The sequence below is a fragment of the Streptomyces sp. TM32 genome (assembly GCF_004122755.1).
Taxonomy (GTDB): Bacteria; Actinomycetota; Actinomycetes; order Streptomycetales; family Streptomycetaceae; genus Streptomyces; species Streptomyces sioyaensis.
Map to the genome: position 1 here is coordinate 1 of NZ_SDIG01000028.1, position 57671 is coordinate 57671.

The window sequence follows — 57671 nt, forward strand, 5'->3', positions numbered from 1 at the left end:
GGGTCCGGACTGGCCAGACTGTTCAAGCCGCTTGGCAGGAAGTTTGGTTGGAGGTGGCTCGCCGGCGAGTTGCGCCCTATGGACCAGCTGGCGCACAACCGATTCCTGCACGAGCAGTACATGGAGGTATTGCAGAAAGAGGTATCAAAGCCCTATGCAAGGGATTCTAAGCTGGCCGAACATATCAACTATATCTACCGTGCGGGCGCAACGGTTGGAGATGGCAGCACGGCAGCAGCCGTGCGATACGAAAGGCTGGCAGGTCGGGAGGTTGGAGGGAAAAGTCATTCGCAGAAGGCCGAGCATTCCGTTACCTTCCTGAAGAATTGGATCCAGAAGAACCCTGGGGCCGACCAAGCAGATCGAAACATCGCGGAGAGGTTGATTCGCGACATGCAAGACGCTTTGGATGGAAAGTAGGATTGATGCCAACACCAACGTGGTGGGATGACCTGCTCGCGATCAGCGACATGCTTGCTTCTGAAGATCGGGCAGACACTGAGGCATGGCGCGGTGGCTCGCCTGCCGAAGGCAGCGTAAGCGCAGTGGAGGGCGCTGAGGACGTTCCTCCACTCACGCTGCGACTGGCAAATCTTGGGCGGGCATTTGCTGAGCGAGCAACCGAACTGACCCAGGACCAATGCAAGCAAGTCCTTGCTCTTCTCGAAAATGTCGAGGCGCACGGGAGCGAGAACGACAGCACGGCTGTTTCCACGGGGTTCTTTGAGTCACTCTTGAACGCCTGGGACAGTGGCTTCGATCTCAAGTCTGTGTGGCGATACGTCGGACCCGAATGTCGTGCCTACTGCGTGGCGTGGAACGACCTTAACGGGGTCGAATCACCTGCGTGGATGCGCACTCCGTAGCGTTTCCTCTACTGGAACTCGCCTGGATTCGAGAAACCCCGACCTGCGTATCAGGTGAGCCCACTGCCTCAGCTGGTCACTGCCCTTAACTTAAGGGCAGTGACCAGCCTGCTCGACTCCGAGTCGCGCCGGGGAAAGGTGGAAGGGGACGTGGCTGGGACGCTCTCGGGCCCGTTGAACCAGCTGGCGCACACCCTCTCCTGGCCCGTATTCACGCAGGTCAGAAAGGGTGCGGCGGCATCCGTAGTTCAGATATCCCGGAAGAGACCAGCCAGCGCTGTGACCTGCCACGATGAGGGGCACTTGCTCGCTGACCTGCGCAGACGGCCTTTCGGGTGTTTCACGCTCGTGCCTGTTGATGCAGCCGGAAGTCCCAGAAAAGCCCCAGGGCACTCCCAGTCGCTGCAGCCATTCTTTCAGCTCTCTGCAGCGGGTGGGGTTGCGGTGTGGGCTGGTGTTTGTGCATCGGGGGTCTGCCCTGAATGAACGGCAACGCATGCTTCTCGAACGGCTCGCGGCCCGGAGAAGAACCGGGAGCATGGGCGCCGGGTGAATGGTGCTCAGCGCAGCGGGGAACAGGCCGGGTCCCGGCAGTAAGACGCGGCAAGCCGCCTCCCCGCTGATCGCTGGCACCTTGTCGGCTCGCGATCCATGTGTTCCTGATGACGCATCATGTGGAGTGTGTGGTGGTGCTGGAGAAGGCGGGTAAGGGCGTCTGACCTGCGGTTTTGAGCGTGCGCTATGTGCGGTGTGGGCGTTACGGGCGATATCTTGACGCTGAAATGACGCTCCTGACGCTCATTTGACGCTCGTTCTGATGAGCTGTCAGGTGATCTGTGCGCTGGTCAGAGGCCCTGCTGGCTGCGTGAGTACGGTGGGGCGCTGAGAGTTCGAGGCGCTGAGGGAAGTCGGCTGTACAGGTGTCCGGTGCGCTCAGCAGGTTCTTCGTTCTGCGGGTGGTACAGCGCTCATAGTGGTGCTGGCATGCTGCAATGGTGGCTGTGGCTCCCGTCGGGAGGCCCTTGGTCCGTGTATGGTCCGGATCTTGGCCTCAACCACCGGAAGCTGGGGAGGGCTGTCGGTACCGTTCGGGAGGCCGACCGTCGCCAGGCTCTGGCGCTCGGCGGGGTGGCGACTCTCGGTTGACTCGGCGGAGATCGCACCACTGCCCGGCACAATATCCGTCGCCTCTGCAGCCAAGAGGGAAAGGTCAGCGTGCCGGACACGAGGGGCCTGGGACAGCTCTCGGACGGAGGGCTCCGGAGCGGGATCCGGCATGCAGTTGACGTTCTCCGGGCTCACCGGCGGCGGCGCGACAGCCTGTCCTCTCCGCCGTAGCTTCGGCTGAGCGCCGCTGGGGCGCGGGGCGGCGCGGGGTGGGCGGTGTTTTCGCTCGTATGGTCGCCGACACCTTCCAGGCTCGGTTTTCGAGTCGCGAGCACCAGAAGCCGGCCGTAGACAGGAGGGCATGAGCGAACAAGCATGAGCGAACGAGCCCAGAGGTTCCGGCCCGGCGAGAGCGTTCCCGACAGTGGGATCTACGAGTGCGACTGCGGAGAAATCCATCGGTGGTACACCAGCACCAACGTCACGGACCACACCTTCCCGCCCCTGCCCGAAGACTGCTCCGGCGGAGCATGGATCACGAAAGAGCCCGCGCACCCCGCCACCTGACCGGCTCCTGGTGGCTTTGTTCACGCGACCAGGCACACACCGCGATCTCGTGATCAAGGTCTTAGGCGAGGGCCGGGACCCGCAGCAGACCTGCGCCGGTGACCTCGCCCATGGCGAAGCCGTCACCGTCGACGCCCACGACATCGTGGCGATCATGGCTCCTACAAGGTCCGCCGCCTGCCGGTCGTCGACGGCAACCGCCTCGTCGGCATGGGCACCCTGGCCGATGGCGTCCGCACACTGCCCTCTCCCCAGGTGGGGAAGCTCCTCGCCGCCCTCTCCAGCGACCACCCGGACCCAGCCGGCTTGCGTCGCGGTGGTTGAGCCCCCGGGGTGGAAGGCGCGAAGGGCGAGCCCTCCCGATTCGCATTGCGTGACAGGCACCCTCTCCCAGCAGGCTGTGACCCCTGCGGCGGAGCTTCGTTGAACGGGCGCGTACACCGTCCCCACGGACACGCTGACGGGCATGGACCGGTCTCCGTCCCGAGCCCGCTCCCATTTCATTGCGTCCCGGTGATGGCGATCAGCTCGTCTCCGAGTAAAGGGTCCCGATTCGCAGAACCTGCGCAGGCGACAACGGGGCCTGAACAGACACCGCGCATGCCGGGAAGCGCTGGCCGTGAACGACGAACAGGGCTGCCGGAAGCTCTCGCAGAGGAGAAGGAACGCACCACACGAGGGCAGAAAACCTCCCGCTCCGAGCGGTCCCCGGCCTACCCCAAGAGTCAGCAGCACGACTCTTCGGGCCCAGACTGTCACCCTTTCGGCGATTGAGGAGCGACCCGGTCCGCGATCGATGTCATCGTGCCGCCATGACTTCCTCTGATACGTCCACCAAGCCCCTGGCAGGGCGCGGTGCCCTGGTCACCGGTGGATCGCGCGGTATCGGCCGCGCGATCGCCCGCCGGTTGGCCGCGGACGGCGCCACAGTGGTCTTCACCTTCCACACGCAGTCCGAGGCGGCCAATACGTTGATCGCCGAGATCGCTGAGCTGAACGGCAGGGCCTACGCCGTCCCGCTCGATCTGGCCATCCCGGACCAGGTCGCCGAGGTGTTCGCCGCGGCCGACGGAGCATTCCACCAGGCCGGGGTGGGCGGGCTGGACATCCTGGTGGCCAATGCCGGAGTGTTCACCAACGCACCCCTCGCAGAGACCACTCTCGAGGAGTGGGAGCGCGTGATGGCCGTGAACGCGAGGGGCACATTCTTGACCCTTCAGCACGCCGCGGCCCGCATGCGCGACGGCGGACGGATCATCACCCTCTCCACGGTCGGCACGCACTGGCCCAGCCCGGGCGAGGCCCTCTACGCAGCCAGCAAGGCTGCCGTCGAACAGCTCACCCGTGTCGCCTCCCGCGAACTCGGACACCGGGGCATCACGGCCAACACCCTCTCGCTCGGCCCGACCGACACGGATCTCCTCCGGGCGGACGCCCACCCGGACGCCCTCGACGGTGCCGCCGCCATGACCGCGCTCGGCCGGATCGGCCGGCCCGACGACGTGGCCGACCTCGTCGCCCTGCTCGTCCGCCCGGACAACCGGTGGGTCACCGGCCAGAACATCCGCGCCGACGGCGGACTCACCTGAGGGCCCGGCCACGCCGCTGGCAGGCAACGCACGATTGCCGATGCTGACCAGTGGCGGCACCCGCTCCGCTTCTGCGACTCGGACGGACTGGTATCCGAGGCAGGGGGCAAAACCAGGAACCCCCGCCGGAGCCATTCGACGGGGGTTCTTCACACCGACGCACCTGTTGCCACAAGGCCTTACCTGCGGAAACACTCCAGGTGTCCGGAAAGCACCTGCGGACAGCATGATGCCCCGCGCCGCCCGGATTACTTTCGGGCGGCGCGTCACACCAGGGCGACGTTGCTTGGTGCGGCGCTAGTCTGAAGCGCACCTTCGGCTTGCAAGTGGGCAGGTGTCCAATGCGAGAATCACGTCTGTGGAGACACCCGGAAGGCCGGAATTTCGATCTCCTCAGGGTCGAGGCAACTAGCACTTTCTTGCCCTTCGAGAATAAATCCGAAGAATTCCTTGAGTGCTTCATTTCCAAGGTCGATCGGGTGAAAAGGAAGGGCGTAGCCCGGCGTACGGCGCACGCGTCGCCGCCCTTCCCAGAAAGGCGCTTCGAAGGGGAGTCGGTCGCCCATGTCCTCAATGATCCCGGAGTCGGGGCTCAAACTCACTCCGCGAACCAGCACGCCACGTGACCAGACAGCGAAGGCTGACCAGTCTTCAGCGCTGTCCATGAATACGCCATAAGCATGCCGCCCTGCCGCCCACTCGGAGACCATTTCGGTCAGGTGACTCGGACTGGATTGTGCGAGTTTACGAGAACAGATGACCTCGAACCCGGGAAGGGACGCAGCGCATACGGTACCGGACTCAGGCCAAACCCCGAGATCGAGGGGTAGGGGTTCCATCTCTTGCACTGCGGTTCCGAGGACTCTTTCGGCCAGAGCCTTCGACCCGGACGGACGGACTTCCAGCATCGACTGAAAAGCCTTTCGCGGATCACCCTCGGAAACAACCATCACGGCCGCTTTCGACCCCATCAGAATACCTCCCGTATTCTCGTCCTATCCGACCAGGCGCAGACTATGGATCGCAGGCAGGACATCGCCACAAGTCCACTTCAACCTTCATCTTAACCGTTGCACCTTTCGATAGGCCGGGCACTCGATTCGTGTTCAATACCGCGCCGGTGCGACCGAGTTCTGCGTACCCCAGGCGCTGATTATCGGTAAGAGATGCCCCTTTCCCAGTTTTTACCTCGACTGCCACCCAGTTTCCCGCTGTGTCCTGTGCTACAAAGTCGGCCCTGAATACATCGCCACGACTATTCTTGAACCTGACCTCGCTTTTTATGTTGGTGTATCCGGCCTTCTGAAGCCTCTGCAGGGTAGCGGCCTCACCCAGCGCGCCGTGTGGCAGTCCGTCTACTGGGCACTCTCCGGCGTTGTGCACGAGTATGGAGGTCTCACCTGCAAATACATAATACGTGTGCATGTCCTCGACGGTGAGGTTGTAAGTTCTGGCATTTGCGGCGAAAGGGCGGTTCCTCTCGATCTTGACTGCGCTCCCATTGACCGTTCTGAGCGTCATGCCCGGCCGAAGGCGTGCGGCCTCGACCCAGTCATTCTGTGAGGGGGACCAGAACGGATGCTCATTTGTGGCAGTGAGGCGTCGATTGCCTTGAGGGGTGGCGAGCGTCAATTCATTGAAACGCTTATCGTGCTGCGTCCGCCATGAGTACTTTGGTGCCGGCGAGGAAGCACTTGAAGCACTTCGCTGTTTTGGCGACCCGCGAACTCTCGGAGATGTCCTCTATACCTTCACCGAGCTTCTTGAGGAGTTTCACCTTTCCGACCGGGAGGACGGAAATGGCGAAGGCGGTGCATGCTCCGAAGTTGGGGTTTTTGATGCACTCTTTGAGGTCGTTGAGTCCGGTGATTTCCCATACCACGGCGGACAGGGTGGGGTCGATGACGGGAGTGACGTCGCCGCCGGCCATCACGCAGGGCAGGAGCCCGGCTATTTCGTTGCCGGTGTGGGAGACGCAGTGTGGCCTCTTGGCCTTCTCCTTCTCCTGTTGCTTGCGGGCTTCTTCGGCCTTGCGGCGTGCTTCAGCCACTTCGCTCTCGCGCTTCTTCTTCACCTCCGTCCATGCCTGGGTGGCGAGGGTGGTGGCTTCCTTGGCGCTCTTGCCGGCGTCGAGTGCGGCGGCGCGGGCGTCGTCGGCTGTCGAAGTGGCGAGGTAGGCCGAGTTGCGCGCGTAGTTGGCGGAGAACTCCGCCTGGGCTGCGGAGCTTTCGGGTCTGCTGCACGATCGGGTGACATCTGAACTGGCTTGCCCTGTAGGGCGGGTGGGAAGGATGTCGCTGTGCCCAAGCCTTATCCGGCAGAGTTCCGCGAGAATGTCGTGCGGGTCGCGAGGAACCGCGGCCCGGGCGTGACGGTCGAGCAGGTGGCCGCCGACTTCGGAGTGCACGCGATGACGCTGTGGAAATGGATGCGTCGCGCGGACATCGACGACGGGACAAAGCCTGGAACGACCAACCAGGACAACGCGGAACTGCGGGAAGCGCGCCGGCGGATCAAGCTGCTGGAGCAGGAGAACGAGGTCCTGCGCCGGGCCGCTGCCTACCTGTCGCAGGCGAATCTGCCGGGAAAAGGATCTACCCGCTCGTGAAAGAGCTGGCCGTCGGCGGGGTTCCCGTCACGGTCACGTGCCGGGTCCTCAAGCTCGCCAGACAGCCCTACTACCGTTGGCTCGTCCGGCCGGTGACCGACGCCGTGCTGGAGGAGGCGTACCGCGCGAACGCGTTGTTCGAGGCGCATCGTGAGGATCCGAGGTTCGGCTACCGCTACCTGGCCGACGAGGCCCGCGACGCGGGGTCGGTCATGGCCGACCGGACCGCGTGGCGGATCTGCCGGGACAACCGCTGGTGGAGCGTGTTCGGGAAAAGGCGTGGCAGGACCAAGAAGGCCGGTCCGCCGGTGCACGACGACCTGGTCCGCCGTGTGTTCAGCGCGGATGGCCCAAACCGCCTGTGGCTCGCCGATATCACCGAACACGCCACCGGTGAAGGGAAGTTGTATCTCTGTGCCATCAAGGACGTCTTCAGCAAGAGGATCGTGGGCTACTCCATCGACGCGCGGATGAAGTCCCGCCTGGCCGTGGCCGCCCTGAACAACGCTGTTGCCCGGCGTGGACACGTTGCCGGATGCATTCTGCACAGCGATCGCGGGTCGCAGTTCCGGTCACGGAAATTCGTCCGGGCGCTCGACGACCACGGGATGGCCGGATCGATAGGAAGGGTCGGTGCGGCAGGCGACAACGCGGCCATGGAGTCCTTCTTCAGCCTGCTGCAGAAGAACGTCCTCGACCGCCGTTCGTGGGCCACCCGTCAGGAGCTGCGGATCGCGATCGTGACCTGATCGAACGGACCTACCACCGACGCCGCCGACAAGCCTCGCTCGGCCGGCTGACCCCCGTCGAATACGAAACCGTCATGATCACACCGGCCCTCCAGGCCGCGTGACTGAACCTGTCACCCAAATCTGCAGCAGACCCCCCGTTCTTTCGTTCACGCGTTGGTAGCGGATGCGGTCGGAGGTGCCGCGCTGCAGCTGGTGCCGGTCACCGTCCACGCCGCGACCGCCCCGCATCGTGTCCCGCTTCACCAGGTCCACATGCGGTGTGGGGGCGGACGGATCCGGCTGCGCTGCGGCTGCGAACGCGGGGGCGTCGAGGTCCCCTATGACCAGGTAACTCGCGACGTCGGCGACGGGCGCGTGGTCGTGCTCTCCGAGGACGACCACGCCGACCTTCGCCTGCCGACTTCGCCGCGTGCCATCGAGGTGCTCGCCTTTGTTGCCGCAGACCGGATCGACCCGCTGCACCAGCGCTACTACCTCGGCCCGGGCGATGCCACCACGGCGCGACCATACGCTCTCCCCTTTGCGACGCCATGCACGAGAGCGGTCTGGCAGCCGTCGTCCGGGGCGCCTAGCTGTTCTGTCCGGGGGTGTGGACAGGTGAGCGTCCACACCAACAGAAAGGCTCGCGTGCCCCACCGTCCCCGGCTGGCTGCACACCTGCAATCACCACCGCGGACACACCGCGCCAATTCACGGGCATCGGGCAGGCTTCAACGCTCTCGCCTGTGTGGGTCTGCGTGACTTCGTGGTCAAGGATCCGGTCGTTGGTGTACCAGCGCCCGAGCCGTGCTCACGCTTCGTCGTTGTCGTCTTTGAGCACCCACTGGGCGGACCACCAGCCCCGGTATTTGAGGTTGTTGTCGTACCTCGGCCTGTAGCGCGCAGACCCTTCGTAGGTGAATGCACAGGGGTACTCGTCGCACTACCCCTTGCCGGTCGGTGGCTTCTCGGGCATGGCGAAGCCTCGTACACAGCGTCTTGGCGAAGTGGTTCGACGGCGTCGCCTCGACACTTCACTTCGGGTCCGATCGATCGTCGCTTCCGCTGTGGTTCCCAACAACGGCTGCGTTCAGAGCCGGCCCAGTCGTGCGACAAGGAGCGCGGCGTCGTCCGCGGAGCTGGCCGGTCGTACGGCCGTCATCGCGTCACAGATCTCGTCCAAGGGTGCCTTCGGGTCGCGGACGGCACGGCTCAGGAGCGCGATTCCCTGGTCGAGGTCGAGAACCGCTTTGCGGTCTTCGATCATCCCGTCCGTGTAGAGCACTATCAGGCTCCCTGGCGGGACGGGGTATTCCTCGTCGGCGTACACGTCGTGGAGGCCCATCCCCACGGGCGGTCCTGGCTCGCACCCCAGCACGGCCACCGATCCGTCCGGCGTGACCAACAGAGGGGGCGGGTGTCCGGCGAGCGCGATGCGACAGCGTCCCACACCCCCGTCGTACACGACGCAGGTACACGTCGCGGCGAGTTCGCCGTCGATGCCGGCGAACAACCCGTCCAAGCGGGTGAGCAGTTGCCCTGGCGGCAGTCCCACGGCCAGTAGCGCGTGCACCGAGGAGCGGTAGCAGCCCATCGCGGCGGCGGCGCCCACGCCATGGCCGATCACGTCACCGATCCCCAACCCGATCCTGCCGCCCGGGAGGGTCACCGCGTCGTACCAGTCGCCCCCGGCCAAGGAGTCGTCTTCGGCCGGGCGGTAGCGGTACGCCAGTTGGAACCACTTCTCCGAGGGCAGCTGGGTGGGGAGCAGGTGGCGCTGGAGCGCGAGAGCGGCCAGCCGTTCGCGTCGGTAGAGCAGCGCGTTGTCGATCGCGGTGGCGGTACGGGCCGCGATCTCGCGCGCCAGCAGCGTGTCCTCGGAACTGAAGGCATCCACCTGCCGTAGGAAGGTCACCGCTCCGATCATCCTGCCGACCGCGATCAGCGGTACCGCCAAGCCGTGCAGTGCGGACCCGTCCTTCTTCGCGCTTTCGAACGCCACCGGCTGCGCCGAGCTGACGCACTGCGCGGCGGCCCGGAGCGTCGGACGTGGCTGCGGCAGCTCGTCCTCGGGACGGGGCCTGCTGGTGCCTGAGGTGAGATTCAGGGGGTGGAAGAGAGGCTCCGGCGGCTCAGCGGGCTGCTCGCCGGACTCCGCCGCACGGGTATCGAAGGAATCGGCGGTCGGATGCGCCGCGCTCTCCAGCAGATCGACCTCGACAGCTTCGGCGAATCCCGGAACGCAGGCCGCTACCAGCTCGGTCGCGACGGTCCGCGGGTCCAACCCCTGGCCGAGCCCGGCACTGACCCGGCCCAGCAGCTCCAGCCTGCGCCGCCCGTGGGCCGTGTCCAGGAGTTCCTCTCCGCCGTTCGTCAACTCGTAGACGATGGCTCCTACGCCCATGACCCTGCCGTCAGACCCTTGAAGCGGGAACAGGTTTGCGAGGGTTTCGTACGGATCGCCGTCCGTCCGGTTGGCCGCCAACCGGATGTTCTCGACGGTTAGCCCCTCGTCCGCAACGCGGCGCAGCAACCTTTCGAACGCTTCCGGATCGGGCAGATCCAGAACTCCGAGGATGGAACGGCCCAGATGCTGTTCGACAGGGATGCGATGCAGGTGGGCGAGTGTCTCGTTGATGTACACGAAGCGCAGTTCCCTGTCGGTCACCGCCAGGCCGACGGGTGAGGAATGCAGAAGTCGGTCGAGCGTGACCGAATGGCCCTGGCTGTTCACCTGCGCCTCGGGCACCGCCACGGCGAGCAGGCCCGTACCGGTCGCCAGCGGAAGGGGCACGGGGTGCCAGGTGACGCTGCGGCAGGTGCCGTCGCGGCAGCGGAGCCAGTCGGTGTGTACGCCGCCGGCGGTGCGCAGCAGCGCCTGGACGAGCGCACCTCCCCGCAGCCTCGTCCGGTCGGCGAGCAGTGCCACGTCCCGGCCGATGACCTCCTGATCCGGATAGCCGGTCAGTGCCTGTGCGCCGTCGCTCCAGCGCTGGATCCGCCCGTCGGGATCGACGAGCACTGTGGCAGGCGGGGTGCCGGACTGTGGCTCGGCCACTACGAACGGTGGCCACGTAGGTCGCCCACCAGGCCGACCTCCCGCATGCGCAGAAATCACCTTGCACACCGTCCCAACAGCGTTGATGGGCACGTGCACACGGGATGGCACGCGCCATCACTCACGTTCTTGCCGTCCTCACCAAGATACGAGGTGATGTGTCGATTTTCCTGGTGAATGGCGCTTGATCCAGGGCACACGGCGGACAGGCAATGCGGGCTGGCCGCGGCTGCCGCTTCTCCGCAGGTGGGCCCCAGCTGCGAGCCTTCCTCGCTGGTCAGCAGGTCCATGCTTCGGCTCGAATCGGCGACCGCCGCGGCGCGCTTACGCACCTTGGGGAGGCCGGGATGGCCATGGCGATGGGGCATCCGTGCGCTTCGCCCCGAGGCATCCGCGCAGCCGAAGGCTCAGCCCACGGTCGGGGCAACGCCCACCGGGCAATCCTGTCCCGTCCCTGCGGGCACCCACGTCCTGGGACGTCCAGCTGAGAATCTCCCGCTGGCGGAACCGGGACTCAGGGGCGACGCCGTAAAATGTGTGCTTGACGATCTTGTGAGTCGGCCGGTCGGCTGGGGTCTCGCTGCAGCCCGGAACCACCACCGTCATGGCGATGGCAGCGGCAATTAACGGGGATCGCGAGCCCGTGCGCATTTTATTGCTCACTTTCTTGCGTGACGTTGGTGACTCTTCTCGCCGTGGCTGGATCACCGACGACGGACTGCCAGCCTGGCTGCAGATCGTCGGACGGCACCGGCCGATCTCCAGGTGCTGCGGGTGGGCTATGCGAATGAGCAGGTGACCCTGCCCAGGGCCCGTCTGCCGGCGTGTGCGGCGTAGGGGAGCGTGCAGGCAGGCGGGCCCCGGGCACACTGGTGATGCCGGCGCGTCAGGACGAGGGTTCGGCCTCGGCGTCGGCGGGCGGGGTGGTGGGCGAGCCCTTCCAGCGGAGGGTGATGTCGAGGTGGGCGCCGGCGTTGGCGCCGGCGATGAGGCCGCCGAGTTTGCCGTCCAGGACGACGCCGAAGTTGACCTCGACCTCGTCGGGGGGGTGGACGAGGTTGCGGAACCCGTCGATCGCCTCTGCGGCGGCAGTCGTGACGGGGGTGAGCGCCTCGCGGAAGCCCTGTTGTGCGGCTTGCAGGCGGTCGCTGAGGCCGACCGCTCCGGTGCCGCTGCGGGCCGGTGGCGCGACGAGGACGGCGGTGCCGTCGGAGAGGGTGAACTCGATGGCGTCCGGCATGGCACTCCCAGGGTGAGACGGTGTGCGGCAATCAGGAGGAGGCGGAGCAGAGACTCCCTGCAGGGGCCGGGGAACTTCCTCGTGAGCGCTGGATTGCGTCGAGCCCTTGGAGGAGAGGTTGCAGCGGTGCGCCGGCCGCGTAGTCGAGGACGGCTCGGTAGAAGGCGGCGGACAGGTCGGGAGTCATCGCGTCGGCGGCACTGAAGCAGAGCGTGTAGCCGGAGTAGGGCTGGAGCATGGTGGCGATGCGGCGCTGCACGGCGTTGTTGTACTGGGCAGGGGTGACCTTGGTGTCGGCGGAAAAGACGTAGCCACCGGGCTTGTTGACCCAGTCGCGTTGCACGTCGGCGTGGGAGAGGTAGGTGATGAGCGCCTGCGCGCTGGGGTTCTTGGTGAACATGCCGAGATAGTCCGCCGAAACCTCCAGTCGGCGCGCGGATTCCGGGACCGAGGTCACGTAGTCGTAGGCGGTGCCCGGGCGGGCTGAGTTCGGGAAGCCCATGGCGGACAGGGTGCCGTGGGCGAGGGAGCAGGTAGGGCGTTTGGCGGTCATGCCGCCGGCGGCGTCGTCGTAGGCGCGGACGGAGGCGCCGCGGAGGCTGTCGGCGACGAGGGTGCGCCAGGTCTTCCAGGCCTCGGAGACCTGCGGGGAGTTCCATGCGAGGTCGCCGGAGAGCCACTTCTCGTAGTCACCCCGGCCGCCTTGCCCGCCCGGTCCGTTGCGGGCGAGGAGGATGTCGGCGATCCAATCGGCGCCTGGCCAACCGGAGGTCGGACCGGATGCCAGTCCCAGGCACCAAGCGCCGGGGGTGCGGCGGGTGAGGGTTTGGAGATCGGGGAGTGCCGAGGGTGGTGGTGTGCGGGTGACTGCGGGGTTGTACCAGATGAGGCTTTTGACGTCTGCTTTGACGGGGACCGCGTAAACCTTGCCGTGGACGGTTGCCAGTCCGCGGAACGGCTCCCGGTAGTCCTTGGTGACCGCACCGAGCGGCTGGAGGTTGCCGTTCTCGGCGTAGTGGTCCAGTGCTCCCACGCTCGGCAGTACGGCCAGGTCGGGTGTTGCGTGGGCGGCCACCGCGGCGTCGAGTTGCTCGGCCTGGGCGCGGGTGACCTCCACGTCGACCTGGATGCCGGTGTCGCGGTGGAAGGACTTGAGCACCGAGTAGAACGCCTGGAACTCGGCGCGGGACCAGGGGACCATGACGGTCAGCCGGTCCGGCGGCTGGCCGCTGCCGCAGGCGGCGGCCGTCAAGAGCAGCGCGACGGACAGGGCGCAGCACGTCAGGCGCGTGATCAGTGTGTTCATGACCGTGGGAATCGGTATTCCGCGAGGCGGGGCCGGTAGGCGAGGTAGGTGAGGGCGGCCGCGGTGGCGAGCAGTGCCAGGGCGAGTGTCAAGGTCACCGGGGTTCTGACCAACGGGTGCTCGGCCAGGTGCTGTGGGTCGAGAGCGGAGAGGACGGCGGTACCGGTGCCGATGCCGACCACCGTGGTGGCCAGCAGCGCGAGTGGGAGTCGCAGGCCGATGTACCGGCGGAAGTGACGAGCGAGGACGTAGCCGGTGGCCAGGACGAGCAACAGCATGACGGCTGCCGGTCCGACGAGCAGCGGCCAGAGGTAGGCGGGGGCCAGCCACCGTGAGTGGCGCTGTTCGTCCAGTGCGTTCTGCTCGGTGGCCTTGAGGTCGTCGAGCGAGCCGGTCAGGCCGCCGGTGCCGGGGACGGGCTGCTGGGTGCCGCGGTCCCGCTGTCGGACGTCGGTGAGTGCGTTGTGGGCGGCCCGCACGCCGTCCTGTCCGGTGCGGGCGTAGTCGCGTACGGCGGCGTCGGCCAGGCGTAGGCAGGTGGTCAACTGGCCCTGGACGAACTGGATCTGGGTCAGTCCCCGTTTACCGGCGGCGTTGCCCTCCGCCGCGGAGGTGACGTTGGTGTAGACGCGGGCGATGTGGTTGGAGTATGCGGAGCCGGTGCCGATGAGGGAGACCTGGCCGGTCTCGAAGACGGAAGTGAGTGCGGCGTCCGCGGCCCGGGCCTCGTTCTGTGCCATTTTGATGAAGCCGATGGCCTCGTTGGTGTGTTGGGCGGCGGCTATCTGGCGGTCGGCTTGGGTCGTGACGACGAGATACAGCAGCGCGGTGACCGCCACGGCAGACAGGACCCCCGCTCTGAGCCAGCGCAGCACCGTGGTCGGGTGGGTCGTTCGGAGCCGTTGCCGCCATCCGGTCGGGGTGTCCGGTGAGGTTTCGGCATCGGGCGCAAGCCGGGTCATGAGGCGTTCACCGGAGTGTCGCCGGGTGACTCGTCGTGCGGGTCGTCCGGAGCTGCGGGGGCCGCCACGCTGTCGAACGCGTGGCCGCACTCCTCGCAGTACTGCGGCTCCCGAGCCGTTGTCGTGGCTTTGCAGCGCGGGCAACGGTGCTGCACCGGACCGCCGTTCGGCACCGGCGAGAACGGGTCGATGCCCCGGGCCGCGGTCCGCGTCGATCTGAGGCCGAGCTGCTGGATGTGTCCACGCGAGGCGTCGCGGCGCACCTGCGTCCGGCCGTCGGGGCCGGTCGTGCTGACGGCGCGCAGCAGTTCCAGGCGTTCGGTGTCGCCGAGGGCTTGGGAGAGTTCGAGGGCGAGCCGCAGTTCCCGGTCGGCCTCCTCGTACCGTCCGCTCTGTTGGGCGTCGGCGCAGGCGCGCATCGCCATTCCCAGTTCGCGGAGGTTCTCGACCTGGGTGAGGCTCTCGGGCGGGCGGACCGGGAAGTCCCGCGTGGCCAGCCGCCGGACGCGCAGGTCCTTGGGGGCGGCGCAGGGTGTGCGGGTGGCGTCGGGGCATTCGGCGCGCACGGTGATGCGGGCGGCGCTCAGCTGCTCGTCGAGGGGCAGCTTGTCGGGGTCGAAGCGGAGCGAGAGGTGGTACTGGCGTTTCTCCGCCGCCCAGGCGCCCAGCGGGATGTGGATCTCGTCGTCGTGGGGCTGTTGCTGGGTGGTCAGATCGGCCTCGACGGGGACGGTCTGGCGGACGAAGCCCAGCCGGAACCGCTCGCCCAGGAGCAGACCGAGGTAGACCCGGGGCACCACGATGCTGTGGTCCTCCTCGATGAGGTGGGTGAAGTCCCGGGTGAGGTCGGAGATGGTGACGACCGCCTCCGCCTTGCCGTGCAACGCCTGGGTAATCCGCAGCAGCTCGGTGTAGTTCCAGTCGTTGCCCAGCCCGCGGGCGTCGCACACGAACTGGTCGGTGCACTCCGCGAGCGCGCTGTCCAGCTTCTCGGCCGACTCGTACTCGTCCTTGCCGTCCGTGTAGAGCAGCGCGTGGCGTACGGTGTCACGCGCCGGCAGCGCGTCGAAGAGTTCCTTGGCGCGGGTCAGCCACGTGCCGATGGCGGTGCCGCCTCCGGGGAGTTGGCCCATGACGCGGCGCTTGGCCGCCGCCTTGGCCGCGGCATCGACGCGAGCGAGGCCACCGGTGTCCGGATAGATCACCTCGGCTTCGTGGTGGCCGGCGATGATGCCTAGGTATGTGCCGTCCTGGAGGGTGTCGATGGCGGCGCACATCGCGCGTTTCGCCTCGCTGAGCTTGCCGAGGCCGGCCATGGACAGCGACCTGTCCATGATCAGGATTTCGGCGATCGGGGTCGGGGAGGGCGCGTCCGCGGCGGGGCTGGCCCTGATCGTGAGCAGGGCGTCCACCTGCTCGTCGTCGAACGCAAGGTCCCACGTCGCGTCCATCTCGATGTCGAAGCTCAGCCCTAATGGCGTCATGTCCCCCACCAGCACCACCTGACCGCTCCATTGCGTGTCCGAGGCAACTAGGAGCGTAGCGTCTTGGTGCCTTCTCCGAAACGCGACTGAGCGGTTCCGCTACGGCGTCTGCTACGTCGCCATGCCAGCGGGGGGCGTAGCCGGTTCGCCAGGTCGACCAGGGCGGTGTGGTCGCGCTCGGTGGGGGCGTGCGGGGCGAGTCGGCGGACGGTCTCCGAAAGTGTCAACCGGTCGCAAGTGTGCGGGTATGCGGCGTACTGGAGCTCGGCTTGCAGGGTGGCGGCGGTGGCGGGATCCACGTCGAGCGCGGCCAGCGCCGCACCGGCCCGCTCCAGGTGGGATGCGGTCGGTCCGGCGGGGTGCGCCGAGCCGGCCGCAGGGCTGCCCGGATCGGCCTTCCCGTGGGGCTCCGGTCCCGCGACGGTCACCAGCAGCCGCACCGCCGCCACCCGGGCCTCCCGTTCATAGCGGAATTCGTGTGCCAGCTGTTCCGCGGTGTCCACGGCCTCCGTGCGCCGGCCGGCCAGCAGGTGGACGCGGGCCAGGCCGAAGCCCGCTGCGCCGAGGGCGGGGGTGGTGTCGAAGACCGTGCCGTAGTGCGCCTGGGCGACCGCGAGGTCGTCCCGCAGCTCGGCGCAGAGGCCGAGCGCGAGCTGCGGGATGAGCTCACCGGGCAGCGCGGCGCGCACGTTGGTGAAGTGCGTAGTGGCCAGCTCTGTGTCGCTTCGGGTCAGGGCGATCAGGCCGGAGTACCAAGAGAACAGCCAGTGCCACGGGGGCAGTTTCGCCCGGTCCAGGGCGAGTTCGGCCTGGGCCGCGTCCTTCCGGCGGAGGGCGAGCCGGCTCTCGGCCAGTGCGCTTTCGGCAGTGGGGGCGACGTCCCGGTCGTCCGGGTCGGCCAGCGGGGTGGGGAGTGCCGCCGCGATCGTCTGGGACGGCAGTGTCGCGAAGGCCGGCGGGAGCGTCAGGGTGCCGTCCTCGTTCGAGGTCGCCGCGATCCAATGGGCGAGCGGCCGGGCTGTTCCCAGCCCGCCGTCCAGGGGTTCCGACATCGAGCCGAACAGCGCTGAGTACCGGGCCACTTGACGCAGTGTCGGCGGTGCGGCAACGACCTGCCGGATCACCCCGCTGAGCTGCTCGCCGAACTGGCGGGCGGAGACGAACCGGCGCATGGGCGTGGCGGCGTCGGTCGCGCGGTCCAACAGCAGGTGCAGGGAGTCGATGCCGGGTGCCGTCCGCTCCCGCAGCTGGGTGCGGCACACCTCCTTGAGCGTCATGCCCAGGCAGTACAGGTCGAAGCCGGGCGTGGGGCGCACGCGTTCCGGGTCACCCTTGGGCGGTGCGTAGAGCCTGGTGTACTCCGTGACCGGACCCTCGTCCTTGCGGGTCCGCACCGAGCCGAAATCGATGAGCCGCACCCGGTCGCGCGGCCCGAATGAGCTCTCCTCCCGGAACCGGATGATGTTCTCCGGCTTGACGTCGCAGTGCAGCAGTCCTCGGGCATGCAGGTAATCGAGGGCCTGGAGGATGCGGAGACCGTGGGCGAGCAGGAATTCCAGCCGGTCGCCGGGGCGGGCGGCGAGCGGGACGCCGGGGATGTGCTCCAGCACCAGGTGCGGGCCTTCGGTCTCGTAACCCAAGATGCGGACGATGCTGTCGTGCCGCAACCCGACCAGGACGTTCCGCTCCTTCTCCGCAGTGGCGGCGACCGCGCTGTTGTTCAGCCGCTTGAGGACCACGTCCGTGGCAAGGTTGCGGTCGTGGGCGAGGTAGGCGGCCCCGTACGCCCCGGAGCCGAGGTAGCGCTCGACGTCGTAGCGTTCGGCGATGGTGAGATCGTGGGGCTGGGTGAAGTCGAACCGGGTCCTACAGTAGGGGCAGTAGCCGATGGTGCGGCCCGGTGTGCTGCCGTGGCCCCGGCCGACCGGTTTCTTGCACGCGGAGTTGGCGCAATAGCGGTGTTCCTCGGCGACCGGTCCGGCCTGCGGGGCCGGTATCTCCACGGCTTCGGGTGGTCCTCCGGCCTCGGCGAGGTCCAGGCCGTACCAGGGGTCGGGGCGTACGTGCGCCACGCCGGTGCTCACGCCCTGGGCTTCGGTTTCCGGCCCGTCGGGCGGTGCGGCCGGTGTGCGTGTCAGCGGCCGTTGCCCACACTCGGTGCAGAGTCCCTGGTCGTCGATGACACCCCGTCCGCATGCGGGGCGGGTGCAGCTGTCCACGGCGCCGTCGTCCTCCGCGCGGTGTTCGTGCTCCGCTGCTTCACCGTTCGGCACGGTCTGCTCCCTCCTCGATACGGCGGTTGACCTCGTCGGTGTAGTACTTGACCCGTTTCCGTGCGGCCTTCAGGTCGATCGGCGGGGTCTGCAACGCGCTGACCGCGGGCGCGTAGAGGTCGCCGAGTTTCCGATCCTCGTCGCCGAAGTACCGGGCGGCCCGTACGCGGTGCAGCTCCAGCGTCTTGCGTAGGTCCGCAAGTCTGGTGATCGCGCGCCGCAGGTCGTCGACGTAACGGGTGACCTCCGCGTGGGCTGCGGCAGCGTGGGCGTGGATCGCGGCGAGTTCCGGGTCCGGTGCACTGCCGCGGGCGACAGCCAGCCGCACCCGTAGGCGGGGCGCGGCGGCAGGCGGCAGCCTCGACACGGCGAAGAACGACATCCCCCATTCAGCTTGCAGCCGGACCGCCGCGTCTTCCGCGGCGGTCCGGCTGCAAGCTGAATGGGGGATGTCGTTCTTCGCCGTGTCGAGGCTGCCGCCTGCCGCCGCACCCGTAGGCGGGGCGCGGCGGCAGGCGGCAGCCTCGACACGGCGAAGAACGACATCCCCCATTCAGCTTGCAGCCGGACCGCCGCGTCTTCCGCGGCGGTGAGTTGTCCGACGGCTTCCTCGGTCTCTTCCGCGGTCACGTCCCCAGGCACGGCCTCGGCGAGCCGCTCGGGGTCCAGGAACACGTCGTAGGACAGGTCGGCCGGCGGCTTGCTCTCGAAGCCCAGCACGAGGCGGATGCCGCGGGATCGGGCGCGGGCGGCGAGCGGGCCCAGCAGATGGCGGATGAGCCCTTCGGGGTCCTCGGCCTGGTCGATGCTGCCGACCACCAGGCAGGCAGGAGGACGGCGACGCAGCAACTGGCTGACGATGTTTCGGTCTTCGCCACCGGCGAGCCCGAACCGGTCCACGAGGTAGCCCGTCACCTCCGCCACGGTTCTGCCGCGGGCGTCGTAGGCCGCGTCGATCGCCCCGAGTCCGAGGACTGTGTCCCCGGGTGCCCCGGTGAGTTCGTCGTCGGACAGAACGGCCCGGGCCGCAGGGTCGGCGGTGCGCACCAGGCGCACGAGCCAGGAGGTGCCCGCCCCGGTCGCGTTGCCGGTGCCGACCACGGCCGTGCCGGCCCACGTCCCGCCGAGCAGTCGCGTGAGCTCCCGGGTCAGGGCGAGCTGCAGTGCGTCGTCCAGCACGCCGTTCGGCCACTTCTCGTCGATGGATTGCATCCTGTTGCCCCAGCCGCCGTCGGTGAACGACTTGATCTGGGGCAGGTGCACCGCGATGCTCTCGGTCGGCAGCATCCAGGCGGCGCGGGCCTCACCGTCGATGTAATCCGCCACCACGATGCCGATGACGCGGTCCTTGAACTCTCCGTCCTTGACGACCACTCCGGCTCCGGAATAGCCCTGCTCGATCCACGGGCTACCGGGACGCACGAGGTTGAGCAAAGCCCAGCCGTCCCGGCCGCCGGAGAAGCCGGACAGTTCGGCGTCCGTTCCCATGCCGATCATCCTGGACGCCTGGGGGAAGCCGTAGGCGCTCACGGTGACGCCGGACAGGGGCGCCCGCCAGAGAGCGGTCCGCGTGCCGCAGCCGGCCGGTTCGTCGAGCTGGAGCAGTGCCACGTCGCCGCGCTGGGTGTCGCCTTCGTGCACCCACGAGCCGGGGGCCACCCGTGCCGTGCGGGTCCATTCCGGGTTGCAGGCCACACTGGTGATCCGGAGGTGGTCGATGCTTCCGCCGGGTGCGGCCCCGGTGAGTCCGACGACGTGTGCGCAGGTGAGAACGTGCCGGTCGTCGAGCAGTACGCCCGCGCCGTGGGGATTCCCCTCAGCGTCGTCCACTCTGACCCGCCACGGCTTGACGCTGTGGTGATGCTGCCCCATGCACTCACGGTATTGCGAAACCGGGCGTGCCATACCCGGCCGGAGGGAAGCCGCCAGGAAAACCGTCAACTTGTGACCGTGCCTCCCACCCAGAGCGCGTTCTGTGGTGTGGGTGGGGAGGGTCGGCGGTTTCGGGGCAGTTGGTGCAGGTGTCGAGTATCGAGGAGAGAGAGCCTTCTTCCCGGCGTCGGTCGTGGTCAGCTTCCAGAGGGGCTTGATGGGGGTATAGGGCGGCCAGCGGAACAGCTCCAGCCGTGTCTGCGCCTCCGAGACCCGCGGCGCAGAGTCGGCAGTGACCAGTACCGGCTTGAGCAGGTTGATCGCCTGTTCCGACCCGGCACGGTCGCCACTCGGACCACGGCGCGCGCCAAGGCGAAGGAGACGTCGCTCAGCCCCTGGCGCCGCCCGGGGCTGAGCTTCAAGGGGCCCGCTCTTGCGCCGCTCGCCGCGAAGGTCCCGTCTAAGCCTGTCCGGCGGTTGAGTACAGCTCGTCCACAATCCGCGTGCGGTGGGGAACGGCTGTCCCCACTGCGCTCGCGGCGCGTCACACCGCGCCCCCGATTGCATCGAGTTCCAGCGCACGACCATGCCTCCGCGTCGCGCCGATAGGTTCCGTCGATGGTGCCGGGTGCCAGATCCACGACCAGGCCCGGCCAAGTCCTTCGATGGCGGCGTTGCACGTACTCGCAGGGTTACTGCGACGAGCCCTCAAAGGGGGCGGTGAAGGGACCCGGCGCTCTGCAGGTGTGACGTCGCGTCACGGCCATCTGTGGATTTTTCATGTGACTCGCCCGAACTTCCCGTAGGGGGCCGTGACCAAGAAGCAGGATCACGGTGCGAAGTGGCCCGGTGTGCGGCAGGGGTACGGGGACCTCATAGCCTGGTGATCGAACTCGATCTGGCGCGTCGCCAGGCTCACCGCATCGCAACAGGGGGATCCGTATGTCCGCGTACTCACCGCCACCACAAGGGCCGCCTCCCTATGGCCATCAGCCCGGACCGACTCCGTACGGGCCGCCTGCAGGTCACGGTGGTCCGGCCCCGTACGGGCCGCCTGCCACTGGTCCGTTCGTCCACGGTCAGCAGTCTGCGTACGCACCTTGGCCGGTCCAGCAGTCCGGCGTCCCGATGTTCACGCCGACGGGGCCTGTGCGACGTCCTTGGCTCCGGCCGCTCATCGCGCTCGGTGTCGTGATCGTGGTCTTGGCAGGGTTTTGGGTATTGAGCATGGTGTCCGACGACGGTAAGCCCCCACAGAGAGATGCCCGCGACGCGGTCGCGGGGGACTGTCTGGAAAACCGTGGCACACACGCGGACCCGGTCCTTTTCACCATCGCCTGCAGTGACACCAAAGCCGACTACAAGGTCAAGTTCAGCGCCACCCGCCAAGGGAAATGCCCACCGGAATTCGACGAGTACACCGAGCGTGGCAGCCGGCTTGGCGATACCACGTTGTGTCTGACCCCGGTGCCTCACTAGGGCCTGTCCGGCGGATCGTGACTACTAGGCTGTGCCGATGGAACGCGTACCCGATGTGCCCGAGCGCCTCGCCCGGTCTGCGGATCTGGCCGGGGTGAATGACTACGACGGTTTCGCCGAGGCGTACTCGGCGGAGAACGAGTGCGGCCTCGTGAATGCGTACTACGCGCGGCCCGCGATGCTGGATCTCGCCGGAGACGTGGCCGGCCGCCGGATCCTGGACGCCGGCTGCGGCTCCGGCCCCCTGTCGGCAGCACTGCGCGACCGCGGCGCCGTCGTCACCGGCATCGACACCAGCGCCGGGATGCTGGCACTGGCCAAGCGACGGCTCGGTGACGACGCGGAGGTGCACCAGGTCGACCTTCGCGACCGCTTGCCGTTCGACGACGGCGCGTTCGACGACGTGGTCTCTTCGCTGGTCCTGCACTACCTGGAGGACTGGGGGCCGACGCTGGCCGAGTTGCGGCGCGTGCTCAGGCCCGGCGGCCGGCTGATCGCGTCGGTGGACCACCCGTTCGTGGCCTACACGATCCAGGAACCGCGGCCCGACTACTTCGCGACCACCAGCTATACCTTCGACTGGACGTTTGGCGGGCAGACCGTCCCGATGAAGTTCTGGCGCAAGCCGTTGCACGCGATGACGGATGCCTTCACCACCGCCGGCTTCCGCCTTTCCACCATCAGCGAACCGCAGCCCGACCCGGCCGCCCGTGAACTCTTCCCCGACGACTTTCACGACCTTTCGGCCAAACCCTGCTTCCTGTTCTTCGTTGCCGAGGTGCCGCCTTCGGCCACCGGCTCGGACGACTAACGAGTCGAGGACGACGGGAAACCGCACGGCCCACTTCCGCCCGCCGCTGAGAGCGCGGCCGCTGGTGGCGAGAGTCGGGGAGCAGGGCGACCTGAGGCCCCGTCAGCGCATTCCCGTCGGTCTGTCAGCGAAGACCGCGGGCTTGCTCCAGCGTGGTCTCGGCCAGGCCACGTAGCGCATGCTGCGCGCATACGGTGCTTGCCCTGCTTTGCGTCGGCCTTGCCGCCGGGGTGGAATTCATGTGCGGACCACCGCCGTCCTGCCCTGTGATATCCCGTTCGCCCACCCTGGCAACGCGCGTTGCCGTCCTTGGAGACATACCGCCCGCTGCCTTTCACGGTTTCGGAAGGGCCGGGGGCGATCCACTTCTGCGCCGCCTCGAAGAGCTTCATTCGTTGGGTATGAGGCCCATCCAGGGAGCGGGACTCGACCAAGTCCGCCGGGGAAGTGGCGGTGACAGAGGCGGTCTGTGTGGAACGGGCCTGTCCGGGAGCCCGCTACGGGCGCGGGGCGCGCGGCTCGATCCGGTGGTCGAAAGCGGCACCGCCGACGCCGACCGTCGTCACTCCGCCGTCGACGGTGAGGACGGCTCCGTTGACATAGGACGCGGCGGGCGACAGCAGCCAGTCGATCGCCTCGGCGACCTCCTCCGGATCGCCGGGCCGCCCGGCGGGAGTCAGCCGGTTCGCCTCTTCGTATGCCGCCTCGGCACCGCCCGCCAACCCCGCCTCCGTCGCGAACCGCGCCATCCGTTGGTCGGCCATCTCCGTACGCACCCAGCCCGGGCACACCGTGTTGGCCCGCAGCCCCTGCGGCCCGTAGTCGACGGCGAGGGAGCGGCAGAGGTGGAGCAGACCCGCCTTGGACGTCGCATAGGCGGCGTTGCCGACGCTGTTGCGGAGGGCTGCGACCGAGGCGACCGCGACCACCGCGCCGCGGGCCGCCAGCAGATGCGGCAGTGCGGCACGCAGCAGCAGGAACGGGCCGGTGAGGTTGGTCCGTATCAGCTCTTCCCAGTCCTCGACCGAGGTGTCGCCGACCGCGCCGCCCCGCCCGATTCCGGCGTTGAGCACCACACCGTCGAGTCTCCCGTAGGCAGTCACCGTCGCCTCGACGAGCTCGCGCACCGCTTCGGGGTCGGCGGCGTCGGAAGGGTGGGCGAGCGCTCCGGTCTCCTCGGCCACCCGGCGCAGGGGCTCGGGCCGCCGCCCGGAGATCACGACCTGGTGCCCGGCGGTGCGCAGCAGCCGGGCGGTGGCGGCCCCGATTCCCGTTCCCCCGCCCGTCACCAGGACAACACGCTGTTGCGACATGGTCGTTCGCCTCCGAAGGTGGTCAGCTTCCGGTTCCCCGCACCGCGAGCATAAAGCGCCGGCACCCAGCCGCTGTGCCGACCGGGTACGGCTGCTGTCGGCGCGTGGAGCAGATCGTCGAACACAACCCCCGCTTCTGGTCGGAGAGTTCGTTCGCCGACCTGTACATGCCCTTCGATGCGCTCTTCTTCTTCGGTGACAACGGCGGTGGTGACCAGTTCGCGTGCGTGCAGACACCTCGCCGTGCCGACGTCTTCGTGTGGGAGCACGAGGACGACAGCCGACGGTGGGTCGCCCGTGATCTGCACGACTACCTCGGCCGGGCACTCGCAGACGGCGGAGACGATTGGTACCGGTAGGCGAGGCGGTGGTGACGTTACGGAGTACGGCACACCGACGCCGGCTTCGGCGCCCTCCGCGTAGGTATCTCGAAGACTGTGCGCAAGTTGGTTCGAGTGGCTGGGCTGTGGTCGCATGGTGGCGATGTTCTCCAACGAACCTTCCGCAGACTCCAAGGCGCGGGTACCGGCGAGCCGTGCTGCCCAGGGCGACCCGGCCTCGGACAACCAAGCCCGTACGAGCACCGGCGACGAGAACGAGCACCCGCGGGCCGGGCGCAAGCCGCGTCGGATCGTGCGGAGGACCGCGAAGGTGGTCGTCGCGCTGGCCATCGTTCTTGCGTTTCTTGCGCTCGGTGACCGGTGGGCCGTCCTCTACGCGGAGAACCTGGCGGCGCAGCAGGTGCAGAAGGCGCTGAAGCTGCGTGCGGAGCCCGAGGTGCACATCGACAGCTTTCCGTTCATCGGGCAGGTGCTCGCGGGCACCATCGACCACGTCGAGGTCAACGTTCCCGATGTCGACGCCGGCCCGGTCTCCGTCGCTCAGGTGAAGGGGACGGTGGACGACATCGGGATCGTCGGCAGCCTGCCGTCCTCGGTCAAGGGTGCCGTGCTGAGCCGGGTGCGCGGTGATGTCCTGCTGGACTTCAAGGACCTGAACCGAGAAGTCGGCGCGTCGCAGGTGCACTTGATGCCGGGCCCCGAGAAGAACACGGTGCTGGCCGGTGGCGACCTGCCGGTGGGCGACAAGCAGGCCCGGATCCGCGGGCGTGCGCAGTTGCAGCGCACCGGGGAGCGCGGCCTGCGCATGACCGTGCAGGACACGCGCGTGGTGGTGCCCGGTCTGCTCACCTACGTACCGGGCAAGGGCGGTGGCTTGCAGCTGACCGCACCCGTCGCCCAAAAGATGGACGAGGGCGAGCTGCGACAGGCGACCGGGAAGCACGTCCTTCCGCAGCAGATGATGAGGGGCAGCGTGCTGGACACGGTCGTGGACCATCCGTCGCTGCTCAAGCCCACCGGCATCGATCCCTCGCTCGTCCAGGGCCTACGGAAGCTCCGGGAGCCGAAGGTCGCGCAGCAGATGGAGTTCTCCGCGCAGCTGCCGGACAGCCTGCCGAGCGAGATACGGCTGCGGGACGTCTCCGTGACGAAGAACGGCATTCGGGCGCGGCTGACCGGCAAGGACGTACCGGTGGGCTAGTACTCCGGCAGAGGTTCGTGACCTGAGCTGGTTCTCCTTCGGTAGGGCAGCGTGGGGCCGGGCGCTGTCCAGCTTCACGCAGACCGGTTCGGTGCGCGACCTCATGGGGGGAGGCGCGCAAAAGGGCCCTTCCCGTAGGGGGAAGGGCCCTTGGTGGAGCGCCCGGCAGGCCTTGCACCTGCATTTCCCACCGGCTGGTGGGCGTCTTTCCTTGGACCACAGACGCGCGACTCCGACCTGTGGGCCGAAGCGACGTCATGATCATACTGCATCGGCGCGCCACAGCGAGAATCCGCCCCGTTGCCGTCACGGGCCCGCCGACGCCCTTGTTGCCCACATCGTCGAGGCCGGGAGCACGGGCGCACCTGCCATGGGCGGGCTGTAAGGCGCTCACGGCGGACCACTGTTGCTCTCTCCGCACACAGTCGACCGCGTTCCCGCCGGTCGATGTGCACACGGCGCTGCGGGAGTTGCGTGCAGACGGCACGCGCGTCGTACCGGGACATCCGTCACGGACGCGGATCCTGCGCGAGCGCATCAAGGTAGAGCCTGAAGACGGCCGATCTGCTGTTGACGGAGCTCCTGCCGTGCCGGCTCGTGCGGGGCTCTGGTCGTCCGTTCCGTGCGGGCGAGGGGAAAAGATCGGCGCCGGATTTCGATCGCCAGTGCGGGCACGGTCTCACCGCGTGGGAGGTCCAGGAGCAGGGGAAACGCTGCCGCATCGCATCCCCACGGGCGGCCGGATACGTGGCCAGATATGCCCTACGTGACAGATTGGCCGATTTTAGGACCGCGGCGTTGCCGGGGAGTTGGCGCGGAGACATGATCACTGCCCGTATCAACCTGATCACCCAGCCAGGAGTCGGTACGTGAGACGCCCCACCGCTTTCCGCGCCCTCCCTGGCGCCGCCGTGACCGCGGCCCCGCCCTGCTCTTCACCCAGGGGGCCCAGATCGCCGCCCCGACCCCCGCCTCGGCGACCGCCGCCGTTGGCCATCCCGCCGCGGCTGAGGTCCGGAGCGGTTGCTTTCCGCAAACCCCTCATTGCGTCGTTCGCTCGCGTGCCCTGTTTCACGAGAATCCACAACAAGGGAGTTAGTGATTTCCATGTACAAGCGTCGGAGTTTACTCGCCATCGCCACTGTGAGTGCGGTGATGTGCACCGCTGGAGTCATGCCGTCGGTCAGCCATGCCGCCAGCCGCGGCGACGGGGAATGGGAGGGCTCCTACGCCGAAACGCACGGTCTGACGGCGGAGGACGTCAAGAACATCAACGCGCTGAACAAGAGGGCTCTGGCTGCGGGTCGATCTGGCAATTCTCTGGCGGGATTGCCGCCGAGCGTCAGTGGGCTTTTCCGGGCCCCCGGCGCCGTCGACGACAGGGTGACCCCTCCCGCCGAGCCGCTCAACAGGATGCCTGACGCGTACCGGGCCAGCGGAGGTAGGGCCACTACGGTCGTCAACAACTACATACGCAAGTGGCAGCAGGTCTACAGTCACCGCGACGGCAGGCAACAGCAAATGACCGAAGAGCAGCGGGAAGAGCTGTCCTACGGCTGCGTCGGCGTCACCTGGGTCAATTCTGGCCCCTACCCGACGAACAAATTGGCGTTCGCGTCCTTCGACGAGAACAAGTACCAGAACGATCTGAAAAACGGCAGGCCACGACCCGGCGAGACGCAGGCGGAGTTCGAGGGGCGCATCGCCAAGGACAGTTTCGACGAGGGGAAGGGGTTCAACCGGGCGCGCGAGGTGGCGGCCGACATGAACAAGGCCCTGGAAGGTGCGCACAACGAGGGGACTTACATCGACAACCTCAAGACGGAGCTCACGAACAAACATGACGCTCTGCTCTACGAGGGCAGCGGTTCGAACTTTTACTCGGCGTTGCGGGATACGCCGTCCTTCAGGGAAAGGGATGGAGGCAACTACGATCCATCCAAGATGAAGGCGGTGGTCTACTCGAAGCACTTCTGGAGCGGGCAGGACCAGCGGAGCTCCGCTGACAAGAGGAAGTACGGCGACCCGGATGCATTCCGCCCCGCTCAGGGCACAGGCCTCGTGGACATGTCGAAGGACAGGAACATTCCGCGCAGTCCCGCCAACCCCGGTGAGAGTTGGGTCAATTTCGACTACGGCTGGTTCGGGGCTCAGGCAGAGGCGGATGCCGACAAAACCATATGGACCCACGCCAACCACTATCACGCGCCCAACGGCGGTATGGGTCCCATGAACGTCTACGAGAGCAAGTTCCGGAACTGGTCTGCGGGGTACGCGGACTTCGACCGCGGGACCTACGTCATCACGTTCATACCCAAGAGCTGGAACACTGCCCCCGCCGAGGTGAAGCAGGGCTGGCCGTAACAGAGCCGGGGAGGAGGGGCCGGGCCCCGGCCCCTCCTACTCCAGCCCGACACACCCGAGAAGGCTTCACCGGACAGGGGCGACCGCTGTCCCTGGATGCCTCCTCACGGAGGATTCGACTCGCTGTAGGTGAAGACGAGACGGCCCTCCCGGTCGGGGCTGACGTGTGCCACAGCGTCAGTTTCCTGATGAGGCAGGGCCGTTGAGCTGAAGCGCTGTGACAGGGCCGGGCAGTGGGTCAGCCGCTCAATGCGCAGTGGGTGCCGCCCTCCAGAAGCTGCTCCACTTCGCGGCGTGCTGCGTCGACGATCGTACGGACCTGCTGCGCCGCGTCCGACGGTCGACCGTCGGCGACCGCCTCGGCCGCCTCCAGGTGGCGCTGCACCGCCGACATATCGATCTTGTCCGGCATCAGCGCGAGGTCGCGTCGGGCGACGAGCAGCTCCTCGGTCACTTCGGAGAGCTGGACGAACATGCCGTTGCCCGAGGCGTCCAGGAGTGCGCGGTGGAAGGCGAGGTCGGCGGCGATGAAGCCCCGGGTGTCTCCCTCGCGCGCCACTCTCGCCATCTCCTGGGCGTGTGCGAGCAGCGCCCGGCGCGCCTTTGGATCAGGGCCCACTGCCGCGAGCGCCGCAGCCGACGGCTCGACCGCGGCGCGCAGCTCCGCGAGCTCGCGCAGCTGCGTCTCACGGCCCGGCGAGGTCAGGCGCCAGCGGATGACCTGGGGGTCGTAGAGATTCCACTCGGTCATCGGCCGTACGGTGATGCCCACCCGGGGGCGGCTGGTGACCACCCGTTTCGACTCCAGTACGCGGACGGCCTCGCGCGCGACGGTGCGGGAGACGCCGTACCGGTCCTGGATGTCCTCCAGGCGCAGGACTTCACCCGCGCGGATCTCCTGCGCCGCGAGTGACTCCCCGATCCGGTCGACCACCTGACCGTGCAGGCCATGAAGTTCCACGCGTCTCCCTGATGTTCGCTATTCCATGCTCGGCTCATGCCGTGCGGTGTTCACCGGGCTTCGGCGAGCCGGCCGAGGAGGGCGCTGACGCGCTCGCCCGTCGCCTGCGCTCCGCCCGAGGTCAGTGCCGAGCCCATTCCGCAGGCCACGGCCCCGGCTGCGATCCACTCCGGCGCATTGTCGATTGTCACACCTCCGGTGGGGATGACGGGTGCCTGGGGAAGCGCCGCCCGTATGTCCCGCAGCCAGGGGGGCGCAACAGCGGATGCCGGGAAGAGCTTGAGGGCATCGGCGCCCTCTTCCAGCGCCCGCACCATCTCGGTGGGCGTGGCGACGCCCGGGACGACGGGCACTCCGTAGCGATGGCCGGTACGGATCACTTCGGGATGGAGGCTGGGTGACACGAGGAAGCGGGCGCCCGCCTCGACTGCGGCCCGGGCCGCCGCGCCGTCGAGGACGGTGCCGGCACCGACCAGCGCGTCCGGGCGGTTCTGGGCGAGCCGGGTCACGGTGGTGAGGGCGCACGGCGTGGTGAGCGCGACCTCGACGGCCTTCAGCCCGGCGTCCAGGACGGCCTCGGCGGCGACGAGGGCTGCGTGCGGGTCGGTGGTGCGGACGATGCCGAACACCCGCTGCACGGTGACGGCCTGCATGGTGTCCCATCGGTACATGCGTGCGTGTTCCTTCCGCCTGAGTGGTCCGGTGAAGGGAGTCACCGGTGGACGGTTTCGGCGCCGCCGGTGAGGGCTTCGAGTGCGCGGTCGAGGCCGGGCCGGTCCGGCAGTCCGTCCGTGTCCGCGGAGCACTGCACCACGAGCGCCGCGACGGCCGCGGCGTCGCGCAGGCACTCCTCGGCGGGTGCGTCGCGCAGCAGACCGGAGAGGAAGCCGGCGGCGAACGCGTCACCCGCCCCCACCGGATCCGTCACGGGCACCTCGAACGGGGCCTGCCGCAGATGTCCACCCTCCCGGGTCAGGTACGCCGCGGACTTGTCGCGGTGCTTGACGACGACCGTGGCCGGCCCGTCCGCCAGGAGTGCGGTCACGTCCCGGACGCCGAGCAGCTCCAGTTCGTCCTGGCCTGCCAGCACCACGTCCGCCCTGTTCAACAAGGGGGCGACGGTCTCGCGCCAGCGCGCCGGCTCGCCCAGCTTCCGCCGTACGTTCGGATCGAAGGAGACCGTCGCGCCGGCCTCCCGTGCAAGGTCCAGGAGCCGCAGGGTGGCACGGTGCGCCGACGTCGACAGCATCGGGGTGATCCCCGTGACGTGGACAAGGCGAGCCCCGTCCAACGCCCCGGGACGCAGCTCCTCCGGTGCGAGCCGGGACGCCGCTGAACCGGTCCGGAGATACAGCACGTCGATCGCGCGCGCGGGATGGCTGTCGCGCATCAGCACCCCCGTCGGAGCGCTCGGGTCGGTCACCGCGTACGAGGTGTCCACGCTCTGGGCGCGCAGCTGCGCCAGCACCGCCCGCCCCGACGGATCGTCGCCGACTCGGCCGATCCAGCGCACCGTGTGCCCGAGTCGGGCGAGGCCGGCCGCGACGTTGCTCTCCGCACCTGCGACCGAACGGCGGAAGGTGACGGCGTGCTCCAGTGGTACGCCCCGTTCGGCAAGCATCAGCAGCATCGCCTCGCCGCATACGACGGCTTCGCAGCTCACTGTGCCAGCTCCGGTATGAGGGGGGCGAACTCCGCGCAGAAGCGGTCGATCATCCTCAGTTCCTCCTCGTCCAGCCGGTGGCCGGGCGCGCGGCAGTGGGCCGAGGCGAACCATCCGCGGCGCACCGAGATCTCCTTCTCCACCGCGACGATCAGCTCGACGTGCTGCATCCAGTACGAGAGATAGGGCAGTAGCCGGGTGTGCAGGTCCACGGCCCCGGCCTCGTCACCGTGCTGCCAGCGCCGCCAGCACTCGACGTACAGCTCGGTGAAGGAGCAGCCCGGCTGCACGCCGACCGCGCCACGCCGCAGGGCGTCGGGCAGATGGAGTCCCGCGTATCCGACGAGCGAGGGCAGCGGCCGCTCACCCGCGGCGAGCGCCGCGATGAGCCGCCCCGGGGGAGCGGCCTCCACTTTCACCCAGCGGAGGTGGGGATGCTCGGCGGCAAGCCGGTGCAGGGTGGGGGCGTCCAGGGCTGTGCCCGTCTGCGCCGGCGCGTACTGCACCACGACGGGCAGCGGATCGACGGCCGCCAGTACAGCCCGCAGGTGCGTCAGGACGGCGTCCCGTGACGGTCCCAGGAAGTGCGGTGGCAGGAGGTTGAGCGCATCGGCACCCAGGTCGGCCGCTCTCCGCGCCCGGGCGATGGCGTGCCGCGTGGCGTGATCCGTTACGGAGACGATCGCGGCGACGTCGTCCCGTTCGCGGGTCCGCTCCAGGAACAGGCTGGTGAGGAGGTCCCGTTCTCCGTCGAGTTTGTGGAACTCGCTGGCGAACCCGGGGAACATCATGGAGCTCACGCCGGTGGCCAGCACCCGCTCCACGACCGTCGTGAAGCCGTCCGGGTCCAGGGCGCCGTCGTCATGGAAGGGCACCTCCAGGACGGGCGACACGCCGCCCACCAGTGCGCCGGTGTCCTTGTATGTACGCGTAGCCATGGTTGCGGCTCCTCAGAAGGCCTGGCGCGGCGGGGTCGAATCGGTCGCGCCGAGCAGGAAGTCGAGGTCGGCGCCGGTGTCGGCCTGGGTGACGTGCCGGGTGTAGAGGTAGGTCCAGCCGCGCGTCGCGGGCGGATTCGGCGGCTGCCACTCCGCGCGGCGCCGATGCAGTTCGGCGTCCTCCACCAGGACGTCGAGCCTGCGCCCGGGCACGTCGAGCCTGACGCGGTCCCCGGTACGTACGAGCCCCAGCGGGCCTCCGACGGCTGCCTCGGGCGCGACGTGCAGGACGCAGGTGCCGAATGCCGTACCGGACATCCGGGCATCGGATATGCGCACCATGTCGCGTACACCGGCGTCGAGCAGTTTCTTGGGCAGCGGCAGGTTGCCCACCTCGGGCATGCCCGGGTAGCCGCGCGGGCCGGTGTTGCGGACGATGAGGACCGTGTCGGCGGTGACGTCCAGGGCGGGGTCCTCGGCGACGGCGAGGTAGTCCTCGAGGGTGTCGAAGACGAGGCCCGGCCCGGTGTGGTCGAGGAGGTGCGGTGCAGCGGCGGACTGCTTGATCACCGCGCCGCCGGGGGCGAGATTGCCTCGTACGACAGCCGTGCCCTGCCCGGCCGGCTGCACCGGATTGTCGAACGGGCGGATCACCTCCCGGTCGTACACCTCGGCGCCTGCGCAGTTGTCCACGAGCGAACGGCCGGTGACCGTCACGGTCTCGGGGTGCAGCCGGTCCCGTAGGTCGTTGACGAGGGCGGGCAGCCCGCCGGCGTAGGCGAACTCCTCCATGAGGAAGCGCCCGGACGGCATCAGGTCGATCAGCAGCGGGAGTTCGGCCCCGAGCCGGTCGAAATCGTCCAGGGAGAGGGGGACGCCGAGCCGCCCCGCCACCGCGAGGAGGTGGACGACGGCGTTCGTGGAGCCGCCGATCGCCGCGTTGACGCGGATCGCGTTCTCGAACGCCTCCCGCGTCATGATGCGCTGCGGGGTGAGGTCACCACCTGCGATCTCCACCGCACGCGCCCCGGTCTCCTCGGCGAGAGTGCCGCGCCGGGCGTCCACGGCGGGCAGCCCGGACCCGCCCGGCAGCATCATGCCGAGAGCCTCGGTCAGGCAGGCCATGGTGGAGGCGGTTCCCATGGTCATGCAGTGTCCAGCGGACCTGTTGAGCGACGACTCGAACTCGGTGAACTCCTCCTGGGTGATCGTCCCGGCCCGCAGCTCCTCCGTCATCCGCCAGATGTCGGTGCCCGAGCCGACGTCCTTGCCCTTGAAGCGACCGTTGAGCATCGGCCCCCCGGTGAAGACGATCGCGGGTACGCCCGCGCTGGCGGCTCCCATCAACGCGGCGGGCGTGGTCTTGTCGCAGCCGGTCAGCATGACGACGGCGTCCACCGGGTTTGCCCGGACCTGCTCCTCGATCTCCATGGCCGCCAGATTGCGGTAGAGCATCGAGGTCGGCCGCAGGAACGGCTCGCCGAGCGACATCGCGGGGAATTCGAGGGGGAAGCCGCCGCCCTGCAGCACCCCGCGCTTCACGGCGTCCGCGAGGATCTTCAAGTGGCCGTTGCACGGGGTCAGTTCGGAGAAGGTGTTGCAGATCCCGATGACGGGGCGGCCGTCGAAGTTGTGGCTGCCGCGTCCCATTGCCCGCAGATGATGGCGCGCGATGAAGCCGTTCTTCCCGCCGTCGCCGAACCAGGACCGGCTGCGCAACCGCGGGCCTGCCCCAGGCTCGCCTGAGAGGGCCGGAGGCCCTGTCACTGCCATGTGCTGTCCCTTCCGGGCGGCGCGGCATCGCAGGTGGGATGGCTACCGCGGCCCGCCATGAGCGATCCGTACGTCTTGATCTCGCCGAGCTCTTTAATGATGCTATCAAATGACGATAGCCTGCCCTGTATCTGTCCAGAGGGCTGCTTGGGTGAGAGTCCGCATCAACCGAAAGGGAGGGTCATGGAACGCAGGGTGATGCGGGCGGTGACCTGGCGGCTGATGCCGTTTCTCGTGCTGCTCTACCTCGTGGCCTACGTCGACCGCTCGAACGTCGGCTTCGCCAAACTGACCCTCCAGGGCGATCTGGGTCTCTCCAACCTCGCGTTCACTGTCGGACAGGTGTCGTTCTTCCTCGCCTACGCCGTCTTCGAGGTCCCCAGCAACCTCTTCCTCGAACGATTCGGAGCCCGCCGCTGGTTCACCCGCATCCTGCTCTCCTGGGGCCTGGTCACCGCACTGACCGCACTGGTCTCGACCAGCTGGCAGTTCTACGGCGCCCGCTTCCTGCTCGGTGCCGCCGAGGCCGGCCTCTACCCGGGCGTGCTCTACTACCTCACCAAGTGGTATCCGTACCGCTACCGTGCGCGCATGACCGGTTGGTTCATGATGTCCACGCCGCTCGCCTTCATCATCGGCAATCCGGCCTTGGGTGCGCTCGACGGACTGGACGGCACCCTCGGCCTCGCGGGCTGGCAGTGGATCTTCGTCGCGACCGGCGTTCCCGCCGTGCTGCTCGGCTTCGTCACCTTCCTGCTGCTGCCTGACGGACCCGAGTCGGCCCGCTGGCTGAAGGACGCCGAGAAGGGCTGGGTTGTCGGCGAACTCGCGGCCGAGGCGAGCACCCTCAGCGGGGGTGGGCGGGCCGGAGCGCTCCACGTGCTTCGGGACAAGCGAGTCGTAGCGATGTCCCTGTTCTTCCTCTGCTTCCCGCTCGGCGCCTACGGGCTGAGCTTCTGGCTGCCCACCATCGTCGACGGCTTCGGTCACGTCTCACCCACCGCGACCGGACTCCTCACCGCCGTCCCGTACGTCTTCGTGGCACTCGGCCTCTACGTCGTCCCCAAGCTCGCCGACCGGAGCGGCTCCCGCTATCCCTGGATCGCCGGCACGGCCGCGGTCGGTGCTCTCGCACTCGCTGCCACCGCGCTCGTCGACAACCACGTGCTGCAGATGGCCCTGATGAGCATCGCGGCCGCGGGCATCTTTGCGGGCCAGCCGGTGCTGTGGTCCCTGCCCTCCCGTTTCCTCACGGGCGCGCAGGCGGCCTCCGGTATCGCGATGATCAACGCCGTGGGCAACCTGGGCGGCGGCTTCGGTCCCATGGGCATCGGCGTCATCGTGGACCGCACCGGCTCCGCGGTCACCGGGCTGTGGTTCCTGGTCGCGGCAATGGCGGTGGCGGCCTGCGCGACGTACGGCATCAAGCGGCTGATCGAGCGCGGACCCGTGGTCGACCACGCACCGCGCGACGCCTGAATACGAGTCGTCCAGGATTGCCAGGTGTTCCGGCAGCATCAGACACGTTGCAGCTCAGGGCAGGGGCGCTGCCCGACTCGGCGCCGAGCCCCATGCCGGTGGGGAAGCGCAGGGTGAGCGGTCGCCGTCCGGCGTGAGTGCGGTCACGCCCGGGAAGCCCGCGTGCAGAGGACCGGGTGACGAGGGTGAGGGTCCCGGATCCGGACGTGCAGCAACCAAAGTCCCACGGCGGGGCGACGAGGCCGCCATGGTCTGGGGACTGCCCGGCGCCGCTCGTTCGCGCGGTGTGTTTGCGGGACGTGAGTGAGGCGTTTCCGGAACGTCAGTGGCGCCGGGAAGAGTGGGGTGCACACCGCGGGAACGGCCGAAGCCAACTCCCGCACGAAACAGGGGGATCCCGATCATGCGTACTTCCCGGATGCGTACCGCCACCTTAGCCGCCGTCACCGCCGCGCTGGCGCTGGGCCTGACCGCCTGCGGCGGCGCCGAAAGCGGCTCGAAGGCGGCCGGCGGCGACAACGCCGCCGGTACCGCGCAGAGCCGGTCCACGTCCCACGGGGACGGCAAGGGCGGCGCGGAGCAGGCCGACAGCGGCGGTGACACCAAGGCGGGGGCACGCCCGACGACCGCCTCGGGTGGGACGGAAGAGGTCGCGAGCAAGGGCACCACGGCCGGCGTCCAGCAGTGCCGCGGCGACGAGATGCTGCTCACCGCGGTGCACCGGTTCGCCGGGCAGCAGGGGGACCACCTGCTGGTCACCGCGTCGAACAAGGGCACCAAGCCGTGCTGGGTCACCTCGTACCCGGCCGTGAGGCTCGGCGACATCGACGGTGCCGCACTGCCGCACTCGAAGAAGGACAACCCGGGCGGCGACACGCACCTCACGCTCCGGCCCGGCGGCACGGCGTACAGCGCGGTGAACCTCTTCGACTACGGCTCGAAGCACCACACGGCGCAGTCGTTCGCCCTCGCGCTGCGCGGCGCGGACGGCCACGTCGGCCCCTTCTACTCCGTCGTCCTCAAGGGCGAGAAGCCGCAGTTCAGCTGGAACGAGGCCGACGTGCTGAACTGGAGCACCACGAAGCCGTACGACTTCTGACGGGGCTCGGCCAGTGCGTCACCGTTCTGGGGGCGCACTGGCCACGAGCCGGGCGAGGGTGCGGCGCGGTTGTCGCGTCCGGTGTCTGCCTCACCCTTTCCTTCAGGTCGTCGGCTGCGCGTGCGTAGGGCCGCGCGGGGCGTACATTCGGGACCGATACCGCACCTGAATCGTCCGAACAGGAGTGAGCCGCTCGTGTCCTCGCCCGCCCCGGCCGGGGCCTCGTCGCGACCTGTCCGCGTGTTGCTGGTGGAGGACGACGACCTGATGCGACGGTCCTTCGCCGTCGCCCTGGAGCGCTACGGCTACGAGATGACGGCCGCGGCCGACGGTCTCACGGGCCTTGAGCTCTTCCGCGACGAAAGCTTCGACCTGCTGATCCTGGACGTGATGCTGCCCGGTCTGGACGGGATCGGCCTGTGCCGCAGGGTCCGGGAGTCCAGCTTGGTGCCGGTCTTGATGATGTCCGCGCGCGGCGACGGGCTCGATGTCGTCGCCGGTCTGGAGGCCGGAGCGGACGACTACGTGGTCAAGCCCGTGGACACGTACGTGCTGGTGGCGCGCATCCGCTCGCTTCTGCGGCGGGCGACCTACGCGCCCGCCCCGGGGCCCGAGCGGGCCGCGGACGAGGGGCCGCCGCCCGAGGGGGAGGTGCTGGTCTTCGGGGACCTGAGCATCGACACCGCCGGCATGGAGGTGTTCGTCTCCGGAAGCCCGGTGGCGCTGACCCCGACCGAACTGAAGCTGCTCCTGGAGTTCGCCGCCCACCCGGGCGTCGTACTGGAGCGGCACACCCTGCTGCGCAACGTGTGGGAGTACGGCTGGGACGGCGACAGCCGGGTCGTGGACCTGTGCGTGCAGCGGCTGCGCCGGAAGCTGGGGCGGGAGCGGATCGAAACGGTCCGCGGCTTCGGCTACAAGCTCAGGCGCTGAGGGCGGTGCGGGTGTTCCGACGGCTGCGGCCGGACCTGTCGTCCCTGCGCTGGAAGATCGCCGCGCTGGCCGCGGCCACCGCCTTCCTGGTCGTGGCGGCGGTGGGTGTGCTGGTGCATGTGTGGACCGCGGAGGACATCCGCTACCGGGCCGAAGCGCAGGCGTTCAACGGGCTGTACTCGGCCATGGACACCTACCGGCGCACCAAAACCCTCGCGGACGGAGCCGAGCTGGATCCGGCCGAGCTGCCCCTCGCGCTGCGGCACCCCGTCGACGGCAAGCGGCACACGGCTTACGACGGGCGCGTCGAGGGGAATGCGGGTCCCAGCGTCTGGGCCGCCCAGCGGGTCGGCGGCCCGGGCAGCCGGGTGCTGGCGGTGCAGGTCAACATGAGTCCGGAGCTGCACAATCTGCGCCAACTCGACGTGACCATGGCGGCGGCCTCGCTGGTCGCGCTCGCGGCGGCCGTGCCGCTGACGGTCTACGGCGCCGGGTTGCTGGCCCGCAGGCTGCGGCGGGTCTCCGAGACCGCAGGCCGGATCTCCGCCGGGGATCTGGACGCCCGCACCGGGCCCACCAAGGGCCGCGACGAGGTGGCCGAGATCGCCGCCACCGTCGACGGTATGGCCGACAGTCTCAGTCAACTGCTCTGCACCGAGCGGCAGTTCACCGCGGACGTGGCCCATGAGCTGCGCACCCCAGTCGGCGGTCTGCTGGCCGCCGCCGACCTGCTGCCGGCCGGTGAGACGGAGGATCTGCTGCGGGCCCGGGTACGGGATCTGCGTGGCCTGGTGGAGGACCTGCTGGAGATCTCCCGACTGGACGCCGGGGCCGAGCGGCCGGTCCCGGCCCGGGTGCCGCTCGGCGCCGTCGTCTCCGAGGCCGTGGCACGCACCGGTCTCCGCGTCGAGGTCACCGTCGCCGGGACGGAAGCGGATCGGACCGTGGAGACCGACCCGCGCCGTCTGGAGCGGATCGTCAGCAACCTCGTCGTCAACGCCCACCGGCACGGAGGGTCCCCGGTGGAGGTCACCGTCGAGGGCCGTACGGTCGTCGTGCGCGACCACGGCCCAGGCTTCCCGGCAGACGTGCTGCTCCACGGTCCCCGCCGGTTCCAGACGGGTGCGACGGAGCGCGGCACGGGCCACGGCCTGGGCCTGACCATCGCCCTGGGCCAGGCCCGGCTCCTCGGCGCCGAGCTGCACCTGGAGAACGCCCCGGACGGCGGCGCCGTCGCCACCCTGCGCCTGCCGTCCCCACCATCCGGCTCCGAGGGCCTGTCTGCATGACGGCCCGGCGCCCACAAACCTGCTGCTACAGAACTGCTACGAGGCGGCGGGGACGTCGATACGCGGCGGCTCAGGCCCCGATACGTTCCCTCGGCATCCTTCGAAGTGTGCCTTTCCGCACCTGAAGAGGAGCCCCGGTGACCGGCCGGCCACCGCTGTCGGTGACCGAAGCGGGCCACATGAATCCCGAGGAGAGAACCGTGAACACGTCTGGCAACGCCTCCGCTGACGAGCCGCGACCGAGCGGCGTCGCTTCCCGCGCGCAGATCGTCATGTTCCGGGGCGTGTGGGCAGTCGGCGCGCTCGCCGTCGTCACGGCCGTACTGCTGATCATCGGTGCCTTCACCGCGAACCGGGCGGCGGGTGAGTTGTGGCAGCCCGCCGCCCTGCTCGGACTGATCGCGTTGTGCTTCGGCGGGACGCTCTTGCTCGTCGGCCTGCTCGCCCGATGCGTCGTGACGAAGTCGGGCACCCATAAGAGTCCGTGAAGGAACCGACCGCTCAGCGGTCGGGGCGGAAGGGGGAGAAGCCTCCGGCGGGCCAGGACCTCTCGGGAGCACCTGTGTTGTCCCTGCACAGGTGCGCCGAGAGGTCCTGTCACGTCGTGTACGTCTCCGCCCCGCGCCGGCCCTACAGAACTGCTACAAAGCGGCGCGGTCGCCGATACACGGCGGCTCAGGCCCCGATACGTTCCCCGGACACCCTTCGACGTGCACCCTTCCGCACCCGAAGAGGAGTTCCCATGTCCGCCACCCCCTTCGCCCCGCGCGTGCAGCACGCGGTGCCCGGGATCGCAGCCGCCACCTTCGACCTGTCGAAGGTCTACGGCAGCGGCGACACCCGTGTCGTAGCCCTGGACCACGTCAGCATCGACTTCCGGGAGGGCGAGTTCACCGCGATCATGGGTCCTTCCGGCTGCGGCAAGTCCACGCTGATGCACTGTGCCGCCGGGCTCGACTCGCCCAGCTCCGGTTCGGTGCGCGTCGGCACCACCGAACTGAGCACGCTGAGCGACCGGCAGCTCACCGCGCTGCGGCGCGACCGGATCGGCTTCATCTTCCAGGCGTTCAACCTGCTGCCGACGCTGACCGCGCTGGAGAACATCACGCTGCCGCTGACCATCGCCGGACGCCACGCCGACCAGCAGTGGCTGGACCGCGTGGTCGCCATGGTCGGGCTCTCCGAGCGCCTCGGTCACCGGCCCGCGCAGCTGTCCGGCGGGCAGCAGCAGCGTGTCGCGGTCGCCCGCGCCCTGGCCTCCCGCCCCGCGATCGTCTTCGGCGACGAGCCCACCGGAAACCTCGACTCCCGCGCCGGGGCCGACGTCCTGGGCTTCCTGCGCGACTCGGTGCGCGAACTGGGCCAGACCGTGGTCATGGTCACCCACGACCCGGTCGCCGCCGGCTACGCCGACCGCGTGGTCTTCCTCGCCGACGGCCGCCCGGTCGACGAGATCACCCACCCCACCCCGGGCCGGGTCCTGGACCTGATGAAGAGCCTGGGCGCCCTCTCCTACACCAGCTGAGCCGCCCTCGCCCCAGCACCGCCCCGGCCCACCGCTCGCCTCCACCGAGCCCACGTCTCAGGAAGCCCCCATGCTGAAAACAGCCCTGCGCAACCTCCTGGCGCACAAGGCCCGTCAGATCATGACGCTCCTCGCCGTCTGTCTGGGGGTCGCGTTCGTCAGCGGCACCCTCGTCTTCGCGGACTCCACCGCCGCCGCCTCTCGCGATGCCATGTCGAAGAACTACGCCGACATCGCGGTCACCGTGACCGCGAAGGAACCCCCGTCGGGGGCCACCCCACACCAGCGGACCAGCGCGCTCGACGACGCGCTCGCACGGAAGTTGGCCGCCGTGCCCGGTGTCGCCGCCGTCCGGCCGTCGGCCGACGGCGTGGTCACCATGAATGCGGCCGACAACACCCCGCTCCGGGTCAAGCAGGGGGCGAACCTGGCCGACGCCTACCTGCCCGGCACGGACGGCAAGGACAGCCGCTACCCGCTGGCCGAGGGCCGCGCCCCGAGGAACGGCGGCGAACTCGCCGTGGACGGCACCACCGCCGCCGCCGGCGGCTTCCGCCTCGGCGACAAGGTCACCCTGGCCGTCGACGGCCCGGTCATGACCAAGCGGCTCGTCGGCATCGTCACCACGAAGGACACCCGGGTGACCGCCGCCGGCACGCTCGCCCTGTTCGACAAGGCAACCGCCCAGAAGCTGTTCGCCTCCCCGGGCCACTACAGCAGCATCGATCTGGCCGCCGCACCCGGCGCCGCCCCGTCCGAGCTCGCCCAGCGGGTCACGGCCGTGCTCCCGGCCGACCGCGCCGAGGCCACCACCGGCGCTGCCCTCGCCGACCAGCAGGCCCTCCTCGTCAACACCCAGACCCGGGGGTACACGAAGCTGCCGCTGGTCTTCGCCGGGATCTCGCTGTTCATCGGCTCCTTCCTCATCATCAACACCTTCACCATGCTCGTCACCCGGCGCACCCGGGAGATCGCGCTGCTGCGGGCGATCGGCGCCACGCGCCGCCAGGTGTCCCGCTCCGTGCTCCTGGAGGCCCTCTTGGTCGGCGTCGTCGCATCGGCGGCCGGCTTCCTGCTCGGCCTCGGCATCGCCTCGGTGCTGCCCGACATCCTGAGCACCGACGGGAACACGCTGCCCCGAGGCCCTCTGGTGATCGGCCCGCGCTCGGTCGTGGCGGCGCTCGGCGTCGGCGTGGGCGTCACCGTGCTCGCCGCGTGGCTGCCGTCCCGCAAGGCCGCGAAGGTCGCGCCCATCGAGGCGATGCGCACGACGGAACAACCGCCCTCCGCCAAGCGGTCCCGGATCCGCGGCGTGGCGGGCCTTGCCCTCCTCGTCCTCGGCGCCGGTGTGCTGGTGTCGCTCTCGGGGGCGAAGGACGCCTCGGAGACGAACCTGCAGAACGCGATGTTCGGTTGCGCCGTCCTCGTCGCGGCCCTGATCGTCCTCGCGCCGATCCTCGCCTCCCCGGTGATCCGGCTGACCGGACGGCTGACCGGCCGCTTCGGGATCACCGGCCGTCTCGCACAACGGAACGCGCTCCGCGACCCGAGGCGCACCGCCGCCACCGCCGCCACTCTGATGATCAGCACCGGTCTCATCGCCGGGCTCGCCGTCCTCGGCAACTCCACCGCGCAGGCCCTCGACAGCCAGGCCGCGGCCGGGCTCGGCGCCGACTACGTGATCAGCACCGGCACCCCCACCACCGCCATCGAACCGTCCGCCGTACATCGAGTGGGCGAGACCTCCGGCGTGCGGAGCGCGACCGCCGTCTCGGACACCACCGCGACCATCGGCGGCAGCGTCCAGAACCTCTCCGGCGTCGACCCCGACACCGTGAACGACACCATGAAGCTCGACTTCGTCAGCGGCTCCGCAAAGGATCTCGGGCCGGGCCGGATCGCCGTCTCCCGCACCCTCGCCCAGAAAAACGGCGTGACCACGGGCAGCGAGCTCACCGTCGGCACCGTCGGCACGGGCCCCGAGCAGCAGTTCAAGAAGTACACCGTCGTGGGCGTCTATCAGGACAACCCCATCGCCAAGGACGCGCTGGGCGTCCGCAGCGACGTGGCCAAGAACGCCTTCAAGCCCGGCTCCGTCCAGCGCATCCTGGTCCGCACCGACGGCGGCGCGGACCCGACGACCGTCGAGAAGCAGCTGCACACCGCGGTGAGCAACAGCCCGCTGATCACGGTGCAGGACCGCGACGAACTCGTCACCCAGGCCGCCGGAACCCTGGGCGACCTGCTGAACGTGATGTACGGGATGCTCGCCATCGGCGTCGTGATCAGCGCGCTCGGCATCGTCAACACCCTGGCCATGTCGGTCGCCGAACGCACCCGAGAGATCGGCGCGCTGCGGGCCCTCGGCATGGACCGCTCCGGCATCCGGCGGATGGTCCGCCTGGAGGCGGTGACCGTCGCCGCGTTCGGCACGCTCCTCGGCCTGGCGGGCGGCCTGTTCGGCGCCTGGGCGGTCGGCTCGCTGGCCGACGCCGCGATGCCGCGGTACTCCCTGGCGCCGCCCTGGGGGACGCTGTTCCTCGTGTGCCTGCTCTCCCTCGCGGTCGGCGTGCTGGCCGCCGCCGTGCCGGCCCGCCGGGCCGCCGCCCTGAGCCCGCTGGAGGCCGTTGCGGAGGCGTAACGCACGGACTTGGGCGGTGTCCCGGGAACTCCCTCGCCGTCACCCCGCTCCTGGCCGGAATGCATCCCGTGCGAGGGCATGCGAAGGGTGTCCGGCGGCGCGGCGGCAGCGCCGGATGGCGCGGGGTGAGCGGGCGAATCGGCAGGCAGCGTGGCACGTGGCGCACAGTGAAGGATCAATTCCCTTTGATATGCCCCGGAGTGACGCGCTTTTCCAACTGTGTCCGGTTGAAGGCTTATTGAGGGTTGTTTCCTTCTGCTTCAGTGGTACGCGTTGTGTCGCACCTACTGAGGAGGCCATATGGCCGAAGTCAAGAAGGTCGCCCGCCCCGCGGTCACCGCGTCGTCCCGTCCGTGCGCGTTCGTCTCGCCGGACAAGGGCAACGCCCCGACCATCACGCCCGCCCACAAGCAGGCGGAGGTCGTCTCGGCCCCCGCTGAGCAGCGGAACGAGTGTGCGTCGGCCTAAGGGCTGAGGTTCTCCGGGGCCCCGCCCACCGGCCGGGCCCCGGTCTGTCGCGCGGGCCGGGCCGAGGGCCGGGACCGGTCCGCGTCCCATGGCTCCGCGCCCGGGGCCCCTTTCACGACGCAGTGCTGTATGCCGCGCCCCCAGGGACGCGCCGTACGTTGCGTCGGAAGTCGTGAGACGCAGGGAGAAGTCTTCAGCCATGCAGAATTCGATGTATCAGTCCTCGCGCTACGTCCGCACCCTGCGTGCCGCGGGCAACCGGGATTTCACGTCGTTCGGAGGCCGGCTCGATTCCTATGAGGGCGACGAGCGGACCATGGCTTTTCATTCGCTCTTCGGAAACGCGCGGCTGATCGACCGGGACATCGTCGAACTTCTCACGGAGGCCTCCCAGGGCATCAGCTGGGAGCGACTGCGGGAGCGGGTCGACGACGCCTCACTGCGCGACCTCGTCGAGGCCCGGTTCCTCGTCGAGGCGGGGCACGACGAGGCCGCGGAGATCGACGGCCTGCTGGAGAGCCGGCAGAGCGCACTCGGCAGCGGAGTGTTCCACTCCTCCATCCAGCTCGTGCTCACCAACGCCTGCAACTTCTCCTGCCAGGGCTGCTTCGCGTACAACTTCGACGGCGGCGTCGAGGAGCGCAACACCTCCGGCGAGTCGGTGAAACCCGGCCCGGTGCTGGTCGAACTGCGCCGCACGCGTGAGGTCGCGGGCCCCACCCGTCAGGACTCGGGCCCCACGTTCGCCAAGGGCGACTGGAACCACGGCGCGGACGAGGCCCGCAACCCCTCGATGCACATGTCGCGCGAGGTGGCCGAGAAGACCGTCAAGGAGGCCATCGCGCTGCGCAAGGCCAACGGCGGCGGCCATCTGACGGTGTCGTTCTTCGGCGGCGAGCCCACCCTGGCGCGGGGCACCATCCTGCACGTACTGCGCACCTTCGGCGACAGCCACGACGGGGTCACCCTCTCCTACGACCTGACCAGCAACGGCTCCCGCATCGACGACGAGTTGCTGGCGGCGCTCGCCGAGCACCGCGTCGACACCACCGTCTCCATCGACTACCTGGTCCCGGAGACCGGCGAGTTCCGCGGCGGGCAGCAGCAGCGCACCTCGTGGGCCGTGGTCCGCAAGGCGATCCTCGACATGAAGGCCGCGGGCGTCCCGGTCAGCATCACCTCGGTGCTCTCCCAGTACACGTGGGACAAGTGGGGCACCCCGCTCATCGACTTCGTCGCCGAGGCCGGTCTGGAATCCCTGGACGTCATCGTGTCCTTCCAGGCCAAGGAGTTCTTCCAGCAGCACAGCCCGCACGACGTGGCGCAGCGGCTGCTGGCGGCCGTCGACTACGGACGTGAGCGCGGCGTGCAGCTCAGCGGCTACTGGTACCAGACCTTCCAGATGATCATCGATGAGGCCAAGTGGGCCGAGCAGGCCGACTACAAGACCTGCCCGGCGGTCGGCCGTCAGCTCTCCATCGAGCCCAACGGCAGTGTCTTCGCCTGCAAGGCCACCGCCCGCAAGCTGGGCACCATCGACGACTGGCGTGGCATCTTCTCCTCGCCCGCCTACCAGGACTACGGCATGCGGGCCTACACCAACGGCCCCGGCTGCCAGGGCTGCGAGCTCCAGGGCACCTGCTCGGGCGGCTCCGCCGGAGCGCTGGAGGAGGAGAACGGCTCGATCCAGGTGATGTCGCCCGGCTACTGCGCCTACATGCGCGAGGTGGTGCAGGGCCTCCTGGAGCGCCATCACGCCCAGAGCCTCGCCACGCCGGCCTGAGCCGGGCTCCGACGCTCTCCGCACCGGCCCGCCTGCGCGCGAGGCGGGCCGCCGATCCACGAACCGTGCCCACCACTCCGGTCCGGGCCGAGGAAGGGTGACGTGTTTCATGGCAATGATGGGGATGCACTTCGGCCACGACGCGGGTGTCGCGCTCACCGAGGCGGGCGGCTACCGCGTCATCGAGGCCGAGCGCCGTCTGGGGCTGCGCCATGTGTGCGGCGGCAACGGCGACTTCCCGCAGGCCGCCGCCGAGTGGCTGGCGGAGCTACGGGAGCGGGCGGCGAGCCCGGTGACCGGGATCGCGGTGGCCGACTGGTACACGCCGGTGTGCCAGGTGCTGCCCCCGGCGCTGGTGGAGCTCGTCAACGAGGACGCCCGCTGGACGGCCACCGGCGGCACCGGCCTCGCCGACGCGGTGACCCGGGTGATCAAACCCCTGGACTGGCCGCTGGCCAAGGGGTTCGGCGACATCACCCTGACCGCGGTACGCCACCACTACGCGCACGCCGCCCTCGCGTACTACACCTCCGGGGCCCGCAAGGCCCTGGTGCTGGCCCTGGACGGAACGGGCAACTACGCCGAGTGCGGCATGCTCTGCCTCGGCGACGGCGACCAGCTCACCCCCGTGATGTCGTTCACCAACCGCACCGGCCCGCGCTTCGGTCTGGTCTACGAGGCGCTCGCCCGGCGCGTCCACGGCAGCCAGTTCGACACCGGCAAGCTGCTCGGGCTGACGGCCACCGGGGAGACCGATGCCGCCCTGCTGCCGGTGCTGCGCGCCATGCTCGTCCCGCAGTCCACCCGGCGCGCCTCGCCGGACCTGTACGAGCTGCTCGACGAGGACCGGCTGACCGGCACCGCGCTGCGCTACGCCGACACCTGGTGGGAGTACGACCCGCACAGCGGCGGGTATCTGGACGCGGGCCTGGCCGACTCCTCCGACGACGACGTCGTGCACTCCTTCGGCTCGGTCTTCCCCGACGAGATCCGCACCGCGGACGGGCGAAGCACCCCGGTCGGGACGTCCCCGGACGCGCGCATCTGCCGGGACCTGGCGGCCACCTTGCAGAACGCCGTGGAGCGGGACCTGACGTCGCTGGTCGCCGGCGTCAGCCGGCGCTTCCCCAGCTATGCGACGCTCTGTTACGCGGGCGGCTGCGCGCTCAACATCACCGCCAACAGCCGCCTCGCCGAATGCGCCCAGTTCACCCGGGTGTCCATCCCGACCTGCTGCGACGATTCGGGGATCGCGCTGGGCGCGGCGCTGGCCGTCGCCGACCCGGCCGACCGCCCGGCCCTGCTGGGCCGCTCGGGATGGGCGCCGCTGGCCTACGCCGGACCGCCGCTGGAGGGCTTGGACACGGGGAGCCGCGACGACGCCGAGCAGGTCGACGGCCTGAGACGGCGACTGGGCGGCCTCGGGCTGTCCCTGCGCCGCCCGGCCGGCGACGAGGAGTTCGTCCAGGCCGTCGCCGACCTGCTGGCCGACCGGCGGTGCGTGGCCTGGCTGGAGGGCGGCCTGGAGACCGGACCGCGGGCGCTGGGCCACCGTTCCCTGCTGGTCTCGGCCCACTGGAGCGGCGCCCGCCGGTACGTCTCCCAGACGATCAAGAACCGGGAGTGGTTCCGGCCGGTCGCGCCGATCTGCCCGGAGGAGGTGGCCGACCAGTACTTCACCGGGCCCCTGGACCACACCCAGACCATGCTGTTCGCGGTGCGGGTGCGGCCCGACCGGGCCCAGCAGCTCGCCGAGGCGCGGCACATCGACGGGACGGCCCGCCTCCAGACCGTACGGCCCGACGTCCATCCCCTGCTGCACCGGCTGTGCCACGCGGTGGCCGCCCGCACGGAGTTGCCCGTGCTCATCAACACCAGCGCCAACGGCGGCGGCCGTCCCCTCCTCAACCACCTGGACGAGGCACTGGAGTTGCTCACCGGGACCGAGCTGGACGCCGTGGTGCTGCCCGAACGCCGCCTGATCGTCGAGTGATCCCCGTCCCCGTCCCCGTCCAGCGCCCCGTACCCGTATTCCCCGATATCTCCGGCCGGGCGAAAAATGGCCGGAATGACGATGTCGAGGCCGGACCGTCCCACCCGATCATGTGCAGGCGTCGTGTCCCTGGAGAGTGCCCGTGGCCGCCATTCCACTGCGAGACATCCACAAGACGGAACCATTGCGCGTCCTGTCCCCCGCGGACTGGCAACAGTGGATCACCCAAGGCTATGTGATCGTCCGTCAGGCGGTGCCGCCGGAGACGGTCGCCGCCCTCACCGAGGGGCTGTACTCCTTCCTCGACATGCGTCCCGAGGACCCCTCGACCTGGGCCTCGCCGCACACCGGCAACGACCGGCTGCCGGGCCACAGCGGGCTGGTGGAGATGTACAACCACCAGGCCCAGTGGGACATCCGACAGAACCCGCGGGTCCACGGGGCCTTCGCCGACATCTGGGACCGCACCGACCTGTGGGTCACCATCGACTTCTGCAACGTCAACCCGCCCAACCGGGGACCGCGCGCCTTCGACGGGTTCATCCACTGGGACGTGGACACCTCCGCCGATCCGCTCCAGGTGAGCTGCCAGGCGGTGCTCTCGCTGACCCACGGCGACGAGGAGATCGGCGGCTTCCAGTGCGTGCCGGAGATCTTCACCGAGTGGGAGAAGTGGGTGAGCGGCCAGCCCGCCGACCGCGACCCGTTCACGCCGGACATCAGCGGCTACTCGATCACCACGCCGGAGGTCGCCCCCGGCGACCTGATCATCTTCAACAGCCTTCTGCCGCACGGGGTGCACCCCAACGTCTCCGAGGCCCGAGTGCGCATGGCCCAGTACTTGACCATGGCGCCCGCCTGGGAGGAGAACGCCGACCTCCGCGAGGCCCGGGTGCGGTTCTGGCGGGACCGGATCCCGCCGCATCCGCCGCAGGGCGGGGTGCGCAAGGACGAGGCCGAACTGTACGGGCCGGCGACGCTGACCGAACTGGGCGAGCGGTTGCTGGGCCTGCGTGCGTGGCACGAGGGGAGCATTGTTGGCTAGCACCGCCCCGTCCGGGGCCCGCCCGGTCCGCCGGGCGGACCTGGGCCGCCCGTTCCGCTGGCTGTGGGCCTCGACGGCCGCCTCCAACGCGGGCGACGGCATCACCCGTACGCTGCTGCCGCTGCTGGTGGTCGCGCACCACCCCGACCCGGCGGCGGTCGCCGGGCTGACCACCGTCAACATGCTGCCCTGGCTGCTGTTCGCGCTCCCCGCGGGCGTCCTCGTGGACCGGGTGGACCGGCGCCGGATCGTGCTGGGCAGCAACCTGGTCCGCGCGGCGGCGCTGCTCGGCGCGACCCTGGTGCTTGCCGACAACCGTCCGCTGGCCCTCCTGTACGCGCTGGCGTTCCTGCTGGGCATCGCCGAGACCCTCGCCGACACCGCGGCACCCGCGATGCTGCCGCGCCTGGTCGACGAGCGGCACCTGGAGCGCGCCAACGGACGGCTGATGGCAGCGACGATCGTGCTCAACGAAACGGCCGGACCGCCCGTGGCGGGCCTGCTGGTGGGCCTGACCGCCGCCGCGGCGCTGGCCACCGGCGGGGTGCTGTACGCGCTGGCCGCGCTGCTGCTGTTCGGCCTCGCCCCGCTCGCCCGCACCCGCCGCGAGGCGGCACCGGGCGGGGCGGCACCGGGCGGGGCGCGCGGCGGGGTGCTGCGCGACATCCGGGGCGGGCTCGGCTTCGTCCTCGGCCATCGCACCCTGCGGCTCACCCTGGCCGCGAGCGCCCTGTACGGCCTGGTGTTCTCGGCGACCTTCTCGATGCTGGTGCTGCTGAGCGAGGGCACTTTGGGGCTGAGCGCCGCCGGGTACGGACTGCTGCTCGCCGTCGGGTCGCTGGGCGCCGTCGCCGGCAGCTGGCTGGCGCCCCGGGCCGCCGACCGGCTGCCCACCGTACGGCTGGCCCGCTGGTCCCTGGTGGCGTCCGGGGCCGCGTACGCCGCGCTGGGCCTGGGCCGCCATCCGGTCCTGGCCGCGCTGGCGCTCGCCGCCAACGGCGTCTTCATGATGGGCTGGAACATCCCCGTGATGTCGCTGCGCCAGCGGCTCACGCCGGAGGACCTCCAGGGCCGGGTGATGAGCGTGTCCCGGCTGTGCGCGTGGGGCACCATGCCGGTCGGCGCGACACTCGGCGGACTGCTCGCCGAAGCCCTGTCCGTGCGCGCGGTGTTCGTGGTGTGCGGGACCCTCCTGGCCGTCGGCGCGCTGGTGCTGCTCGCGCCCCTGCGCGAGGACCACTCCGCGCCCGGCGACGCACTCCCGGCGCCCTCCGCCCCGCCCCTGTCTTCCGGTGCGCCGCCCACCGATCCGCCTCCGCACAGTGACCTTCTCGACAAGGGATGACCATTGGACACACAGCTCTACGACACAGTGATCGTCGGAGGCGGCCCGGCCGGCCTCAACGGGGCGCTCTACCTGGGCCGTTCGCGTCGCCGGGTGCTGCTGATCGACTCGGGCGACGCCCGCAACATGGCAGCGGGCGTCATGCACAACGTCCTCACCAACGACGGGGCGACGATCGCGGACTTCCGGGCCCGCTCCCGCGCCCAACTCGACGCGTACGACGTGACGTTCCGCGACGACGAGGTGGTGTCGGCCGAGCCCGACGGCGACCACGTGGTGGTCACCACCAAGGAGTCCGGCACCTTCCGGGCCCGCACCCTGCTGTACGCGGCCGGTGTGCGCTCGGTGCTGCCGCCGGTCCCGGGCCTGGCCGACCTGTGGGGCACGACCGTCCTGGAGTGTCCGTACTGCCACGCCTGGGAGGTGCGCGACCGCAGCTTCGCCGTGTACGGAGGGAGCGTGCCCAGCGAGTGCCTGGCCGCGACCCTGACGGTGTGGTCCGACCGCATCACCTACCTCACCGACCGGCGCGAGCTGCCCCAGGACGAGCGGGGCCGGCTCACCGCGGCCGGCGTGCCCGTCGTCCACGACGGGGTCGGCGAGGTGAAGCCGCATCCCGAGGGCGTCGAGGTCGTCTTCGAGGACGGCCGGTCCGCGAGCTACGGGGCGCTCTTCCTCCACCTGGACATGGAGCCCCGGGTGGCCCCGCTGCGCCCCTGGCTGCAGGCCCCGGACCTGGAGTCCGTGCAGACCGACGAGCGCGGCCGCACCAGCCTGCCCCGGCTGTACGTGGCCGGAGACCTCGGCCGGACCATGCAGCAGGCCGCGATGGCCGCTGCCAGCGGAGGGCTGGCGGGCATGGCCATCAACGCCGACCTGATCCGCGAGGACCGCCCCGGCTCCCTGCCCGAGCCGCCGCCCCCGACCCCGGCCCCCTGAGTGCAGGCCGCCCACACCGCACCTGGCGTGCCCCACGGGCCCACCGCGCACGGCAGGCCGGCCGGTCACCACGGAAGGCACGACAGCCACGCACCGCGCACCGACGGGAGTCCCTGCACGATGACGTCACCCCGCGCCGAGTTCACTCCGCACATGGAGCACTACACCTTCGTTCTGGAGGACCAGCCCTATCTGGGGTACTTCCAGTACGGCAACGAGAAGACCCCCGTCTACACGACCGACCGGCACGGCTTCCGGGTCACCCCGGGCCCCGGCGGGCTCCGGGCGACGGTCGGCGACGACCGTCCCGACGGCCCGGCGCGGGTGCTCGCGGGCAGTTCCGCGGTCTTCGGCGTGGGCGCCACCGGTGACGCGGCCACGATCACCGCACGGCTGTGGAACGCCCACGCGCCCCGGCTGCCCTGGCTGAACATCGCAGGCCAGAGCCACAACTCGGCCCAGGAACTGCTGCTGTTCACCCTGTTCCAGCACGAACTCCCGCCGGTCGAGGACATCGTGCTGCTCTCCGGGGTCAACAATCTGGTGCTCAGTCGGCTGCCCGAGGAGAAGCAGGGCCGGCACGGCGCCTTCTTCGACTGCGGGCCCGCCCCCGACGTCGTACCGCCCCCGGACCAACGTGTCGCGCACGCCACCGAATTGACTATTCGTCACCTAGGGGCCTGGAAGCTGCTTGCGGACGGCCTGGGCGCCCGGCTGGTCTTCGCGCTCCAGCCGCTCGCGCCCTGGGTGCGCGAGGAACCGCTGCCCCGCGAGCAGCTGCTCTTCGAGGAGCTGGACGAGGTGTCCAACTTCCGCCGGTTCCACCACGACATCTCCACCATGGCGGTGGGCCGCGCCTACGCGGACCGGCTGGCCGCCGGATGCGCCCGGCTCGACGTGCGGTTCGTGGACCTGAACGTGGCGCTGGCCGAGGCCGCCGGGCCGCAGGACTGGCTGTTCATCGACCGGGTGCACTGCACCGATCTGGGATACGACCTGGTGGCCCGGCAGCTGGCGGACCGCCTGGACCTGAGGTGAGGAGCGCCGCCATGCCCGAAGACAGCAACGCGGCGCCCGCGTCGGCGGTCCGCCGCCTCGCCTCCTGGCTGCGGCACCGGGGTCGCCGGGGGCCCGCCCCCGACACCCCGCCGGACCGGCCCACGCCGCCGTCCCGGCTGCGGCCGCAGCCCGAGGACGACGCGTCCGTCTACCCCCTGTTCTGACATGCGGACCGGCAGGGGCGGCGCGCGCGCCGACCGCTCGGGCCCCGGCGGGCCGGACGGCCCGGTCCTGGGCATCTCCGCCTATTACCACGACAGCGCGGCAGCCGTGGTGGCCGGCGGCACCCCGCTGGCGGCGGCACAGGAGGAGCGGTTCACCCGGCGCCGCCACGACCCCGGCTTCCCCTCGCACGCCGTCGCCTGCTGCCTGCGCGAGGCCGGGCTGCGCCTCGACGAGCTGGCGGCCGTGGCGTTCTACGAGGACCCGGCGCTGAAGTTCCGCCGGGTGCTGGCGACCTGGCTGGCCACCGCCCCGCACGGCTTCCCCGTGTTCCGCCGGGCGTTCGGGCAGTGGGCCGGCTGGAAGCGGCGGGCCCTGGACGACGTACGGGCGCGGCTGCGCGCCCTGGCCCCCGGACAGCCGCTGCCACCGGTGGTGGCACACCGGCACCACGCCTCGCACGCCGCGTCGGCGTTCTTCCCGAGCCCGTACCCGTCGGCCGCGGTGCTGTGCGTCGACGGCGTGGGGGAGTGGGCCACGACAACGCTGTGGCACGGACGGGGCACCGAGCTGGCTCCACTCGCCGAACTGCGCTTTCCGCACTCCCTCGGCATGCTGTACTCGGCGTTCACGTACTTCTGCGGCTTCAAGGTCGACTCGGGCGAGTACAAGCTGATGGGCCTGGCGCCCTACGGGACGCCGCGCTACGCGCCACTCATCCGGGAGCGGCTGATCGACGTCAAGCAGGACGGCTCGTTCCGCCTGGATCTGCGTCACTTCACCTTCCAGTACGGGCAGACCATGGTCGGCCGGGCCTTCGAGGAGCTGTTCGACGGGCCGCGCCGGACACCGGAAGGCCCGCTCACCGAGCGGGAATTCGACCTGGCGGCCTCCGTGCAGCAGGTGACCGAGGAGGTGATGCTCCGGCTGGCCCGGACGGCGCTGGACCGCACCGGGGAGCGACGGCTGTGCCTGGCCGGCGGTGTGGCCCTCAACTGCGTGGCCAACGGCCGGATCCTGGCCGACGGGGTCTGTGACGAGCTGTGGATCCAGCCGGCGGCCGGGGACGCGGGCGGGGCGCTCGGCGCGGCGCTGGCCGAGTCGCACCGCCGGGGAGCGCCCCGCCCGCATGTGGGGCGCGGCACGGACGCGATGGCGGGGGCGCTGCTCGGCCCCGCTTGCTCCGATCGTAAGACGGAGGAGTTCCTGACCCGTGGCGGCTACCCCGCCGTGCGCCTGCCGGAGCGGGACATGGTGGAGCGTGTCGCGGCGGAGCTCGCGCAGGGACGGGTGGTCGGCTGGTTCCAGGGACGGATGGAGTTCGGACCACGGGCGCTGGGCAATCGCTCCATCCTCGCCGATCCGCGCGATCCCGCCATGCAGTCCACCCTCAACCTCAAGACCAAGTTCCGGGAGTCCTTCCGCCCGTTCGCGCCCGCGGTGCTGGCCGAGGACGCCAAGGACTGGTTCGACCTGGCCCAGGAGAGCCCGTACATGCTGCTGACCGCGCAGGTCGCCGCGGCACAGCGGCGGGAGTGCGGGGCCGCGACGGACGGCGCGACGGGCCTGGACCTGCTGCGGGTGCCGCGCTCGACGATCCCCGCGGTCACCCATGTCGACGGCTCGGCCCGCGTGCAGACCGTGTCGGCCGAGCGCCACGCCCGCTTCCACGCGCTGCTCACCGCTTTCCGGGACCGCACGGGCTGCCCGGTGCTGGTGAACACCTCGTTCAACGTGCGCGGGGAGCCGATCGTGCGCGACGTCGAGGAGGCGTACGCCTGCTTCATGCGTACCCGGATCGATCTGCTGGTCCTCGGCGACTTCCTGCTGGACAAGCGGGACCAGCCCGAGTGGCGGGAGGAGGCCGACTGGCGTGCCGCGATCCCGATGGACTGACCGGCTGCGACACCTCGGCCTGGCCGCGCTGTACTTCGCGGTGATCACCCCGGCCGGCCTGTGCGCACGGGCGGTGCAGGACCCTCTCCGGCGTTCCCGGGACGGCCGCCGGACGACCTACCTGGACCGCCCGGCCGCTCCTCACCCTCGCCCCGCGCGCCCCGCCCCCTCACCCCCCGGTCCGCCGTAACCGACGCACGCGGGGCCGCGGGCGGCCCTGGCGGCCCCGTGGCTCACCGGCCCACTTACCGGCTTGCTCACCGACCGCCGGGTTCCCTGGCCGAGGTCACCACCACACGACGCGTACCAAGGACGAGCACGCGGGATGCGGCCTCGGCGAATCCGCACTCCGCCGCCCAGACACTCGCCTCCTGCGCGGTGTGGGGCAGCGGCACATCACGGGCGAGGTGACCCGAGAAGCGTTCCGACGGCCGGAAGTGCGTGGCCAGGGGCAGCGTGAAACCCACCCGGCCCCCCGGCCGCAGGGCGCGCCGCCAGTCGGCCGGCGCCCGGCGCCCCAGGAAGTGCAGCGAGGACGCGCAGAGCACGACGTCGAGCGAGCGATCGGCCACCGGCAGCGGCACCGCCTCGGCGACCCGCCAGTCGATCGCCGTCGCACGTTCCAGGCCGGCGGCACGGGCCCGGCCCACCTCGACCATCCCGGGAGACAGATCGACGGCCAGGACGGGGGGCGCGGTCTCGGGCCGGCTCCGCGCGAGCTGCCGGGCGACCGCTCCCGCCCCGCACGCCACATCGGCGACCGCGTCGGCTTCACCAGGCGCCACCCACGCGATCAGGGCCCGCGCGATCTCCTCGTGGTGCCGGTGATCGTAGCTGTCGGCCAGCTCGTCGAAGGCCCCGGCCAGAGTTGCGCTCTGCATCACCGTTCGATCCTAGCCGGGCCGGGCTCGGCGGAGCTTCCGCGGAGATGACACGAACGGCGCCGGGGCTGCGCTTCCTGCCTGTTGCCCGCCGCCTGACCACATATGACATGCCGTCAAGCGGCCTAATGGCCGGTAGGGGCTCTCCGGCCGGGACAGGCTGTGCTTCTTGATCACGGTCGTGTGGGGAGCCCGTGTGGACAGGTCGGGGCAGTGGATCTTCGGGCGGATCGGTCGTGATCGCCGGGAGGGCCGGGGCCGTACGGGCGGACAGCTCACGGTCGTCGACCACAGCGGCTTCGAGGTGCCGCGGCCGCCCGCGTGGATGCGCTGGCTGCCGCCGGCCTATGTCGTGTGGGTGCTGCTGCTGGAATTCGTGACCCCCACGCCGTGGGCGGTGAGTTTCCTGCTCATCGCGCTGCCGGTGACCGCCGCGTACACCCTCGGTCCGGTCGCGGTCGCGGCGATCACGGTCTTCGCGGTGGTGCTGGAGGGCGTGCTGGCCGGGACCCCGTGCTGCACGGGCCACAACGTCCACCAGTTGTGGGAGAACCACCATGTCGCCGCCTACATCGCCACCGGCATGGTCGGCCTCCTCGGGGTGGCGCTGGCCGCTCACCGTCGGCGCCAGGAGCAGCAGCTGGTCCGGGCCCATTCGGTGGCCGAGGCGCTGATGCGTACCCTGCTGCGGCCGGTGCCGCACCGCGTCGGGCAGGTGCTCGCGGCCGGTCTCTACCGGTCCGGGGAGGTCGGCACGATGGTCGGCGGTGACCTCTTCGACATCCGTGCCACGCCGGCTGGCGAGCGCGCCCTCATCGGCGATGTCCGCGGCAAGGGTCTGCAGGCCGTGCGTACGGTCGCCGACCTCCTCGGCAGCTTTCGCGAGGCCGCCTACGACCAGGTGGACCTGCTGGCGGTCGCGGCCCGGATGGAGCGGTGCCTGGCCCGTGAGGCCGATGAGCGCCCCGACGACGAGCTGTTCGTCACCGCCGCCCTGGTCGAGTACGACGCCGTCGCCCAGCGGGTGACCATCGTCAACCACGGGCACATCGAGCCGGTGCTGATCTCCCGCGGTGAGGTGACGGCCCTCACCGGACCGCCCGCCCTCCCGCTCGGCCTGGGCGCCCTCGACGACGAGGACCCCGTCTCCTACACCCACCCGTTCCGCCGGGGCGACGTCCTGCTCCTGTGCACCGACGGCCTGATCGAGGCCCGCGACCGGACCGGGGCCTTCTATCCGCTCCTCGACCGCCTGCGCGACCGCTTCGCCGGCCGGCCCGCACCCGGCCCCGTCGACGTCATCGACTTCCTCAACACCGACCTGCCACGCCACACCCGGGTCTTCCACGACGATGTCGCCCTGCTCGCGCTGGGGCCGCAGGACGTCGGTGATGCTTAGCCGGGGAGGCGGACGGGGGCTTCGGGCTCGGTGCCCGGGGCCGCCGAACGGATCGCGGCCGACCTGGGGCAGGTGGACCTACGCGATCGCGGCACCCCTGCTGACGGCACTGACCGCGGGCTGGGGTCAGCGGCGCATCCTGGTGCTGTCCCAGCTGGTGTTCACCGTCGGCATGGTGCTGCAGGCGGTGGGCCCCGCCCTGGCGGTCGTGGCGGCGGGGCGCGTCATCGCGGCGGCCGGCGCGGCGACCTACACGCGACCGCGGGCGCGGCGGCGAGCGGCATGGTGAGCCCCGAGCGACGGGGGCTTGCCCTGGCGATGATCACCGGCGGCCTGACCGTGTCCACCGTGCTCGGCGCGCCGCTCGGCGCGCTCGTCGGTGACTGGCTCGGGTGGCGCGCCCCCCTCTGGCTGGTCGCCGTGTTCGGGCTGGTGGCCTGCGCGGGCGCGGCTCGGGTGCCGGCCCGGCCCCTGGGCGGCGCCAAGGCACGGCCGTGCGCGCCACCGCCGAGGAACTGATCGCGCGGGGTGTGCGCTTCACCGAATTTCCAGCCGAACAGTCCTGGGGCTCGTGGATGGGTGAGTTCGCCGATCAGGACGGCAACACCTATGTGCTGTACGAGCGGCTGACGGACTGACCCGCAGCGTGTGCGCGGGGCGGAATCGATGCGTCCGCCAGCCAGGGCGGCAGGCCGGCCACCCGCCTTCGACCGCGACCTCTACGGCAGCACAACACCGCGGAACGGTGCATCAACCGCCTCAAGCGGCGGCGAGGCATCGCAACGCGCCAGGAGAAAACCGTGATCATCCACCTTGCCGGGCTCCACAACGCAGGCCTCTTTCTCTCATCCACCCGATGATCCAGCGAAAACTGGCCTAGACGCCCGTCAGGCCGTCCAGGCGCTCGCGGAGGAAGTCGGCGTGGCCGCAGTGGCGGGCGTATTCGGCGATCATGTGGGTGTAGATCCAGCGCAGGGTGACCTGCCCGCCCATGAAGGGGCTGGTGTCGTCGAGGGAGTGGGCGGCACAGTGCGTCCGGGCGCGAGCGATCTCGGCTTGCCAGACGGCCAGCGCCTTTTCGTACGTGGCTCCCTCGGCGAGGTCGAAACCGCCGTCGGGGGTCCCGGGCTCGGCACCGTTCTCGAATATCGGTGGGGCGTCCTCCCGCGCCAGGATCCGGCGGAACCAGTTCCGTTCGACCTCGGCCATGTGTTGGACGAGGCCGAGCAGAGTGATCGGCGAGGGCGCCACCGACGCCTCGCGGAGCTGGTGCTCCTCCAGGCCGTCGCATTTCTGGGCGAGAGTGCTGCGGTAGAAGTCCAGCCAACTCTCCAAGGAAGTCCGCTCATCGGCGTCCAGGGGCGGCATGACGCGTTCGGGAGTGCTCATGGTCGTCATCGTGGCACGGGGGTCTGACACTGCCCTGGATGCGTGGGCAGGGGAGCGGGAGTTCCCGGACGGGCCTCGTCCTCACTCCCGCTGATGGGCCGCGCGCGCCGCCTCGACGAAGTCCTCCAGCGCTGCCCAGAACGGGCGGAAGGCGGCATCGAAGTCGTGGCGGCCGTCGGCCTCGTCGGACAGGTCTGCCGTCATGGCCGCATAGAAGGGGCGGGTTGCCCGTTGGAGGGCGAGCGCCGCGGCGGCCGCCGCGGGCGGGCCCTCCAGGTCGACGACGCGCGCGCAGCGCCGGATCTTGGCGTACTCGGCGACCTCCCGCTCCCGCAGCTCGCCGAGGGCGGCGGTACGGTCCGGGGAAACGGGCAGCCGCAGGGCCGCGGAGATCTCCCAGAACAACTCGCCGATGTGGTGGGTCTGTTCGATGAGATCCAGGTAGGCCGTGCGCCGGCTCTCCCGCAGCCGCTCGGCCCGCTGGGAACGGGCCGCGGTCTCGGCCTGGATCCTGGCGGCCTGGGTGCTGCCGCGGCCGGTGACCCAGCTGGCGAGCACCGCCGTACCGCCGGTCATCGCCGCGATCGCCAGAGTCCACACCGTGCTGTCGCCCACAGGGAGTCACGATACCGAGCCGAGGCGGAATCCCGGTCGCCGGGACCGCAGCTGCCCGCGGGCCCGGCGACGGTGAACCGACGGCCTCCGTTTCCGCCGCTACAACGGGTATGTGGGCTTGCTACGACGGGAATTCGGCCGCCGGCACCGTGCTCGTGCGCGCATTGCCGCCGAGGACCTTGTTCAGGGTGAAGGTCAGCACGGTGTACTGGGTCCCGCCGGTCACCCGGACCGTCTTGAAGTTCGCGTGGTCGTCGAACTTCTCGAAGCTGCACTCGCGGGTGAAGGAGCTCTTCGGGCCGTTCCAGTCCTCGCCGGTGGTGAAGTACACCGTGTACGAGCCGCTGTTGACGCTCCGTACGGTCGCGTTCGATCCGTGGCGCACATACAGGGAGAACGCCGTGCGGTTCGCACGGGTCAGGGTCACCACCGCATCGCGGGCCGTGCCGTTCTTGACGGTCAGCCGTCCCAGACCGCCCCGGCTGCCGTCGCGGACGAGGGTGCCGTTGGTGAGCCGCCGGTGCTGGGCCGGTTGCGTACGCGGCAGGTGCAGGGTCGTGTCGTAGCCGAGGGCGGTGAGCGCACGCCCGGCGGCCTGGACGCTCTGCGGGCTCTGCGCGCTGCCGAGGGTGACGCGGGGGGAGGTGGCGCAGCGGCCGCCTCCGGCGCTGCCGGCACTCTTGAGGTCCTGCCCCAACGCCCTCAGCGCGGAGACGAGTTGGCTGTTGCCGGGCGAGGCGTCGTCCGGTGTCGCGGTCATCTGCAGGGCGTCCGCGGCCGCATCCGCGCGGGACGACGCCGTGTCCAGCGCGGTGTTCAGCGCACTGCCCTCGTGGGCGCTGTCCACCGCGCGCAGTGCGCTGTTGAGCGGTCCGAGGGCGCCGGTCAGCGTGTGGCGGTAGGCGGCGCGGTCGACGGTCGGTGTCGGGCTGGGAGACGGAGCCGAGCTGTCGGCCGCCGGGGCCCCGCCCGCGCCGTCCGAGGAACAGGCCGACAGTGACAGCGAGAGGGCGAGGGTCGCCGCGGCGAGGCTCGCCGCCCGGGAGGCCGTGCGCCCCCGGCGGCCCTGCCGCGGCAGCGGTGCGGGCACGCTGTGGTCCTGGTCGTGCGTCGGTCTCCCGTGCCTGTCCGCCGGTGTCCCGCCCGTCGCGCGCGCAGACGTGTACGTCCTCATGAGTCCCCCGATTCCCCCGGTATCCCCCGACTTCCGGCAACCGCCGGAAG

Annotated in this window: 49 protein-coding genes and 2 pseudogenes; 30 read left to right on the top strand and 21 right to left on the bottom strand. The window is 69.9% G+C overall.

The genetic code is table 11. The features are described from left to right. From EST92_RS09650 to EST92_RS09660, 3 genes are all read left to right on the top strand, one after another. A partial coding sequence (locus EST92_RS09650; RefSeq protein WP_216849085.1) for a hypothetical protein occupies positions 1 to 420 on the top strand: 420 nt, incomplete at its 5' end. A 1928-nt stretch (positions 421 to 2348) separates the two neighbouring features. Then, a complete protein-coding gene (locus EST92_RS09655; RefSeq protein ID WP_129280522.1) occupies positions 2349 to 2540 on the top strand; it encodes a hypothetical protein in 192 nt (63 codons plus the stop codon). An 812-nt stretch (positions 2541 to 3352) separates the two neighbouring features. Then, positions 3353 to 4129 (top strand): SDR family oxidoreductase, encoded by a 777-nt coding sequence (locus tag EST92_RS09660; RefSeq protein ID WP_129280523.1) that lies wholly within the window; start codon positions 3353 to 3355, stop codon positions 4127 to 4129. Positions 4130 to 4479: 350 nt separating this feature from the next. On the opposite strand, the gene EST92_RS32060 is transcribed toward EST92_RS09660, so the two are convergent. The 3 genes from EST92_RS32060 to EST92_RS32700 form a co-directional block, all read right to left on the bottom strand. Further along, complete coding sequence (locus EST92_RS32060) at positions 4480 to 4794, bottom strand: hypothetical protein (protein WP_254068710.1); 315 nt, start codon at positions 4792 to 4794, stop codon at positions 4480 to 4482. 349 nt (positions 4795 to 5143) lie between these two features. Next, positions 5144 to 5761 (bottom strand): polymorphic toxin-type HINT domain-containing protein, encoded by a 618-nt coding sequence (locus EST92_RS32695; RefSeq protein ID WP_129280525.1) that lies wholly within the window; start codon positions 5759 to 5761, stop codon positions 5144 to 5146. A gap of 13 nt (positions 5762 to 5774) precedes the next feature. Beyond that, positions 5775 to 6536, bottom strand: coding sequence for a hypothetical protein (locus EST92_RS32700; RefSeq protein WP_174243970.1), 762 nt, complete (start codon positions 6534 to 6536; stop codon positions 5775 to 5777). On the opposite strand from EST92_RS32700, the pseudogene EST92_RS09680 reads away from it, so the two are divergent. Beyond that, positions 6429 to 7590, top strand: a pseudogene (locus EST92_RS09680) (IS3 family transposase). The gene EST92_RS32700 and the pseudogene EST92_RS09680 sit on opposite strands and share 108 nt — an antisense overlap. Here EST92_RS09680 and EST92_RS32070 read toward each other — a convergent pair. The 8 genes from EST92_RS32070 to EST92_RS09720 all read right to left on the bottom strand — a co-directional run bounded on the left by EST92_RS32070 (position 7565) and on the right by EST92_RS09720 (position 19663). Continuing rightward, positions 7565 to 7951, bottom strand: a complete 387-nt coding sequence (locus EST92_RS32070; protein WP_129280527.1) for a hypothetical protein — start codon at positions 7949 to 7951, stop codon at positions 7565 to 7567. The pseudogene EST92_RS09680 and the gene EST92_RS32070 sit on opposite strands and share 26 nt — an antisense overlap. Before the next feature lie 607 nt (positions 7952 to 8558). Then, a complete protein-coding gene (locus tag EST92_RS09690) occupies positions 8559 to 10637 on the bottom strand; it encodes a SpoIIE family protein phosphatase (RefSeq protein ID WP_129280528.1) in 2079 nt (692 codons plus the stop codon). A gap of 775 nt (positions 10638 to 11412) precedes the next feature. After that, the gene (locus EST92_RS09695) at positions 11413 to 11766 is read right to left on the bottom strand and encodes a CU044_2847 family protein (protein WP_129280529.1); all 354 of its coding nucleotides are present in this window, start codon (positions 11764 to 11766) and stop codon (positions 11413 to 11415) included. 31 nt (positions 11767 to 11797) lie between these two features. Further along, positions 11798 to 13072, bottom strand: a complete 1275-nt coding sequence (locus EST92_RS09700) for an ABC transporter substrate-binding protein (protein ID WP_129280530.1) — start codon at positions 13070 to 13072, stop codon at positions 11798 to 11800. Further along, positions 13069 to 14034, bottom strand: coding sequence for a hypothetical protein (locus EST92_RS09705; protein WP_129280531.1), 966 nt, complete (start codon positions 14032 to 14034; stop codon positions 13069 to 13071). The genes EST92_RS09700 and EST92_RS09705 overlap by 4 nt, the downstream gene beginning before the upstream one ends. Beyond that, complete coding sequence (locus EST92_RS09710; protein ID WP_129280532.1) at positions 14031 to 15536, bottom strand: vWA domain-containing protein; 1506 nt, start codon at positions 15534 to 15536, stop codon at positions 14031 to 14033. Before EST92_RS09710 ends, EST92_RS09705 begins: the two co-directional genes overlap by 4 nt. Positions 15537 to 15565: 29 nt before the next feature. Then, positions 15566 to 17791 carry a tetratricopeptide repeat protein gene (locus tag EST92_RS09715; RefSeq protein WP_129280533.1) on the bottom strand — a complete coding sequence of 742 codons (2226 nt, stop codon included), beginning with the start codon at positions 17789 to 17791 and terminating at the stop codon, positions 15566 to 15568. A 69-nt stretch (positions 17792 to 17860) separates the two neighbouring features. Further along, positions 17861 to 19663 carry a serine protease gene (locus EST92_RS09720; protein ID WP_161981725.1) on the bottom strand — a complete coding sequence of 601 codons (1803 nt, stop codon included), beginning with the start codon at positions 19661 to 19663 and terminating at the stop codon, positions 17861 to 17863. 1191 nt (positions 19664 to 20854) lie between these two features. Between EST92_RS09720 and EST92_RS09725 the strand changes: the two genes are divergently transcribed. Beyond that, the gene (locus tag EST92_RS09725; RefSeq protein ID WP_129280535.1) at positions 20855 to 21142 is read left to right on the top strand and encodes a hypothetical protein; all 288 of its coding nucleotides are present in this window, start codon (positions 20855 to 20857) and stop codon (positions 21140 to 21142) included. A 37-nt stretch (positions 21143 to 21179) separates the two neighbouring features. Next, positions 21180 to 21953 (top strand): class I SAM-dependent methyltransferase, encoded by a 774-nt coding sequence (locus EST92_RS09730; protein ID WP_129280536.1) that lies wholly within the window; start codon positions 21180 to 21182, stop codon positions 21951 to 21953. A 497-nt stretch (positions 21954 to 22450) separates the two neighbouring features. Here the strand turns inward: EST92_RS09730 and EST92_RS09735 are convergent, their stop codons facing one another. After that, a complete protein-coding gene (locus EST92_RS09735; RefSeq protein WP_129280537.1) occupies positions 22451 to 23266 on the bottom strand; it encodes an SDR family oxidoreductase in 816 nt (271 codons plus the stop codon). Positions 23267 to 23370: 104 nt separating this feature from the next. On the opposite strand from EST92_RS09735, the gene EST92_RS09740 reads away from it, so the two are divergent. From EST92_RS09740 to EST92_RS09750, 3 genes are all read left to right on the top strand, one after another. Next, positions 23371 to 23625: an SMI1/KNR4 family protein gene (locus EST92_RS09740; RefSeq protein WP_129280538.1), complete on the top strand. Its 255-nt coding sequence runs from the start codon at positions 23371 to 23373 to the stop codon at positions 23623 to 23625. 124 nt (positions 23626 to 23749) lie between these two features. Next, on the top strand, positions 23750 to 24808 hold the full coding sequence (locus tag EST92_RS09745; protein ID WP_254068712.1) for a DUF2993 domain-containing protein: 1059 nt from the start codon (positions 23750 to 23752) through the stop codon (positions 24806 to 24808). Positions 24809 to 25915: 1107 nt separating this feature from the next. Continuing rightward, complete coding sequence (locus EST92_RS09750; RefSeq protein WP_129280539.1) at positions 25916 to 27172, top strand: protein-glutamine gamma-glutamyltransferase; 1257 nt, start codon at positions 25916 to 25918, stop codon at positions 27170 to 27172. 238 nt (positions 27173 to 27410) lie between these two features. On the opposite strand, the gene EST92_RS09755 is transcribed toward EST92_RS09750, so the two are convergent. The 5 genes from EST92_RS09755 to EST92_RS09775 are packed head-to-tail and all read right to left on the bottom strand — an operon-like array spanning position 27411 to position 32507. Beyond that, complete coding sequence (locus EST92_RS09755; protein WP_216849086.1) at positions 27411 to 28133, bottom strand: FCD domain-containing protein; 723 nt, start codon at positions 28131 to 28133, stop codon at positions 27411 to 27413. Between the two features lie 50 nt (positions 28134 to 28183). Further along, entirely contained in the window at positions 28184 to 28804 is a 621-nt protein-coding gene (locus EST92_RS09760) for a bifunctional 4-hydroxy-2-oxoglutarate aldolase/2-dehydro-3-deoxy-phosphogluconate aldolase (RefSeq protein ID WP_129280540.1), read from the bottom strand. Positions 28805 to 28845: 41 nt separating this feature from the next. After that, positions 28846 to 29796: a sugar kinase gene (locus tag EST92_RS09765; RefSeq protein ID WP_275540864.1), complete on the bottom strand. Its 951-nt coding sequence runs from the start codon at positions 29794 to 29796 to the stop codon at positions 28846 to 28848. Beyond that, positions 29793 to 30734 (bottom strand): dihydrodipicolinate synthase family protein, encoded by a 942-nt coding sequence (locus EST92_RS09770; RefSeq protein ID WP_129280541.1) that lies wholly within the window; start codon positions 30732 to 30734, stop codon positions 29793 to 29795. The genes EST92_RS09765 and EST92_RS09770 overlap by 4 nt, the downstream gene beginning before the upstream one ends. A gap of 12 nt (positions 30735 to 30746) precedes the next feature. After that, the gene (locus tag EST92_RS09775; RefSeq protein WP_129280542.1) at positions 30747 to 32507 is read right to left on the bottom strand and encodes an IlvD/Edd family dehydratase; all 1761 of its coding nucleotides are present in this window, start codon (positions 32505 to 32507) and stop codon (positions 30747 to 30749) included. A 183-nt stretch (positions 32508 to 32690) separates the two neighbouring features. Between EST92_RS09775 and EST92_RS09780 the strand changes: the two genes are divergently transcribed. The 16 genes from EST92_RS09780 to EST92_RS09845 all read left to right on the top strand — a co-directional run bounded on the left by EST92_RS09780 (position 32691) and on the right by EST92_RS09845 (position 52163). Further along, the gene (locus EST92_RS09780; RefSeq protein WP_129280543.1) at positions 32691 to 33986 is read left to right on the top strand and encodes an MFS transporter; all 1296 of its coding nucleotides are present in this window, start codon (positions 32691 to 32693) and stop codon (positions 33984 to 33986) included. A gap of 403 nt (positions 33987 to 34389) precedes the next feature. Then, positions 34390 to 35085 carry a DUF4232 domain-containing protein gene (locus EST92_RS09785; protein WP_129280544.1) on the top strand — a complete coding sequence of 232 codons (696 nt, stop codon included), beginning with the start codon at positions 34390 to 34392 and terminating at the stop codon, positions 35083 to 35085. A gap of 195 nt (positions 35086 to 35280) precedes the next feature. Continuing rightward, complete coding sequence (gene cseB, locus EST92_RS09790) at positions 35281 to 36018, top strand: two-component system response regulator CseB (protein WP_275540865.1); 738 nt, start codon at positions 35281 to 35283, stop codon at positions 36016 to 36018. Positions 36019 to 36029: 11 nt separating this feature from the next. Beyond that, positions 36030 to 37307, top strand: coding sequence for a HAMP domain-containing sensor histidine kinase (locus tag EST92_RS09795; protein WP_129280545.1), 1278 nt, complete (start codon positions 36030 to 36032; stop codon positions 37305 to 37307). Between the two features lie 137 nt (positions 37308 to 37444). Next, entirely contained in the window at positions 37445 to 37795 is a 351-nt protein-coding gene (locus EST92_RS09800) for a hypothetical protein (protein WP_129280546.1), read from the top strand. A gap of 254 nt (positions 37796 to 38049) precedes the next feature. Continuing rightward, positions 38050 to 38832, top strand: coding sequence for an ABC transporter ATP-binding protein (locus EST92_RS09805; RefSeq protein ID WP_129280547.1), 783 nt, complete (start codon positions 38050 to 38052; stop codon positions 38830 to 38832). Positions 38833 to 38902: 70 nt separating this feature from the next. Further along, a complete protein-coding gene (locus EST92_RS09810) occupies positions 38903 to 41473 on the top strand; it encodes an FtsX-like permease family protein (RefSeq protein ID WP_129280548.1) in 2571 nt (856 codons plus the stop codon). A 300-nt stretch (positions 41474 to 41773) separates the two neighbouring features. Next, entirely contained in the window at positions 41774 to 41941 is a 168-nt protein-coding gene (locus EST92_RS31100; protein WP_154073965.1) for a hypothetical protein, read from the top strand. A gap of 199 nt (positions 41942 to 42140) precedes the next feature. Beyond that, positions 42141 to 43724, top strand: a complete 1584-nt coding sequence (locus EST92_RS09815; RefSeq protein WP_129280549.1) for a radical SAM protein — start codon at positions 42141 to 42143, stop codon at positions 43722 to 43724. A 109-nt stretch (positions 43725 to 43833) separates the two neighbouring features. Further along, positions 43834 to 45717, top strand: coding sequence for a carbamoyltransferase C-terminal domain-containing protein (locus tag EST92_RS09820; protein ID WP_254068714.1), 1884 nt, complete (start codon positions 43834 to 43836; stop codon positions 45715 to 45717). A gap of 142 nt (positions 45718 to 45859) precedes the next feature. Next, positions 45860 to 46762: a phytanoyl-CoA dioxygenase family protein gene (locus EST92_RS09825; RefSeq protein ID WP_129280550.1), complete on the top strand. Its 903-nt coding sequence runs from the start codon at positions 45860 to 45862 to the stop codon at positions 46760 to 46762. Further along, positions 46755 to 48107 (top strand): MFS transporter, encoded by a 1353-nt coding sequence (locus EST92_RS09830; RefSeq protein ID WP_129280551.1) that lies wholly within the window; start codon positions 46755 to 46757, stop codon positions 48105 to 48107. The genes EST92_RS09825 and EST92_RS09830 overlap by 8 nt, the downstream gene beginning before the upstream one ends. A 3-nt stretch (positions 48108 to 48110) precedes the next feature. Further along, positions 48111 to 49046 carry an NAD(P)/FAD-dependent oxidoreductase gene (locus tag EST92_RS09835; RefSeq protein WP_129280552.1) on the top strand — a complete coding sequence of 312 codons (936 nt, stop codon included), beginning with the start codon at positions 48111 to 48113 and terminating at the stop codon, positions 49044 to 49046. A gap of 120 nt (positions 49047 to 49166) precedes the next feature. After that, the gene (locus EST92_RS09840; protein ID WP_254068716.1) at positions 49167 to 50084 is read left to right on the top strand and encodes an Inducer of phenazine A; all 918 of its coding nucleotides are present in this window, start codon (positions 49167 to 49169) and stop codon (positions 50082 to 50084) included. 11 nt (positions 50085 to 50095) lie between these two features. Next, a complete protein-coding gene (locus EST92_RS31105) occupies positions 50096 to 50269 on the top strand; it encodes a hypothetical protein (RefSeq protein ID WP_154073966.1) in 174 nt (57 codons plus the stop codon). Between the two features lies 1 nt (position 50270). After that, positions 50271 to 52163, top strand: a complete 1893-nt coding sequence (locus EST92_RS09845; RefSeq protein ID WP_254068718.1) for a carbamoyltransferase N-terminal domain-containing protein — start codon at positions 50271 to 50273, stop codon at positions 52161 to 52163. Positions 52164 to 52420: 257 nt separating this feature from the next. Here EST92_RS09845 and EST92_RS09855 read toward each other — a convergent pair whose 3' ends face one another. Further along, on the bottom strand, positions 52421 to 53044 hold the full coding sequence (locus tag EST92_RS09855) for a methyltransferase domain-containing protein (RefSeq protein ID WP_254068720.1): 624 nt from the start codon (positions 53042 to 53044) through the stop codon (positions 52421 to 52423). Between the two features lie 196 nt (positions 53045 to 53240). On the opposite strand from EST92_RS09855, the gene EST92_RS09860 reads away from it, so the two are divergent. From EST92_RS09860 to EST92_RS32080, 5 genes and pseudogenes are all read left to right on the top strand, one after another. Beyond that, complete coding sequence (locus EST92_RS09860) at positions 53241 to 54443, top strand: PP2C family protein-serine/threonine phosphatase (protein WP_129280554.1); 1203 nt, start codon at positions 53241 to 53243, stop codon at positions 54441 to 54443. Continuing rightward, on the top strand, positions 54436 to 54732 hold the full coding sequence (locus tag EST92_RS09865; protein ID WP_129280555.1) for an MFS transporter: 297 nt from the start codon (positions 54436 to 54438) through the stop codon (positions 54730 to 54732). The genes EST92_RS09860 and EST92_RS09865 overlap by 8 nt, the downstream gene beginning before the upstream one ends. Then, the gene (locus EST92_RS09870; protein WP_129280556.1) at positions 54726 to 54962 is read left to right on the top strand and encodes an MFS transporter; all 237 of its coding nucleotides are present in this window, start codon (positions 54726 to 54728) and stop codon (positions 54960 to 54962) included. The genes EST92_RS09865 and EST92_RS09870 overlap by 7 nt, the downstream gene beginning before the upstream one ends. Continuing rightward, complete coding sequence (locus EST92_RS31110) at positions 54938 to 55081, top strand: hypothetical protein (protein ID WP_154073967.1); 144 nt, start codon at positions 54938 to 54940, stop codon at positions 55079 to 55081. The genes EST92_RS09870 and EST92_RS31110 overlap by 25 nt, the downstream gene beginning before the upstream one ends. Before the next feature lie 43 nt (positions 55082 to 55124). After that, positions 55125 to 55240 (top strand): annotated as a pseudogene (locus EST92_RS32080) (IS5/IS1182 family transposase); the annotation flags it as partial. 79 nt (positions 55241 to 55319) lie between these two features. Here EST92_RS32080 and EST92_RS09880 read toward each other — a convergent pair. The 3 genes from EST92_RS09880 to EST92_RS09890 all read right to left on the bottom strand — a co-directional run bounded on the left by EST92_RS09880 (position 55320) and on the right by EST92_RS09890 (position 57537). After that, positions 55320 to 55832, bottom strand: coding sequence for a DinB family protein (locus tag EST92_RS09880; protein WP_174243971.1), 513 nt, complete (start codon positions 55830 to 55832; stop codon positions 55320 to 55322). An 81-nt stretch (positions 55833 to 55913) separates the two neighbouring features. Continuing rightward, complete coding sequence (locus EST92_RS09885) at positions 55914 to 56447, bottom strand: hypothetical protein (protein ID WP_129280557.1); 534 nt, start codon at positions 56445 to 56447, stop codon at positions 55914 to 55916. Between the two features lie 121 nt (positions 56448 to 56568). After that, complete coding sequence (locus EST92_RS09890) at positions 56569 to 57537, bottom strand: hypothetical protein (protein ID WP_129280558.1); 969 nt, start codon at positions 57535 to 57537, stop codon at positions 56569 to 56571. Between the last annotated feature and the right edge of the window lie 134 nt (positions 57538 to 57671).

What these genes read in the sequence shown, in the direction of transcription:
- EST92_RS31100 (WP_154073965.1), top strand. Translation starts at nt 41,774, where the DNA reads ATGGCCGAAGTCAAGAAGGTCGCCCGCCCCGCGGTCACCGCGTCGTCC.
- EST92_RS09770 (WP_129280541.1), bottom strand. Translation starts at nt 30,734, where the DNA reads ATGGCTACGCGTACATACAAGGACACCGGCGCACTGGTGGGCGGCGTG.
- EST92_RS09845 (WP_254068718.1), top strand. Translation starts at nt 50,271, where the DNA reads ATGCGGACCGGCAGGGGCGGCGCGCGCGCCGACCGCTCGGGCCCCGGC.
- EST92_RS09820 (WP_254068714.1), top strand. Translation starts at nt 43,834, where the DNA reads ATGGCAATGATGGGGATGCACTTCGGCCACGACGCGGGTGTCGCGCTC.
- EST92_RS32060 (WP_254068710.1), bottom strand. Translation starts at nt 4,794, where the DNA reads ATGGACAGCGCTGAAGACTGGTCAGCCTTCGCTGTCTGGTCACGTGGC.
- EST92_RS09745 (WP_254068712.1), top strand. Translation starts at nt 23,750, where the DNA reads ATGTTCTCCAACGAACCTTCCGCAGACTCCAAGGCGCGGGTACCGGCG.
- EST92_RS09840 (WP_254068716.1), top strand. Translation starts at nt 49,167, where the DNA reads ATGACGTCACCCCGCGCCGAGTTCACTCCGCACATGGAGCACTACACC.
- EST92_RS09720 (WP_161981725.1), bottom strand. Translation starts at nt 19,663, where the DNA reads ATGGGGCAGCATCACCACAGCGTCAAGCCGTGGCGGGTCAGAGTGGAC.
- EST92_RS09695 (WP_129280529.1), bottom strand. Translation starts at nt 11,766, where the DNA reads ATGCCGGACGCCATCGAGTTCACCCTCTCCGACGGCACCGCCGTCCTC.
- EST92_RS09760 (WP_129280540.1), bottom strand. Translation starts at nt 28,804, where the DNA reads ATGTACCGATGGGACACCATGCAGGCCGTCACCGTGCAGCGGGTGTTC.
- EST92_RS09870 (WP_129280556.1), top strand. Translation starts at nt 54,726, where the DNA reads ATGGTGAGCCCCGAGCGACGGGGGCTTGCCCTGGCGATGATCACCGGC.
- EST92_RS31105 (WP_154073966.1), top strand. Translation starts at nt 50,096, where the DNA reads ATGCCCGAAGACAGCAACGCGGCGCCCGCGTCGGCGGTCCGCCGCCTC.
- EST92_RS09735 (WP_129280537.1), bottom strand. Translation starts at nt 23,266, where the DNA reads ATGTCGCAACAGCGTGTTGTCCTGGTGACGGGCGGGGGAACGGGAATC.
- EST92_RS09810 (WP_129280548.1), top strand. Translation starts at nt 38,903, where the DNA reads ATGCTGAAAACAGCCCTGCGCAACCTCCTGGCGCACAAGGCCCGTCAG.
- EST92_RS09880 (WP_174243971.1), bottom strand. Translation starts at nt 55,832, where the DNA reads ATGAGCACTCCCGAACGCGTCATGCCGCCCCTGGACGCCGATGAGCGG.
- EST92_RS09785 (WP_129280544.1), top strand. Translation starts at nt 34,390, where the DNA reads ATGCGTACTTCCCGGATGCGTACCGCCACCTTAGCCGCCGTCACCGCC.
- EST92_RS09780 (WP_129280543.1), top strand. Translation starts at nt 32,691, where the DNA reads ATGGAACGCAGGGTGATGCGGGCGGTGACCTGGCGGCTGATGCCGTTT.
- EST92_RS09655 (WP_129280522.1), top strand. Translation starts at nt 2,349, where the DNA reads ATGAGCGAACGAGCCCAGAGGTTCCGGCCCGGCGAGAGCGTTCCCGAC.
- EST92_RS09705 (WP_129280531.1), bottom strand. Translation starts at nt 14,034, where the DNA reads ATGACCCGGCTTGCGCCCGATGCCGAAACCTCACCGGACACCCCGACC.
- EST92_RS09865 (WP_129280555.1), top strand. Translation starts at nt 54,436, where the DNA reads ATGCTTAGCCGGGGAGGCGGACGGGGGCTTCGGGCTCGGTGCCCGGGG.
- EST92_RS09775 (WP_129280542.1), bottom strand. Translation starts at nt 32,507, where the DNA reads ATGGCAGTGACAGGGCCTCCGGCCCTCTCAGGCGAGCCTGGGGCAGGC.
- EST92_RS09700 (WP_129280530.1), bottom strand. Translation starts at nt 13,072, where the DNA reads ATGAACACACTGATCACGCGCCTGACGTGCTGCGCCCTGTCCGTCGCG.
- EST92_RS09805 (WP_129280547.1), top strand. Translation starts at nt 38,050, where the DNA reads ATGTCCGCCACCCCCTTCGCCCCGCGCGTGCAGCACGCGGTGCCCGGG.
- EST92_RS09815 (WP_129280549.1), top strand. Translation starts at nt 42,141, where the DNA reads ATGCAGAATTCGATGTATCAGTCCTCGCGCTACGTCCGCACCCTGCGT.
- EST92_RS09730 (WP_129280536.1), top strand. Translation starts at nt 21,180, where the DNA reads ATGGAACGCGTACCCGATGTGCCCGAGCGCCTCGCCCGGTCTGCGGAT.
- EST92_RS09660 (WP_129280523.1), top strand. Translation starts at nt 3,353, where the DNA reads ATGACTTCCTCTGATACGTCCACCAAGCCCCTGGCAGGGCGCGGTGCC.
- EST92_RS09750 (WP_129280539.1), top strand. Translation starts at nt 25,916, where the DNA reads ATGTACAAGCGTCGGAGTTTACTCGCCATCGCCACTGTGAGTGCGGTG.
- EST92_RS09855 (WP_254068720.1), bottom strand. Translation starts at nt 53,044, where the DNA reads ATGCAGAGCGCAACTCTGGCCGGGGCCTTCGACGAGCTGGCCGACAGC.